Source organism: Bacteroides sp. 2201st1_D9_2201SCRN_220225 (assembly GCF_040928965.1).
Lineage (GTDB): Bacteria > Bacteroidota > Bacteroidia > Bacteroidales > Bacteroidaceae > Bacteroides > Bacteroides stercoris.
On the sequence record NZ_JBCODG010000039.1, the window covers coordinates 1 to 40,625 of the forward strand.

General features: G+C 43.5%; 21 protein-coding genes. 15 read left to right on the forward strand and 6 right to left on the reverse strand.

Annotated elements, in window-relative coordinates; genetic code table 11:
* Both AB5903_RS13595 and AB5903_RS13600 read left to right on the forward strand, forming a co-directional pair.
* A partial coding sequence (locus tag AB5903_RS13595) for a glycoside hydrolase family 88 protein (protein ID WP_368117941.1) occupies nucleotides 1–215 on the forward strand: 215 nt, incomplete at its 5' end.
* Nucleotides 216–229: 14 nt separating this feature from the next.
* The gene (locus tag AB5903_RS13600) at nucleotides 230–1,183 is read left to right on the forward strand and encodes a pectinesterase family protein (protein ID WP_117667589.1); all 954 of its coding nucleotides are present in this window, start codon (nucleotides 230–232) and stop codon (nucleotides 1,181–1,183) included.
* A 7-nt stretch (nucleotides 1,184–1,190) separates the two neighbouring features.
* Here the strand turns inward: AB5903_RS13600 and AB5903_RS13605 are convergent, their stop codons facing one another.
* Nucleotides 1,191–1,538: a cupin domain-containing protein gene (locus AB5903_RS13605; protein WP_016661896.1), complete on the reverse strand. Its 348-nt coding sequence runs from the start codon at nucleotides 1,536–1,538 to the stop codon at nucleotides 1,191–1,193.
* A 59-nt stretch (nucleotides 1,539–1,597) separates the two neighbouring features.
* On the opposite strand from AB5903_RS13605, the gene AB5903_RS13610 reads away from it, so the two are divergent.
* From AB5903_RS13610 to AB5903_RS13630, 5 genes are all read left to right on the forward strand, one after another.
* On the forward strand, nucleotides 1,598–3,364 hold the full coding sequence (locus AB5903_RS13610) for a pectinesterase family protein (protein ID WP_272710066.1): 1,767 nt from the start codon (nucleotides 1,598–1,600) through the stop codon (nucleotides 3,362–3,364).
* Between the two features lie 19 nt (nucleotides 3,365–3,383).
* On the forward strand, nucleotides 3,384–4,703 hold the full coding sequence (locus AB5903_RS13615) for an acetylxylan esterase (protein WP_272710065.1): 1,320 nt from the start codon (nucleotides 3,384–3,386) through the stop codon (nucleotides 4,701–4,703).
* A 313-nt stretch (nucleotides 4,704–5,016) separates the two neighbouring features.
* Complete coding sequence (locus AB5903_RS13620; protein WP_005657428.1) at nucleotides 5,017–8,010, forward strand: TonB-dependent receptor; 2,994 nt, start codon at nucleotides 5,017–5,019, stop codon at nucleotides 8,008–8,010.
* Nucleotides 8,011–8,030: 20 nt separating this feature from the next.
* On the forward strand, nucleotides 8,031–9,563 hold the full coding sequence (locus AB5903_RS13625) for a RagB/SusD family nutrient uptake outer membrane protein (RefSeq protein WP_272710064.1): 1,533 nt from the start codon (nucleotides 8,031–8,033) through the stop codon (nucleotides 9,561–9,563).
* A 14-nt stretch (nucleotides 9,564–9,577) separates the two neighbouring features.
* Nucleotides 9,578–10,720 carry a dienelactone hydrolase family protein gene (locus AB5903_RS13630; protein WP_368117942.1) on the forward strand — a complete coding sequence of 381 codons (1,143 nt, stop codon included), beginning with the start codon at nucleotides 9,578–9,580 and terminating at the stop codon, nucleotides 10,718–10,720.
* A 108-nt stretch (nucleotides 10,721–10,828) separates the two neighbouring features.
* Here AB5903_RS13630 and AB5903_RS13635 read toward each other — a convergent pair whose 3' ends face one another.
* Together AB5903_RS13635 and AB5903_RS13640 are read right to left on the reverse strand one after the other, a co-directional pair.
* Nucleotides 10,829–15,250 carry a two-component regulator propeller domain-containing protein gene (locus AB5903_RS13635; protein WP_181987252.1) on the reverse strand — a complete coding sequence of 1,474 codons (4,422 nt, stop codon included), beginning with the start codon at nucleotides 15,248–15,250 and terminating at the stop codon, nucleotides 10,829–10,831.
* Nucleotides 15,251–15,270: 20 nt separating this feature from the next.
* Nucleotides 15,271–16,428 (reverse strand): dienelactone hydrolase family protein, encoded by a 1,158-nt coding sequence (locus AB5903_RS13640; RefSeq protein WP_272710062.1) that lies wholly within the window; start codon nucleotides 16,426–16,428, stop codon nucleotides 15,271–15,273.
* A 77-nt stretch (nucleotides 16,429–16,505) separates the two neighbouring features.
* On the opposite strand from AB5903_RS13640, the gene AB5903_RS13645 reads away from it, so the two are divergent.
* Nucleotides 16,506–20,978: a two-component regulator propeller domain-containing protein gene (locus AB5903_RS13645; RefSeq protein ID WP_117899225.1), complete on the forward strand. Its 4,473-nt coding sequence runs from the start codon at nucleotides 16,506–16,508 to the stop codon at nucleotides 20,976–20,978.
* Between the two features lie 276 nt (nucleotides 20,979–21,254).
* Here AB5903_RS13645 and AB5903_RS13650 read toward each other — a convergent pair whose 3' ends face one another.
* The 3 genes from AB5903_RS13650 to AB5903_RS13660 all read right to left on the reverse strand — a co-directional run bounded on the left by AB5903_RS13650 (nucleotide 21,255) and on the right by AB5903_RS13660 (nucleotide 27,766).
* A complete protein-coding gene (locus tag AB5903_RS13650; protein WP_117899192.1) occupies nucleotides 21,255–23,042 on the reverse strand; it encodes a RagB/SusD family nutrient uptake outer membrane protein in 1,788 nt (595 codons plus the stop codon).
* 21 nt (nucleotides 23,043–23,063) lie between these two features.
* Complete coding sequence (locus tag AB5903_RS13655) at nucleotides 23,064–26,288, reverse strand: TonB-dependent receptor (protein WP_117741701.1); 3,225 nt, start codon at nucleotides 26,286–26,288, stop codon at nucleotides 23,064–23,066.
* A gap of 260 nt (nucleotides 26,289–26,548) precedes the next feature.
* Nucleotides 26,549–27,766, reverse strand: a complete 1,218-nt coding sequence (locus tag AB5903_RS13660) for a VapE domain-containing protein (protein ID WP_368117943.1) — start codon at nucleotides 27,764–27,766, stop codon at nucleotides 26,549–26,551.
* 332 nt (nucleotides 27,767–28,098) lie between these two features.
* Between AB5903_RS13660 and AB5903_RS13665 the strand changes: the two genes are divergently transcribed.
* From AB5903_RS13665 to AB5903_RS13695, 7 genes are all read left to right on the forward strand, one after another.
* Nucleotides 28,099–28,737: an HU family DNA-binding protein gene (locus AB5903_RS13665; RefSeq protein WP_022103692.1), complete on the forward strand. Its 639-nt coding sequence runs from the start codon at nucleotides 28,099–28,101 to the stop codon at nucleotides 28,735–28,737.
* Nucleotides 28,738–28,999: 262 nt separating this feature from the next.
* Nucleotides 29,000–32,266 carry a TonB-dependent receptor gene (locus AB5903_RS13670; RefSeq protein ID WP_060385374.1) on the forward strand — a complete coding sequence of 1,089 codons (3,267 nt, stop codon included), beginning with the start codon at nucleotides 29,000–29,002 and terminating at the stop codon, nucleotides 32,264–32,266.
* Nucleotides 32,267–32,288: 22 nt separating this feature from the next.
* Nucleotides 32,289–34,226 (forward strand): RagB/SusD family nutrient uptake outer membrane protein, encoded by a 1,938-nt coding sequence (locus tag AB5903_RS13675; protein ID WP_022103694.1) that lies wholly within the window; start codon nucleotides 32,289–32,291, stop codon nucleotides 34,224–34,226.
* Nucleotides 34,227–34,244: 18 nt separating this feature from the next.
* On the forward strand, nucleotides 34,245–36,125 hold the full coding sequence (locus AB5903_RS13680) for a DUF5123 domain-containing protein (protein ID WP_368117944.1): 1,881 nt from the start codon (nucleotides 34,245–34,247) through the stop codon (nucleotides 36,123–36,125).
* A gap of 23 nt (nucleotides 36,126–36,148) precedes the next feature.
* Nucleotides 36,149–37,873, forward strand: coding sequence for a pectinesterase family protein (locus AB5903_RS13685; RefSeq protein ID WP_117899196.1), 1,725 nt, complete (start codon nucleotides 36,149–36,151; stop codon nucleotides 37,871–37,873).
* 64 nt (nucleotides 37,874–37,937) lie between these two features.
* The gene (locus AB5903_RS13690; protein WP_117899226.1) at nucleotides 37,938–39,539 is read left to right on the forward strand and encodes a pectate lyase; all 1,602 of its coding nucleotides are present in this window, start codon (nucleotides 37,938–37,940) and stop codon (nucleotides 39,537–39,539) included.
* A 42-nt stretch (nucleotides 39,540–39,581) separates the two neighbouring features.
* Nucleotides 39,582–40,625 (forward strand): polysaccharide lyase family 1 protein (locus tag AB5903_RS13695; protein WP_368117945.1); only part of this gene is annotated, 1,044 nt, incomplete at its 3' end.

Below are 40,625 nucleotides of genomic sequence, written 5' to 3' on the forward strand. Positions count from 1 at the left end.
ACTTTATAGAAGTGGATAAAAACGGTGTGGTAAGCATCACAAAGGCTTGTGCCGTAGCAGGACTTGGCGGAAAGGTCTATCGTTCGGGAGATTATGATTATTATATCAATGAAACTATCCGCAACAATGACCCCAAAGCTGTAGGTCCGTTTATTCTTGCATCATTGGAGTGGGAACGTCTTCAGGACGTGAAAGTGATTGTTAACCGGAAATGATAGCGAAAGTAACTATGAAAGCACTGTGTAGTTTTATAATAACCCTGCTTTGCGGGGTCGGTTCGTTATCCGCGGCGCAGCAGTGGAAAGATACGATTGTTGTAGCCCGTGACGGCACGGGAGATTACCGTACGCTGACCGAAGCAATGGAGGGTATCCGCGCCTTTATGGATTATAAGGTGACAGTTTTGGTTAAAAAGGGTGTATATAAGGAAAAGGTTGTTCTTCCTTCTTGGTTGGAAAACGTCGATTTCATCGGTGAAAATGTAGAAAATACGATTATCACCTACGATGATCATGCCAATATAAATAAGATGGGAACTTTCCGTACCTATACTTTGAAAGTGGAAGGAAGTTCCATCACTTTTAAGAACTTGACGATAGAGAACAATGCTGCACGGCTGGGGCAGGCAGTTGCGCTTCATACGGAAGGTGACCGCTTGGTCTTTATCAATTGTCGCTTTTTGGGCAATCAGGATACTATTTACACCGGTGCAAAAGGTACTCGTCTCTGCTTCCTGAATTGTTATATTGAAGGTACTACCGATTTTATTTTCGGTCCTTCTACGGCATTGTTCCATAATTGCACGATTCATAGTAAAGCCAATTCGTACATCACGGCAGCTTCCACTCCGAAAGACATTGAAGTGGGATATGTTTTTAAGAACTGTAAGCTGACTGCCGCACCGGACGTTGATAAGGTTTATTTGGGGCGTCCGTGGCGTCCCTATGCAGCTACAGTGTTCATTAACTGCGAGATGGGTAAACATATCTGTCCGGCAGGATGGGATAATTGGCGTAATCCGGAGAATGAAAAAACAGCCCGTTATGCTGAATATGGTAATACGGGAGAGGGGGCTGATAATACAAATCGGGTAAAATGGGTAAAGCAACTGACCCGGAAGGATGTTGCAAAATATGAGGAACCGGATTATCTTTTCAAGATATGCAGTGAATGGAAACCCTAAGTTTATCTTACGGTTTCAGAAAATCCGCTCTCATAGGACTGAAGCAGTCGATTAATATACCGGCTTCCAGACAAGTGCATCCATGTTCGGCATCCGGTTCGATATAAACACCATCGCCAGCCGATACGATTTGTTTTTCACCGTTAACCGTGAATTCAAATTTACCGCTTGCCACATAAGTTGTTTGAGTATGATAATGGGTATGCGGTGTACCTACTGCACCTTGTTCAAATTTAACCTTGACGAGCATTACCTGACCGTCGTACCCCAAAATCTGACGAACAACGCCCTCTCCGGCGGGTTCCCATGCTTTCTCGTTTTCGAGAATAAACGCATTGCTTCTTGTTCTTTTCATTGTGTGAATGATAATTTTACTGATACAAATATAGCGATAAATAATAAGTTTGAAAAACCATGAAAAGTAAATTGATTCTGCTGTTGGCAGCTTTTTTCTTGTGTTCCGCTTTCAAGGCCGATAAGCCGGTAATTACCATTTTTATGATTGGTGATTCTACGATGTCAAATAAGTCGTTGGTGGGCGGTAATCCCGAAAGAGGGTGGGGGCATGTCCTGCCCGGTTTCTTTTCTGAAGACATACGGGTGGATAATCATGCCATGAACGGACGCAGTTCCAAGAGTTTTATCGATGAGGGGCGCTGGGACAAAGTGCTTTCACTGATAAAGAAAGGCGATTATGTTTTTATTCAGTTCGGGCACAACGACGAAAAGCCCAAAGCCGACCGCCATACAGACCCGGGAACAACCTTTGATGCCAACCTGCGTAAGTTTGTTAATGAGACTCGTGCGAAAGGCGGTATTCCTGTTCTGTTCAACTCCATTGTGCGCCGTAACTTTGGTACGGCCGATAATAAAGCCGTAGCGGAAGCTATTCTTCAGGATGATATTCGCAAGGGAATCAATCCTGATGCCAAGCAAGACGCCTCTCAGGAAAAGAATGTGGTGGAAGGAGACAAACTGATTGATACGCACGGAGCATATCTGGATTCTCCGCGCAATGTAGCAAAGGAGTTGAATGTTCCTTTTATTGATATGAACAAACTCACCCACGATTTGGTAGAAGGCTTGGGACCGAAAGAATCGAAGAAACTCTTTATGTGGGTGCCCGCCAACACAATTGCTGCCATGCCTAAAGGTCGTGAAGACAATACTCACCTCAATATATACGGTGCACGTGTCATAGCCGGTATTACAGTAGATGCCATTGCCAAAGAAGTGCCGGAATTGGCAAAATATGTCCGCCATTATGATTTCGTGGTAGCTCAGGATGGCAGTGGCGATTTCTTTACTGTACAGGAAGCTATTAATGCCGTACCCGATTTCCGTAAAAATGTACGCACCACGATATTGGTACGTAAAGGCGTATATAAAGAAAAACTGATTGTGCCCGAAAGTAAGATTAATATCTCTTTGATAGGACAGGAAGGAGTTGTCATATCCTATGACGACTATGCCAATAAACAGAATCTCTTTGGAGAGAACAAAGGTACGTCCGGTTCATCTTCCTGTTATATCTATGCGCCCGATTTTTATGTGGAGAATATCACGTTCGAGAATACATCCGGTCCGGTAGGGCAGGCGGTTGCCTGTTTTGTCAGTGCCGACCGTGCTTATTTCAAGAACTGCCGTTTTCTCGGATTTCAAGATACACTCTATACGTATGGGAAGGGAGTGAGGCAGTATTATGAAGATTGTTATATAGAGGGTACGGTCGATTTTATATTCGGTTGGTCTACGGCGGTATTCAACCGCTGCCATATTCATAGTAAACGTGACGGGTATGTCACGGCTCCTTCTACCGATGAAGGACAGAAATACGGCTATGTATTTTATGACTGCAAATTAACTGCGGATGCCAACGTGAAGAATGTTTATTTGTCCCGTCCGTGGCGTCCTTTTGCTCAGGCTGTGTTCATTCATTGCGATTTAGGAAAGCATATTCTTCCGGTCGGTTGGCATAACTGGAATAAGAAAGATGCTGAGAAAACCGTTTTCTATGCAGAGTACGACAGCTATGGCCCGGGTGCTAATCCTAAAGCACGCGCTGCTTTCTCCCATCAGTTGAAAGATACGGAAGGATATGAAATAGAGTCCGTTCTTGCCGGTACTGACGGTTGGAATCCGATTGCTAACGGCAATGCATTGGTAAACATTAAACGTTGATTGATAAAACAATTCTGACATGGTAAAGAATAAAACAATATTGGGTGTTCTTACTCTGCTATTGGGTTTGGTATTGACTGCCAGTGCGGAAAATTATCCTTACAGGAGCGATGTACTTTGGGTTACCGTACCCAATCATGCCGATTGGCTCTATCAGACAGGGGAGAAAGCTACCGTAGAAGTACAATTCTATAAGTACGGCATCCCGCAGGATGGTGTAACTGTCTGTTATGAACTTGGAGATGACATGATGCCTTCGGATACGAAAGGCTCTGTTACGTTGAAGAATGGTAGAGCCGTTGTTACTATCGGCACAATGAAGCAACCCGGATTCCGGGATTGCCGTTTACAGGCTACTATCGCTGGAAAAACTTATAAACATCATGTAAAGGTAGGTTTCTCACCCGATAAACTTCAACCTTATACGAAGATGCCTGCCGATTTCGATGAATTCTGGGATAAGAGTAAGTCTGAAATTGCAACTTTCCCTTTGTTGTATACGAAAGAGCGGGTTGAAAAGTATTCTACCGACAAGATAGACTGTTACTTGGTTAAACTACAGTTGAACAGTCGGGGACAAAGTATTTACGGCTATTTAACCTGTCCCCGGAATATGCAGAAAGGTGCTTGCCCGGTAGTGCTTTGTCCGCCGGGTGCAGGAATCAAAACCATCAAAGCCCCTCTTCGTCATAAATACTATGCAGAGCAGGGATGTATCCGTTTTGAGATGGAGATACATGGACTCAATCCGGAGATGTCCGAAGCGGAGTTCAAGGAAATCAGTAATGCGTTCAACGGCAGAGAGAACGGGTATTTATCAAACGGACTGGATAATAAGGATAATTATTACATGAGACGCGTTTATCTGGCATGTGTCCGCAGTATTGACTTTCTAACTTCTTTACCCGAATGGGACGGTAAGAATGTCATTGTGCAAGGGGGTAGCCAGGGAGGTGCTTTAGCATTGATTACCGCCGGACTGGATACACGGGTAACAGCGTGTGTAGCCAATCATCCGGCTTTAAGCGATATGGCAGGCTATAAGGCTGGCAGAGCGGGAGGTTATCCGCATTTCTTCCGTGTAGCAGGTATGGATACTGCCGATAAGCTGAATACAATGGCTTATTATGATGTAGTAAACTTTGCCCGCCGGATAAAAATTCCTACTTACATGACTTGGGGATACAATGATGATACTTGTCCGCCCACTACCAGTTATATCGTATATAATGTGTTGAATTGCCCAAAAGAAGCGCTAATCACTCCTATTAACGAACACTGGACATCCGAAGCTACGGAGTATGGGCATTTGAAGTGGATATTGAAACACATGAAATAAGCAAGAATTATTCTATGTACTTTCCTCTCTGATATATTTTTGGGGTAATATATCAGAGGGGATTTTTTATAAACCTCTCCGTTGTAGAATAATCGATTGCCGAAGGATAAAAATGTGCAGAAAACATGTGGAATAATTGTTTAAAGCTCTTCCATAGAGACGTTCTGAGTTAGTTAGACTATTTTTTTAACCGATTTGAGTATATTTTTCACCTTAAAAATCAAGATAATCCCCTTCTTTGCATAGTAAGGTGAAAGACAAAATCTTATAGAGAAACTTTGAATCTTTATTTATTAACTCCAAATGTATTAATATGAAAAACAAACTGCATTTTGACTTTAGAAAGTTATGTTTTGTATTGGCATTAATATTGACACAATGTTTGTATGCACAAAACAAGACGATTACAGGAACGGTGACTGACTCGACGCAAGAGCCGTTGATTGGTGTGAATGTTACTGTGAAGGGTAATTCAAGCGTAGGAACAATTACCGATATGGATGGTAAATATACCTTGCCTGTTCCCTCCGGAAAAATCACTCTTGTGTTTTCTTATATAGGATATATGGCACAAGAAATTGTAGTAGGTTCACAGAGTACGATTGATGTAGTACTGTTGGATGATGCCCAGGCTTTGGAAGAAGTGGTAGTAGTAGGTTACGGAACAATGAAAAAGTCCGATTTAACCGGTTCCGTATCTTCCATTAGTAGCGACCGATTTAAGGTGGGTACTGACTTGAGTCCTCAGCAGTTGATGCAGGGCGCCTTTTCTGGTGTAAATATCAGCCAGAATAGTGGTAAACCTGGTGGTTCTAATACAATCCGTGTCCGTGGAGGTACATCCATCTCCGCTTCCAATGACCCATTATATGTAATTGATGGCGTACCTATTAATAGCTCTGCTGGTGTAAGTTCTAGTCATATTGCTTCCAATGGTAGTAATACGGACTTCTTCGATCAGGAGTCGGTGAATCCCCTGGCTTCTATTAACCCTAATGACATTGAATCCATCAATATCCTGAAAGATGCTTCTGCTACTGCCATTTATGGTTCCCGTGGTGCTAATGGGGTTATTATGATTACTACCAAGAAAGGAAAGAAAGGAGTGAAGCAATTGGACTATAGCTATAGTTTAGGTATTTCTAATGTGAGCAATAAGCTGGATGTATTGACGGGTGATGAATATCGTAAGGCAGTGAATGATTTAGGACTGACATTGGATGATAAAGGTGATAATGCAGACTGGCAAGACCGTATTTTTCGTACGGCAATCTCTCAGAACCATTACCTTTCTTTCATGAGTGGGGGTGAGGATACAAACTACCGTGCATCTTTGGGGTATAGCGATCAGGAAGGAGTCATGTTAGGTTCCGGTATGACTAGTGCCAATGCCCGTATGAATATTAATCATACGGCACTGGATGGCAAACTAAAATTGAGCATGAACTTGAACTATGGTGAAACAAATGCCGATCAGGCACCGGTATCCAATACGGTTGGTAGTGAAATGGGAAGTAGCATGCTATACGAAGCTTATGTTTTTAATCCAACTTATCCGGTCTATAATGATGAAGGTGATTTCTATGATGTACCTCCTTATCGTGTTAACCCGGTGTCTTTCGCATCGGAGATTTTGGACGAACGTAAGAACAGGAAGTTTTTGGGTAATCTGACCGCAGACTGGAATTTCTACAAACCTTTCACGTTTCAGGTGAATTTGGGTTACACTTATAATTCGATTGAGCGTAATTCCTATATATCCAAAAGCAATCTGCTTGGTAATGGTAATGGTGGCTACGTCAGTGTACAAAAGTTGCAAGACTATTCTAGATTGTTGGAAACTATCCTGAAATATAATCAGAAGTTTGGCAAACACTCTATTGATGCCATGTTGGGTTACTCTTACCAATATTTCTATGATGAAGGTAACCATACCCGTGCCTATGGCTTTTTGTCTGATACATTCAAATGGTATAGCCTTGCTGCGGCAAAGACAGTGGAGAGCATAAGCAGTTTTGCTGAAAGTAACACACTTATATCTATGTATGGCCGTATAAACTATAATTATGGAGATAAATACCTGTTTACTGCTACTGTACGTCGTGATGGTTCCAGCCGTTTTGGTGCCGACCACAAGTGGGGTGTTTTTCCTTCGGCTGCAGCTTCCTGGAGAATTTCTCAAGAAGAATTCTATCATAGCGATATTCTTACCGACCTGAAACTGCGTGTCAGCTATGGTATCACAGGTAATCAGGAAATAGGCAACTATAATTCCCTGAATACGCTGGGAGCCAGCACTAACGGATATTTGGTAGGCGGTGAAAAAGTGACCATTGTGTTGCCGCAACAATATTCCAATCCGGATATAAAGTGGGAACAGACTGCACAGACGGATATAGGTTTGGATTTCGGACTTTTCAACGGAAGAATTCATGGTAGTATTGATTATTACTATAAGAAAACCACCGATTTGCTGCTTTCCGTAGCTGTTCCTTCTCCGTCTTTGATTACTTCGCAGATTGCTAATGTAGGTTCTGTAAAGAATCAGGGTATTGAAATTGATTTGGGATTCGATGTGTTGCGTACAAAGGATTTCTCATGGGATATAAATCTGAACTTCAGTCGTAATAAGAATGAGTTGATAAGTCTGTCGAATGATAAGTGGACCGGTGAAAATATGAAGGTGGCTCCTTGTCAGGGGCAGGGTCTTTCCGGTTCTTATGCCCAGTTGGTTATGCCGGGACAACCTTTGGGAACCTTTTATGGAAAGAAGTTTATTGGCATCAAGGATGGAAAAGAACAATTTGCCAATGATGGTGAGTCTGAAATCATCGGTTGTGCACAGCCCGACTTTACATACGGCATCTCTACCACTTTGCGCTATAAAAACTGGAGTTTGAGCATGAATCTGCGCGGTAGTGTAGGCAATGATGTATATAACTGTACGGCGAATAATCTTGCTTATCTGAATAACCTGCCGGGTAGAAATGTGTTGAAAGAAGCTGTGACCGCTGGTGTGAACCGTGAAGAAGCCAAGGTGTTCTCTTCCAGATTTATAGAAGATGGTTCGTTCCTGCGTATGGATAATCTTTCTTTGGGTTATGATTTCAGTTTCAAACCGTTGCGTATTACCCATGCACGTGTATTTGTCTCCGGTCAGAATCTGTTCACCATCACCGGATATTCTGGTCTGGACCCTGAAGTAAACTCCGAAGTTTCAAGAACTGGCGTAGCTCCGATGGGTGTCGACTATCTGAGTTATCCAAAAGCACGTACTTTCACAATGGGTATCAACGTTTCATTTTAACCTTAATTTATTATCAGAAGATGAAAACAAAAAGAATATTTAAAAGCATAGTTGCTTGTGGCGTCGGAATCAGTATGTTGTCCGGTTGCCTTAATTTGGATGAAGAGTTATATGGCAGACTTTCTCCTGAGACCTATTATCAGACAGAAGAAGAGGCTCTCTCTTCTGTAGTCGGTGTATATCAATATTTGGCATATATGTCCAAAGCTGGCGGTGATGGCTGGCGAATAGGAGAGTTTGGTACAGATGAGTTTTTCTGTCCGGGGCGTGCCAGTGGTGGTTGGTATGACGAAAGCAATATGCAGATAATGGCGCATAAGATAACACCGGATAATGCCCGTCTTGAAACCTGCTGGGGAACCTATTTGTTTCCGGGAATCGGCGCTGCCAATGCTGTGATAGCCAGTATGGAAGCCTCTCCCATGAAAGATGACTTGAAAGCCCTGATTGCAGAGACACGGGCTCTTCGTGCCTACGGATATTATTACGCGATGGATTATTTCGGAAATGTTCCTCTTTTCACAGAAGCTAAAGTGGATGCGAATGATTTGCCGAAAACTGCATCCAGAAAGGAAGTTTATGAATTCGTGGTAAAAGAGTTTACAGAGGCGGCTGCGGAGTTGCCTTCCATTAAAGAAGTGAATCGTACTGCTTATTATCCTCGTTTGACAAAAGAGGCGGTATATACAGCGTTGGCTTCCGTCTACCTGAATGCTGAGGTGTATGCCGGCGAGGCTCATTGGGCTGATGTGGTGACGATGTGTGATCATGTTATCGGAACCAATGCCTATTCACTGGAAAATAAAGTGGGAGACTGTTTCCTTGCCACCAACGAAGCAAACTCGACGGAAGTCATTTCTTCCTTTGCAGTAGACCCGTCGAAAGGTGTGGATGGAAATGAGTTTATACTTTATACTCAGCATGCTCTCGACCAGAAAAAGTATAACTTATCTTTTGCTCCGGCCAATGGATATTGCTTCACTGATGATGCCTTGAAGAGATATGAAGAAGGTGATGAACGTCTGGAACTTCTGGAATATGGTCCTCAGTATTATCAGGATGGAGTGACTCCGCTATGTGATGATAAAGGTACTCAACTCGTACTGACAACTATCAAGGATATGGTTGCCGCACAGGATAATGAAGGCTACAGGGTATTGAAGTATTCACCGATAGGTGTGGCATGGTCCGGCAGTAAAGCGGATAATGATTATATTTTGGAACGCTATTCCAATGTTCTTCTTATGAAGGCTGAGGCTTTGTTCAGGCAAGGAATACAGTTGGACGAAGCACTCGAATTGGTCAATCAGGTGCGTCGGCGTAGCGGAGTGGCCGATTGGGATGAACTGACCCTGAAAAAGATAGAAGAAGAACGCGCCCGTGAATTCATTTGGGAGAATCAACGTCGCCGTGATATGATTCGTTTTGGATCTTACTTCACAGATACTTGGTTTTATAAAACCGGTGTAACAGAAGAGTGGAGAGGAATTTATCCAATACCTGCCATTCAGTTGAATAATAATCCTAATTTGAAACAAAATCCGAATTATTAATATATGTTTTTAGTATGATAAAAACTATCATTCTTTGCGTGTTAGGGCTGGTCACTTCGGTGGCTGCCCTTTCTCAGCATTTATCCGGCTACGAGCTGGAGAGAGAGATACCGGTTTTTTTGGACCAGCTAAAGCAAGAGTTGACGTACCCTATGGCTTGGGGAAACAGTCCGGTCAAGAACTTTAAGAAATGGCGTAAGAAGGCGCGTAATGCAGTGCTGGATGCCATGTTGGCCCCGCCTCCTTATACTACTGATTATAAATTGGAGGTAGTTGCGGAAGAACAACGGGATGGGTATAAAGCAAGGAAACTGCGTTTCAACCTGACGGGCTATTCGCGTGTGAATGCCTATATGCTGGTTCCTGACGGCGAAGGACCATTTCCGGCAGTTGTACTTCTTCATGACCACGGAGGTCATTATACAATTGGTAAAGAGAAAATGATCCGTCCCTTCGGTGTGTCTTCTGAGGTGTTAGCTGATGCTGATGCATGGGCTAAACAATGCTATGGTGGGCAATATGTAGGCGATTATCTGGCGGCTCATGGTTATGTGGTTATCTCTATTGATGCCATATTCTGGGGCGAACGCGGGCGTAAAGAAGGGATTGACGGTGACAGTCATATGGCTGTAGCGGGTAACTTTATGATGTTGGGACGTAGTTGGAGTGCTTTTATGAACTATGAAGACATGTATACCACTGATTTTCTGGCGACATTTCCGGAAGTTGACCCTGAACGCATCGGTTGTATGGGCTTCTCCATGGGAGCTTACCGTGCCTGGATGCTTTCGGCGCTGACAGATAAAGTAAAGGCAGGTGCAGCAGTTTGCTGGATGGTGACTACGGATTGCCAGTTCTCGTGGGAGTATGGACGCGAAAGAGGAGGCTTTGCCAATATGTTGCCGGGTATCAGACGTTATCTGGATTATCCGCATATCGCTTCCATAGCTTGTCCCAAGCCCATGTTTTTCCTGAATGGCGAGCATGATAAATTGTTTCCTCCGGTGGGTGTCAATGCGGCTTTTGCCGAAATGAGGAAGGTATGGGAAAGCCGTTCGGCAGGTGATAAACTTGTTACTGAGTTATGGGATATGCCGCATGATTGCGGGATAAAGGTGCAGGAAGCAGTTTTGTCATTCTTGAATAAAAGTCTGTAGATCAAAGGCTGGTAGCAAAGGTGTCTTGCCGCAGCCTTGGCAACAATTAGCCCCTTCTTTGGCAAGGTTTTGCCAGAGAAGGAGCAAAATGCATTCGATATCTTTCCGTTAATCCATGTTCGGCTTCCGGCTTTCTTTGTACTCAGTTGGGGTAATGCCATATTGTTGCTTAAAGCATTTACTGAAATAGTGAGAATCATTAAGCCCCACCATGTAAGCTATCTGAGCCATGCTGTATTCATCAGTTTCTATCAGTTGGGCGGCACGTTTCATACGTATTTCTTTTAGGAACTCAACGGGCGATAATCCGGTCAGTGTTTTCAGCTTTTTAAAGAATACGGAGCGGCTCATATTTACTTCATTAGCAATATCCTCAACCATGAGGTCGCCGTTATCTAGATGCTTTTCTATGGTTTCCATTACTTTATCCATAAATTTCCGGTCGTTTGGGGAGAGGGCAGGAGATGCTTCCTTTCCTTCGCTCGGCTGTTGCTCGATGGATGTGGGTAACAGGCTGGCACAGAACAATGCCTGCAACTTCTTGCGCTGGTCAATCAGATTGAAAATCCGTGCTTTCAGGTAAGCTGCGCTGAATGGTTTTGTAATATAATCATCCGCCCCTGATTCCAGACCCTCTATTCTGCTCTCAATGGTCGACTTGGCTGTAAGCATTACGATAGGAATATGGCTGGTGCTCATGTCTTCGCGAAGCTCACGCACCATCTCAATGCCGTCTTTCTCGGGCATCATCACGTCGCTGATAATAATATCCGGAAGGTATTTCTTACTCTTTTCCAATCCGATAATTCCATTTTCGGCTTCTATCACATTGAAATGCTGGATGAAGATGGTCTTGATGAAGAAGCGCAGTTCTTGATTATCTTCTACAATTAGGATGGTCTCCTTTTCATTATTTAGTTTCTCTCCTTCGCTTTCGGCAAGGGAGGTTAGTGAGGCATTCATGTATCCCGGAGCAACATCAGTTATGGTGTAATCAGTCAGGATGAACTCAACAGTTTCGTCGAAATGCTCCTTGCCTTTGGGGAGTTTTACCGTAAAGCAACTTCCTTCACCGGGCTTACTATGGATATTTATCGTTCCGTGATGCATATCAATCAGCTCTTTTACGAGCGAAAGACCGATGCCGGTGCTGGCCTGATTGAACAGGTTCTTGTCCACTAGGTTTTCAAAACGGATGAATAGGGATTTCTGCTTGCTTTCGGCAATGCCAATGCCTTGGTCTTCTACCGCAATCATTACTTCATCTTCTTCATCTTGCACGATAACTCTAATTTGCTTGCCCTGAGGCGTATATTTGAATGCATTTGATAACAGATTAAATAATATCTTCTCCAGTTTATCCGGGTCCGCCCATATTTTGAGTTGGGAGACTTGCGTAGTCATTCCAAAGTCTATTTGATGTTCGTCTGCCAGCCTGTTGAAGCTTTCCATAATCTGGCGGGTGAAGGGGATAAGATCTATCTGTTGCACTCTCATTTTCATCTTCTTGTTCTGGATTTTGCGGAAGTCCAGTATCTGATTGACAAGGCGAAGCATGCGGTTCGTGTTACGTTCCACTAACATCAATTGTTCCCTTTCTTCATTATCTAGCTTACCATGTTGCAATACGTGCTCTATGGGACCGGCAATCAGGGTCAACGGGGTACGCAGTTCATGAGAGATGTTCGTAAAGAAACGTAGCTTGATATCTGAAATCTCTTGCTCGACAGAGACTTTATGCTTAAGCCTGAAAATGGTAAAGAGAATATAGGCGGCTGTGAAAATGACTAACAGGATGAAGAGTACATAGAGAAGATACGCCCAAGGGGTTTCCCAGAAAGAGGGGAGCACAGTGATATGCAATGTGCGTGTATTTTCTACCCATACGCCGTCACTGTTGGTGGAGCGAACTTTCAGGGTATAATGTCCTTTGGGAAGATTGGTGTAAGTGGCGGTGCGCTGGTTCCCTATATCATTCCAGTTTTTTTCGAACCCTTCCAGTTGGTAGGAGTAAGAAATGTTATCAGGGTATTTCATGTCCAACGCTGCAAACTGAATACTGAATCCATTCTTGTCATGTGGCAATGTCAGGAGTTGGGTATCATCAATGTGGGTGATTAGTATGCCGCCTTCTTCGGGTGTTACCGTCTTTTCCGCTTGCTGCAGGCGGGTAAAAATGATTGGCGGAGTATAAGTGCTGGTGTGGATTGAATCTGGAAAGAAATAAAGGATACCTTTCACAGTGTTGAACATCAGATAGTCGGAATGTGTGCGTAGCGCAGCTCCTTCGCTGAAATTAATTCGTCTCGGAAAAACTCTGGAAGGGTAGTTTGTGATCTTCTCCGTATCCGGTATAAACTTGCAAAGCTCTTCTTCGGTGGCGCACCACAAATTGCCGTCTGCATCTTCTTCGATGGATAATAACACGTCTGAGGGAAGCCCATTCTTCATGGTATAGGCTTTAAATGTGGCCTGCTCTTTGTTGAGTGATAGTAATCTGTTCAGCCCACCTCCAAAAGTAGCCACATACATTTCTCCTTTTTGAGTGAAAAAGATATTGTGCACATCATTATTGCTGAGGCTTTGCGGGTTACCCGGTATGCGGCTATAGCGATGGAAAGTGATCTTCTCCGGTTCGCTGAAATCTCCTTCGCACATCAGCAATCCTGTGGCACTACCTATCCAGATATTGCCTTGGGTATCAGAAGTTATGAAGCGCGTGCGGTTACACTGGGTAATGGGGTAGTTTTTTAACCGGTTCCGGTAGTTAATGAACCGGGCGGATTCTTCATTCACTCCTTTTTCCAGATAGTTTACTCCGCCCTCAAATGTTGCAATCCAAATTCGTTGCTGTTTATCTTCATACAAACTATAGATTTCATTACCACTCAGACTGTATATGTTGTCAGTATCGGCTGTGTATTGCTTCAGGCGATAGGTCAATGGTTTGTTTTGGGGAGTGGCTGCAAATAGCCCGTTGCCTTTGGTACCAATCCAGATAGTTCCTTCATGGTCCTGCGTGATGGCATAGGCAATGCCCAACTCATCTGTGGCGTGGGGAGAAATGGTTCCTTGTGCTGTAAGATTACCTATGTAGCGTTGTTCTTTGTCGTAAACCCGCACTATCTTATCTTTGTTTCCGGTCCATAGATATCCGTCACGGTCTTGATAGATAGCACGAATGTTGCTGCCGGGAAATTCCGGATCATCCGGAGCGGCTGTTAAAAGATGGAAGTGGTTGGTATTGAAAGATACTTTCTCCAGCCCGTTTCCATATGACCCCAACCATAGATTACCTTGTTTATCAGTGAAAATAGCGGTGACTTTATTGTCGGAGCTCCATCCGGATTGTAAAGCTGGGTTATAAAAGGGCTTTATCCGATTGTTTTTACGGTCATACCAGGCAAATCCACCGCCGGAGGGGTGCAGCCATAAAGCTCCGTTTATATCTTCATAGATATACATCTCGGGGCGGGAATCAACTATATCTTTCCCATATTTATCTTTTAGAATGAAGAAATCGAATTGTTCGTTTTCCGGGTTGAAATGTGTTACTCCTTTAGTTTGCAGGCGTATCCAGATTTCTCCGTTGGAGTCTACATATGCTTCCTTTATCTGATTATCCCTTAATGAAGAGCAGGTGGAGGTGTTGTAATGGCGAAAACTTTTGTTCTTGAGGTCGTGAATGAAGAAGCCGTCGGATGCTGTACCGATAAATAGTTTATCGTGCTTTAGTTGCCGGACAGACTTTATAGAGGAGTGGGTGGTGAATTCTTGTCGTGAAAACTGACCGTTATCGGGGTGGTATTCGTACATCCAACCTCGTTTGGAGGTAAAGTAAATGGCATGCTCATTCTCTAATGCATCGTAAAAGGGTTGCTTATCCTTGGCTGAGGGAGAGACGAAGTAGGAGGATAGTTGCTCTTCCTCCTTATCCTTGCTCAACCTGTATAACCCGTTTTCTGTAAGTATCCACTGGTTTTGTTGCTTATCTTGAAAGATAGAGTTAATTCGTTCTGAAGATGAGATTTGATGAGACTTGAAGAAATTGGTAGCTTTCATTTCCCGGGTGTCGGGCTGAATGGTTATGCGGATTAATTCATTGAGTGCAGTAACTACCCATACATCTCCACATGAAAGCACATATATGTCCTGAGACAGATAGTTTTCATAAGGAATTGCCTGAAATTGTTCGGTTCTTGGATTAAACCGATAAACCTGGTGGTCATAGCTTCGCACCCAGATATAGCCGTATTTATCCTCTTTTATGTTGTCCAGGCGGTTGTTGCTTAGTCCGATACTATCTCCCGGTTGTGCTTTATAGTTCTTGAATGTATATCCGTCAAATTTATAAAGTCCATCCCATGTGGCGAACCACATAATTCCTTTATGGTCTTGCATAATTCCCTGTATGGTTTTCTGTGCAAGTCCATCCTTAGAAGTATATTGTGTAAAGGTGTGTGGCAATTGCGCTAGACATACAGTGATGCTGAGTATACAAAAAGTGAATAGTATTCCGATTCGTTTCATGATTGGATTCCAAACGAGATTTATTTCAACCATTTATTAAAGAACTCCAAAGTTTCCCGTTGCATCTCTTTATTGAAAAAGTGCTTCTCTTCCCATATTTTAGTAACCAGACGGTCGGAGACTTCCTGGCTCTGCCAAACAGACTGCATGATGCTATAGGCATCTTTTACTCCTTCTACAGGGAATAGTTTGTCTTGGGTACCATTGAAGAATAAGGTTGGTTTGGGACATGCAATGCTTGCCACGTGCGGGTAATCGAGGTAGCGGCGTAGGCCGGGTATCAGCATTGAAAAGGCGGAACCGCCCTTATTCTGATTATTAGTCAGCGTCATCAGATGCTCTGTGGTATTCATCCAGCAGATGGAAGCGGATGCTTTTACACAATCAGTCAGCGCAGCCAGCATCCAGGAACGGTAGGCTCCCATCGAGAATCCCAAACAACCGACCCTGTTTTTATCTACCATTGGCAGTGAAGCCAGAAACTCGGCACTACGCACATCATCCATGTTGATAAAAGCCCCCCAGGATGCCCCCATTTGCATGAAATTGGAAGCCAGTGCCTGCTGTCCGTCATAACTTACTCCTTCCTTTCGTCCGCGTTCTCCCCAAAACAGGGCGTCGATAGACAGTACTACGTAACCGTTTTGTGCAAAGTAATCTCCGGTATATTGTCCGTCATAACAACGGACCACCCAATCTTCGGCATCAGCCGATATTTCCGGAGAGACTCCGAAAGGACGTACCATTTTCTCTTTGCCGATGGAAAAGTGTGCTCCATGATCGTGCAGCATTATCACAGCCGGAAAAGGCCCCTTTCCGTCAGGAACCAATAAATAAGCCGGTATGCGGGACCATTCCGAAACATTAAACCATATCTTGCGGGCTTCATATCCCGCCCGCTGCTCTGTTCCGACGACAGACATATCGTATTTCGAGGGAGCAGGTGGCAGATTCTGCATGCACTCCATCACTATATTTCGTGTTTCGATTCTCCATTTCCCAAAGTCTTTTGTGGTAGACTTTCCCCATGCTGCGGGATAGGTAAGTTGCTGTTTCAGTTGCTCGTAGAAAACGGGCATGTTCTTTGTCACTTCATAACTTACCGTATCAACTTGTTGAGCCTTTATACCCAGACTTACGGTAAGGAAAACAGCATAAAGTATAACGCTTGGTTTCATAGTGGTATTTAAAATAATGACAAATATACGATATTTTCGGCGAAATGCGTATCTTTACCCCACAGAACGAATATGTTATGAGAAAACTTCTATATCTGGTCATAGGCTTATTGTTTGTATTTGCGTTACCGTCCGGAGCACAGCCGGAGTGTGTCTTTACCCATTATTCGTCCGAAGAGGGACTTTCGCAGAATACTGTCATGAATATTCTGCAAGACAGAAAGGGAAATATGTGGTTTGCCACTTGGGATGGCATCAATAAATTCGATGGGTATGATTTCAGGACTTATAAGGCAAAGTTTGATAACCGCATTAACCTGACAAACAACCGGGTGGACTATATGTACGAAGACCGGTACGGCTTTCTGTGGCTGCTCACTTACGACAATCAGGCTTGGCGTTTTAATCCCCGTACCGAAGTATTTGAACATGTTCCTGCCATGAAAGAAGAAGGAAGCAGGTTTGTGGTAACTTCAATCAAGGTATTGCCTTGCGGTTCGGTCTGGTTGCTTTCGGAGGAAGAAGGGGCTATCCGCATCAAGACCGATCCGGAGAGTTTTCGCCTTTCGCCAGAGATGTATTCAGTTGATAACGGTTTGTTCCCGGCCGCACGCGTATATGATGTTTATGAGGATGCTTCCGGAAATGAGTGGATGCTGACTGACAACGGGCTGGGGATGCTTGCTGCCGGAAGTGGTGCCCTTACGTCCTTTTTCGTAGAGAAAACATTGAAGAAAGAGAAAGGCGGCCAAATTTTTTATACAGCCCAGGAATGTGGAAATGAAATCTTTTTCGGGTCGGATAGCGGACGCGTATGGCGTTATCAGAAGAAAAACGGCCGGTTTCTGTTATTGCAGTTGCCTTGTGCCTCACATATCGTGGCTGTAGGAAAGATTGACGAACATAATCTGATAATGGTTACAGAGACAGACGGATTTTTTACTTACAATACGCCCGCTAAGACAACTGTTCATTATCCGGCTTCCCGTCTGCCGGGTGCTCCTGTTCACTCCATTTATATAGACAGAAACTCGGAAGTATGGTTCGGGCAGGATATTGCGGGAACCGTTGCACATTTTAATGCAAGGACAAAAGTGCTGAAAACGGAAGTAATCCCGGTAGAGCCTACATCTACCGACCGTTCCCGTCCGGCTTTTCACGTGCACGAAGATATTTTCGGTTCTGTTTGGGTGCATCCCTATGGCGGAGGTTTTTCGCGTTTCGATAAGGCTGCTAATTGCCTGCGTCCTTTCTATAACGGCTTTTCGGATACCGACTGGCGTTTTTCCAATAAAATCCATTCTGCTTTTTCCGACAGGCAAGGCAATCTGTGGATGTGCACCCATTCCAAGGGACTGGAGAAAATCACTTTCCGCTCTTCCTTTTTCAGTATGATGACGCCGGAACCTCATCGGTATGAATCATTGAGCAATGAGGTGCGTGCTCTTTGCGAAGACACGGAGCATAATCTTTGGGTGGGACTGAAAGACGGCAAAATAAGGATTTACGATAAGAATCGCACGGAACTGGGATACTTCACGGAGACAGGTACGATATCACATGCGGGGATACCGTTAAAGGGAAATACTTATTGCATATTTCAAGACAGTAAGCACAACATTTGGATTGCCACCAAGGGTGAGGGATTGGTAAAAGCCCGGCCTCAGGGTGGAGGACATTATAAACTGACCCGCTATTGCCATAGTAGGGATGATATCTACAGCCTGAGTGACAACAATGTATATTGTGTTTATGAGGACGTGAAAGGCCGTATCTGGGTTGCCACTTTTGGAGGAGGAATCAACTACCTCACCCATAACCGTGGCGGACGGGAGATATTTGTTAACCACCGTAACAACCTGAAAGGTTTCCCTATAGATAATTGCCATAAAGTACGCTTCGTTACAGGTGACCATCGCGGAAATATATGGATTGCCACTACAGTCGGCGCATTAATGGTAAACAGTGATTTTAAGAAGCCCGAAGATGCAGTGTTTCATCACTATGTACGTGTGCAGAACGATGTAAACAGCTTGAGTAATAACGATGTGCACTATATTCTGTCTACCCGGAAGAACGAACTTTATCTGGTTACTTTCGGCGGCGGGCTGAATAAGTTGCAGACTATAGATGCTGCCGGCAACGCAATATTCAAGTCGTATGGCGTGGCCGAGGGATTGCCTTCGGATATATTGCTCTCCATACGTGAGGATAACAGGGGTAATCTTTGGATGAGTACGGAGAATGGCATCAGCAAATTTATTCCAGAAGAAGAACGTTTTGAAAACTATGCAGACGGTCATGTCTCGCCTCATGTCCGCTTCAGCGAAGCGGCATCGGCCTATACTTCGTGGGGAGACTTGCTGTTTGGTACGAGCAACGGCGTCTTGCTGTTCAATCCCGATTCTATCAGGAAGAGCACATATGTACCGCCGTTAGTGTTTTCCAAATTGCTTATAGCCAATGAAGACGTTGTGCCGGATGAAAAAAATATATTGAAAGAGAGTTTGGATGATACCCGTGAATTGCAACTCTCGCACGAGGAAAATATTTTCACGATTCGTTTTGCCGCACTTGACTATACGGAACCTGCCGGAATACAGTATGCCTATATTCTGGAGGGATTTGAGAAATCTTGGAACTATGTCGGCAAGCAGCGTACCGCCACCTATACCAACCTGCCCAAAGGGCATTATGTGTTTAAGGTACGTGCCACCAATGCCGATGGAGTATGGACGGATAACATGCGCTTGCTTGATATTGAAGTGCTTCCTTCCTTTTGGGAAACTCCTTTTGCCTATTTCCTGTATGTCCTGTTTGTTCTGTTGATTATAATAACGGCTGTTTATATCTTGTTTACGATTTATCGTCTGAAGCACGAAGTTGTTGTGGAACAGCATATGACAGATATGAAATTACGTTTCTTTACAGATATTTCCCATGAACTGCGTACTCCTTTAACCCTGATTTCAGGTCCGGTGGAATACGTGCTGGAGCATACGCAACTGCCGGCGGATGCCCGTGAACAGTTACAGGTTGTGGAGCGCAACACAAATCGTATGTTGCGTCTCATCAATCAGATACTCGACTTCCGTAAGATTCAGAACAAAAAAATGAAGATGCAGGTGCAGCGTGTCAATGTAGTGGCCTTTACCCGCAAGATAATGGAGAATTTCGATTCAGTGGCCGAGGAGCATCACATTGACTTTTTGTTCGAAACGGAAAAGCCCGAACTTTATCTGTGGGTGGATGTCGATAAATATGAAAAGATTATTTTCAACTTGCTCTCCAATGCTTTCAAATATACTCCGAATGGAAAAATGATAAAGGTTTTTATCCATGAGGACGAGGAAACCGTTTCTATTGGCGTGCAGGACCAGGGTATCGGTATTGCCGAGAACAAGAAGAAATCTATTTTTGTCCGTTTTGAGAATCTGGTAGACCGTAATTTGTTCAATCCAAGCACCGGCATCGGTTTGTCATTGGTAAAAGAACTGGTGGAGATGCACAAAGCTTTGATTACGGTAGATAGTAAGTTGGGAGAAGGCAGTTGCTTCAAGATTGACTTTATGAAAGGCAAGGAGCAGTATGACGAATCGGTGGAATTTATGCAGGACGATATAACAGTTGGTCTGGAGGCTTATCACCGGCAAACGGCGGATACGGAAGACGCGCAGCCCTCACAACCGGAAACGGGTTCTCAGGAAAAAGGCGGTGGAGATGCATCCAAAGATTTGATGCTGCTGGTAGAAGATAACTCCGAACTGCGTATTTTCCTGCGCAGCATCTTCGCTTCCGAGTATCGCATTGTAGAGGCTGCCAATGGTATGGAGGGGCTGAATAAGGCGTTGAAGTTTCTGCCGGATATTATTATCAGCGACGTGATGATGCCGGAAAAAGACGGTATCGCCATGACCCGTGAATTGCGTGCTGATATGACTACCAGCCATATTCCCATTGTGTTGCTTACGGCGAAGTCGTCCATCGAAAGTAAGTTGGAAGGATTGGAGTACGGTGCTGATGATTATATAACCAAACCTTTCAGCGCCACCTATTTAAAAGCACGTGTAAAGAACTTGCTTGCCCAGCGGCAGAAACTGCAAACTTTGTACCGCCAGAACTTGATGCAGGCAGGAGCGGTTGCAGCTGTTGCCGATGAACAGAGTATCGGTAATGTCCAGGATAATCCTCAAACGGATAAATCTGCGGCAATGTCTCCCAACGACCGTAAGTTTATGGATAAACTTATAGAACTGATGGAGAAGAACATGGATAACGGTGACTTGGTAGTAGATGATTTTGTGCAGGAACTTGCCGTGAGCCGTTCCGTATTCTTCAAGAAGTTGAAAACCTTGACCGGACTGGCGCCTATCGAGTTCATTAAGGAAATGCGTATCAACCGTGCAGCTCAGTTGATAGCCACCGGTGAGTATTCCATGACGCAAATATCCTATATGGTGGGTATCAATGACCCTCGTTATTTCAGTAAGTGTTTCAAGCAGAAAAAGGGAATGACACCCACGGAGTATCGGGATAAAGTGCTGAAATAAACCATTATTCGTGTTCAGAATGAACATAAACTATTGGAGTCTTGTTGTATTTGAATTATTTGAAAACTAAACAAAGTCTATGATTATATATTTGATATGCTTGCTGGTTATTGGCTTGATAATAGTCTGGAATATAAAAAAGGCTCCTTCGGATAAGGATTTGTGGGGAGAGGAAGATGAGTAAGTTGTAAAAAGAGAAAGATGAATTCCGAAATTCTGATACTTCGGAATTCATCTTTCTTTTAGTGAATATTATTCAGAAAACGGAAGCAATAATCAATATCCAGGATTTTGGTCTTCCATACTCAACTGGCCGTTGGCATCGATAGCTGCTTGTGGGATAGGCCATAATAATTTTTCTCCTATGGTAGCAGCGGCTGTACCTATCATATGCGGATTGTATTTGTCGTTGTATTCAACCAATTTACCGGTACGACGAAGGTCCATACGACGATAACCGTTTCCAAACATTTCGCAGGCCGACTCTTTCAATATGATGTCCAAATCAATATTATTTTCAGCTGTTAAACCGGCGCGTTCACGTACAACATTCAAACGCTCCAAAGCTTTGGGATCATTCAATTTGTAGTAAGCTTCGGCTGCTACGAAAAACATTTCCGGCAGTGTGATTACGTGGAGGTCGCGGAAACTCTTTCCGGCATTATAGTCAGCGGTTTGGCTGTCGTCAAATTTCCGGCAAGGCTGTACAGACCAACTGAGTTTTTGCGTGGAGGCATCGTCAAAATCATATTTGGCAATAACCCCGTCCGGATATTCTGCCAGGTCTTTTACGTAAGTGGACATTGGCTCCATTTTGGCTGTTTTATCATTTTGTGGAATGATAAATGTGTTTTTCCGGTTTTCCGGGTCTTTGGCACGCCACTCAGCAACGGAAGCAGCGTCACTTTCCCAATAAGCCGGATAATACACTCCTACCATTTTGCCGTCAGCTTTACCGCCATTTTTGTAGAAAGAGAAATAGTCGCCGATAGGCTTGCCTTTTTCATCTTTAAATCCGTTCTTGATATCCCATTCTTTCTTGACCAGTAGGGTCTTCATGAAAGTTGCATCGTAGCGTTTGTCTCCTTTTTCAAAATTTCTCAATGCATGCATGTAAGGTATGAAAGATGAACTACCATTTTTCATGCCTTCTTCGCTACCCCCGTAATAGTTGGAAAAGAAACTCTGCCAACGATTACCGTCATTTTTGTCATGCTGGTTTTCTGCATCGTATTCCACATCGAAGATAAACTCTTCATTGTCATCTCCGGAACGGTCGGCAGCCCATAATTTGGCGAATTCGGTTGTCAGTTTGCGTCCGGCAATAACTTCGTCGGCATAGGCTGCCGCTTTGGTAAAGTAATCATCTTTCTTTAAGTCCCATGCAGCAGACAAGTAAGTTTTTGCCAGCAATGCCTTAACGGCTTCTATGCTGGCTTCCCCTCCTCCTTTTGTTGCAGAAGAAGCAACCAATTTGTTATTGTCGATAATGTTGGTCAGTTCTGTGATGATATGCGTATATACTGCTTCTGCCGTAGCACGGGGCTGTTCTTTGATTTCACCGGCCTGTTTGGCATATTCGGTTACTAAAGGAACGCCGCCAAAATTATTGACCAGCAAGTAATAATACAAACACTCGATGAAACGGCCTTCATCAATGTTTTTTTGTTTTATATCTTCACTCACCGTTGATTGTGCAGCATAGTACTGAATGGCAAGACATGAACGTATTCCATCGTAGCAATCTGTGTAGAAGTTTTTTACAGTCCCATTTTCAGGAGTAAAATTAGACCAACGGTGAAGAGCTGCACTGATATCATTGCGTCCATCCTGATACAAGTCTGTTCCGGAGTTGAAATAAGCGGTTACATCACTGCTGTTAAAGATATTTTTCAGTTGGGCGTATGCATCGTATGTCAGAGCTTGTAAACCGGCAGAAGTGGTAAAATATTCCACATCATTTACCGCGCTTTTATTGTCAGGTGTGAGGAAATCGTCACAGCCGGTCAATGTGATAGAGCCAGCCATGCACATTGTGTATAATAGTTTTTTATATAGTTTCATATTACTTATATGTTTTACTGGTTAGAATTTGATATTTGCACCAATCTGGTAGGTTACGGAAGCCGGTCCGCCGTCAGTCAGGTTTGCGCTTGCCCATTCCGGATCGAAACCATCGTAGCCGGTGAAGCAGAACGGATTAAGTACGTTTACGTAAAGGCGTAAATGTTTAACGGCTATTTTGCTCATCCACTTCTTCGGGAAAGTATAACCTAAAGTGATGTTTTTAACCTTTACAAAAGACGTTTTTTGGTATCTTACTCCCGAGCTGCTTTTACTGAAGTAACCGCCACCGGTTTTTTCATAATTGTTAGGATAGGGGTAAGCACCCATATGCGGTGTTTCCAAGTAAGTGATGTCTCCTGTTGCCTTGTCCAAAACCGGAGTTCCTGCTGGGATATAGTAATCGAAACTCATCTTTTGACGGCCACGGTCGCTGATATCCATGTATTGTTCGTGGAAATAACTGCGTGACCATTGTCCTTGTTTGGTGTAAAGCATAAACGAGAAGTCGAAGCCTTTATAGGTCATTGTGGAGCTCAGGCTACCGGTCCATTTAGGGTCGGTGCATCCATAAATCTGCTTGTCCTCGTCATTGATTTTTCCATCATCGTTCCAGTCGTTTACAGCCATCTGGCCTTCGTACCATTTCAGTTTATTGGGACTCTTGGGACCATATTTGTCGTACACTTCCTGTAATGTATAGTGTTTGTCTCCATTGATAGTGTGCATCGTGACTCCGTCCGCCGTAATTACACCTGCATAGGTGTAGTCGCGCAGTACATTCAGGCGTTCGCCTATGAACCAGTTGTTGCTGACATCGTCTCCGCTCGGCAGTTCTTTGATTTTACTCCAGTTGCGTGCGAATGCTACATTGACATCCCATGTAAAGTTCTGGTTGCGTATAACTCCGAAGTTGACGCCCAACTCAATACCGGCGTTCTGAACAGAGCCAATGTTGGTTGTCAGACTGCTTTCTCCAGTTTCCAAAGGCACTGTTGATTTCATGATTTGTCCGTCGGCAAGGCGGCGATAAGCATCTGCCGTTATATTGATCCGGTTCTGCAATACTGCAAAGTCCACACCGAAGTTGAATTCCTTGATTTTCTCCCACATCAGGGCTTGGTCAATGATTCCGTTACCGTAATAACCTTGGAATTCATTACCGCCGATTACAGCATAAGATGGTCCCGATGTGTAATAGCTTGTAGCATAATCTCCTACATTATTGTTACCGGTAATACCATAGGACAGGCGAAGTTTCAGATTATCCAACCATTCCACATCTTTCAGGAAATCTTCTTCAGACATTCTCCATGCCAGGGCGGCAGAGGGGAACCATCCCCAGCGGTTGCCTTTTGCGAAGCGTGAAGAGGCATCGGCACGTACGGTAACTGTGGCCATGTAACGTTCTTTGTAGGCGTAGTTCAGGCGGGCAGCTACGGAAACCATGGACGATTCGGTATACGAGGACTTGGTAGCCTGGTTTTTGGCACCTTTTTCCATGGCATGATAAGACAATCTGTCGTCTGATATATCGGTAACGGATTGGGTATAAGTCTCTTTGTCTGTTCTATACATGGAGAATAATCCCATAGCTCCCAAGCGGTGATTGCCCCAGGTCTTGGTGAAATCAATCTGGTTATCCCATGTCCAGTCCATCCGGTCTGTGTTGACAACCGATGCATAGTTTTGCTTTTTATTCTGGTAATATGCCGTTCCGTCAGGATATTTGTCCGAAACGCCGGTACCCATGAAGATACCTTGACGTCCATGGTAGAAGTTGGGAGAGAAAGTCGTTGTGAATTTCAGTCCTTTCATAAGATTGAAGCGGAGATAAGCATTACCGAACACATGGAATTTGCGGGTCTGGTTTTCGTAAGCATCGATATCCAAATCAACCAATGGAGACGGAGTAGATGTTAAAGACATATTGCCCACTTTTGCTGGTCTGGCCAACAGGTTTCCGTCTTCATCCCACGGAGAAATGACCGGAGCAAACCAGAAAGCATTGTTGTAAGGAGAATACGCATTGGAAGAATCGGTAATCCAGTCATCCTGCACATCGTATACCATATTGACCGACATACCTGCTTCCACTACTTTAGATAATTTGCTGTCGAAAGCAGCTTTGATGTTGAAGCGGTCATAGCTGTTTTTCTTGAAAACATTTTCTTCGCCTTGATAACCAGCGCCCAAGCGGTAGGATGTTTTCTCGCTTGCACCGCTTGCACTGATGAAGTGGTTTTGTTGTGAACCGGTCTGCAACACCTGGTCTGCCCAATCATAACTTTCATTATTCATCCACCGTGTATACAAAGGCGACTCTTTCCACTCAGTGCCATTCTGGAATACAGACTGCAAGTCTGCATCTTTGATTATATATTTGATATGTCCCGTTTCATCCGGACCGCTTGAAGTTGTATATTTGGCAAAGCGGTAGTTCATCCATTCCGTAGACTCCATGAATTTGGGCATGCGGGCTACTTTTCGGATACCGTAGTAACCATCGTATGTAATTTCTACCGGTTGGGCTTTGCTTTGTCCGGCTCCGGCTCCTTTAGTGGTAATCAAAATCACTCCTTCGGATGCACGCGAACCGTAGATGGCTGTGGAAGAAGCATCTTTCAGCACATCGATACGTTCGATATCTTCGGAGTTCAGAAAGTCGATAGAAGAGACTACCATACCATCCACTACGTAAAGAGGACCGTTTGAATTGTTAATGGAAGATTGACCGCGGATTTGCATGCTGAATTTACCATTGGCGCGACTGTTGGTTGCCGTGATGTTGACTCCCGGAACAGATCCCTGCAGAGCATCTTCTACGCGGAGCGCACCACGGGCGGCCAATTTATCGGCAGAAACCGAAGCCAAGGAACCTGTCACATCGGTTTTCTTCATTGTTCCGTAACCTACCACCACCACTTCATCCAATGCCTGCGCATCTTCTTTCAGTGTTACCTTAATGTTCTTTTGGCTGCCCACTGTAACGGTTTGCGTGATATAACCGATAAATGATACCTGGATTTTTGCATTGGGCTGTACGCTGAGTTTGAAATTACCGTCAATATCGGTAATTACACCGTTGGTCGTACCTACTTCCAATACGTTTGCACCGATAATAGGTTCACCTGTACCGTCGATTACGGTACCTGAGATTTGGTGACCTTGTGCAAAGGCGATTAAGCATAGCATACTCAACGACAGAGTAGCCAATGCTCTTTTTGCAAGTCTTTTTAGATTCATAAGTTTGTTTTTTATAGTTATTAAATGTAGTAAGGCTGATAATCGTAATGAGGTATTCTCACCCGTTATCGAACACAAAAATACATGATATATCGTAAATTTTATAGTATTTTTTGATATTCTTTGTGGAAAAATTAACTGTTATCCTCTGACTGTCCGTGTGGCATATTCTCCTTTCTCCCTTCACATCTCCCTATTCATCAGGCTTTGCGGGTGAACCCTTGGTTGGGAGGACCATAACAGATAAGCACTTCATTTTTTTATGTCAGAGACACTACCGGATAGAAATTTCCATAGCGTCCGTGCTTTCGCAGAAAACCGGCAGGCACGAGTTGCTGCGAAAAACTGTTCGGGTTGCTTCCCCTCATGGCGGCAGGGTTTTGTTTTTTCAGTTCTTTGAAGATGTCGGCAGCGGAGAGATTTCTTATTTTTTCTTTTGGGTCCTCGGATGTTGCAGGACGGAAACAACTGCGTAGTACTTCTTCTGCCGGATTGCGGTGCTGGAAGATGAGGTTGTGCTCTTGGAGCTCTTCCTCTTCTTCGGCCGAAAACCAATAGCGTGCTCCATCCGAAAGTTCCTGTTTCAGTTGTGCATAGATTTGCTTGTGCTCAATGCAGGTACAATCAATTTTATCCTTTACCTCTACACAGAGAAAACGGCGGCTACCGGTGTTGTCAGACAATAAGTCGAAACGGTTGCTCGTGCCGATGAAAGAAGCGATACGGGGCAGGTTACGGAAATTCTTTTGGTATGCCTTGCAAAGGTTTAAATCCGCCATTTGCATCAGGTTTTTGAGCAGTGGTATTTTTCCTGGAGAATATTTATCGAATTCATCGAGGTTCAGCAGTCCCATTTCCGACATTTTGCGGGTGGCATTGCTCCGTGAGGTCAGCTCCACTTCATCCGAATAGTAGCGGGACAAGCTGTCGGGCATCAGACTTTTGCAGAATGTGGATTTCAGGCAGCCTTGTCGGATGCTGACGAGTAGGGGAGCTACGCTGTTGGCATGCTTTCCGGTCTGTCCTGTCCATTGGGCAGTGAGACCGAGCATCCATGTATGGAAACCGTTTATCCAATATGATTCGGACGAGATGCGTTGGGCCAGTCGGGTTATCCGGTCGATGCCATCCCAAACGGGAAGCTGTTCAAAATAAAGCAGGAAGGGATGATATTCAGGTACATGTTTGGAGAAAAGAAAACGGCTGATATCTTTGTCCCAACATAGAATTCCCCGGGCATGGGCTTCGAGGCATAGGGTATTCAGTTCCCGTTTGCCGATGGTGACAAACGTTTTGTCTGCGGCATTGGCGGGGCGGTATTCGGTTTCGTCTGTCAGCAGGTTGTAACGGAAGAGGTAACTGTTTTGCAAAAAGCGGTTTACCTGTTCTGTCAAGTTACATTTTTGCACGCGGGCAGGTTTGTCAAGCTTCCGGTTTCTTAGTAGAAAGAGGATAAATTTCATAATGCTTTTTTTCATGGTATGCATTGTTTTTATTAATGGGTTCATGCCACTAAGTTACTATCGGCAGGAAGCCTTTTGCAAGTCTTTCTTATACTATTTTTATTGGTGGTACAGTATGTGGAAAGACCTTGTGTTATTGTATTTTCAATGTGAGATAATTCTTTTTCTCTCGTTGTAAAATAGGGTGTTGACTATAGTCAACCGTTCTGTTCATTACTGTCGGCTGTTCTGTTTACAACAGTCGGCTGCTTTGTTGACTGTTGTCGGTAACCGGTTTATCTTAAAGGAAAAATAGATTATCTCGTAGGAAAACACTATATTTACACAATATAAATAAATACTGCACAATGGCAATTCATTTTGAATGGTATGAGAATCCGGTTCCACCAAACCGGCCGGATGAGAAAAAACTCCATGCACGCATTACGTACAATGGAAAGGTAGGGACAGACTACGTGAGGCGTAAAATCCAGGAGCGTTGTTCGCTGACGGAAACGGATGTAACGGCTGTGCTCGATGCACTGTCGCATGTGTTAGGGCAGGAACTGGGCGACGGACGTCAAGTGCATCTGGACGGGATAGGCTATTTTCATCCTACGCTGAAATGTATAGAAGAGGTGACGGCAGAGACGAAACGCAAAAACACCAAAGTTCGTTTAAAAGGTATCAAGTTTCGTGCCGACCAGGCATTGAAGAACGAAGTAGGAGCTGTAAAGCTTAAAAATATCAAGCATGACGGACACTCCAGTAAGTTATCGGACGTGGAAATAGACATGCGCCTCCGTGCTTATTTTGCCGACCATCAGCTGATGACCCGTGCAGACTTCCAACAGATTTGCGGATTTATGAGGTCGAAGGCTATGGAACATATCCGCAGATTGAAGTTGGAAGGAAAAATACGGAATATAGGACTGCCTACACAACCGATATACGTACCCGTGGAGGGATATTACGGGATAAGCAGGGATAGGATTGTCCGGAAATGATTTTTTGACTTTTATTATGGATTTGCGGGTGAAGGCTTGGAAAGAGGCTTCACCCGCAAATGCTGATGGATAGGGAGATGTGAAGGGTAAAGAGATAAATGACAGATGGATATAAGCATATATCTTTATGATGTTTTTTAGCAGGTAAAACAATTTTTAGCAGTTTTATGTCAAAATCTACACAAGAGATGTGACTTAAAAAATGAATTTTGCCCCGTGAACAAATATCGTGGAGAACATTATTTTTTTAACACATCTTTTTATGTATAATCAACAAAGACTAAAGAAAGTTGCTTTGATGCTCATGATGAGCATGCTTTGCCTGATTTCCTTTGCACAGGAAAGACAGGTGCAGGGCATCGTGAAAGACAAGAGCGGTGAACCGATGATTGGTGTCAACGTTTTGGTAAAAGGTACCACCAACGGTACCATAACTGGAGTGGACGGAGATTTTACGCTTTCGGGCGTGAAAAAGTCCGATATCCTCTCTTTTACCTATATCGGCTTTAAGAATAAAGAGCTGAAGTATGAAGGAGAAAAACTGCTGAATGTGGTTTTGGAAGAGGATTCCGAGTTATTGGATGAAGTTGTTGTCATTGGTTACGGTACGGTGAATAAGCGAGACCTGACCGGTTCCGTAGCTTCCGTCAGTTCGCAGGATATTGCATCTATTCCGGTATCTAGCGCTTCCGAAGCATTGACCGGTAAAATGGCGGGGGTGAATATCACTACTACGGAGGGTTCTCCCGATGCGGATATTAAGATACGTATACGTGGTGGTGGTTCTTTGTCGCAAGACAATTCACCTCTTTATATAGTAGACGGTTTTCCTGTATCCAGTATCAGTGACATTGCTCCGTCTGAAATTCAGAGTATTGATGTCTTGAAAGATGCTTCTTCTACAGCTATTTACGGTGCACGTGGTGCTAATGGTGTAATTATCGTTACTACCAAGAGTGGTAAAGAAGGAAAGGTTCAAGTGGATTTTGGCGCTTCGTTCGGTTTTAAGAAAGTGACTAAAATGACTGAAGTGATGAGTCCTTATGATTTTGTGGCTTATCAACGTGAAATCGGTTCGTTGGATTACGGAAATTATAATGATATGGATATCTGGAAATCAATCGATGGTATTGACTATCAGGATGAGATATTCGGACGAACAGGTAATCAGCAGCAATATAATGTGAATGTGGCCGGGGGTAGCAAACAATTGACCTACAGTGTAAGTTATGCTCATAATGAAGAAAAAAGCATTATGCTTGGCTCAGGTTTTAAGAAAGATAATATCAATGCAAAGCTTAAGTCGGAACTGAACAAATGGCTGACTTTAGACTTCAATGCGCGTTTGAGTTATTCTACTATCGAGGGTTTGAGTGGTGGTGCTGATACGAATGAGTCCAATGCTGCTAATTCTACTGTAGCCAATGCGGTGGTTTTCCGTCCGGTCAATGCTTTGTCTCATAGTTCGGATGATGATGAGGAGAGCAATGCTGCTTTACAGAAAACGCCTTTGGAACGTTTGCTGGCAACGAATAAAGGACGCAATTCTTTCCGTCAGAATTATAATTTCGGTTTGAATTGGAAGCCGTTTAAGAACTGGACTTTCCGCTCGGAATTTGGTTATGGTTGGAGATATGAAGATACAGAACAATATTGGGGTACTGACGCTGTAAGTAACTCTAAATATGGTTATAACGGACGTCCTCAGGCATATTTGCTGCGTGAGACGACAAAGAACTGGCGCAATGCCAATACTCTTACTTACGAAAATAAGAAAATGTTTGATGGTCGTGACCGTTTGAATGTGCTCGTGGGACATGAAGTGAGCAGCAGCATGGAGGAATCCATAGAGAATGTGTCTGTAAATTTCCCTACAACAATGGGATTTGAGGATATGAAAGCCAATATGGGGGCCGGCACGGCATTGCCGAACCAGTCTACTATCTCTGCCGAAGAGAACATGCTTTCATTCTTCGGGCGTGTCAATTACACGATGATGGACAAGTATTTGCTTACGGTAACGGTACGTGCCGATGGTTCCAGTAAGTTTGGAGATGGAAACCGTTGGGGCGTTTTCCCCTCTGCCGCATTGGCATGGCGTATTTCCGATGAGGCGTTTATGGCTAATACAAAGGATTGGTTGTCTGCATTGAAATTGCGTTTGAGTTTTGGTACGGCTGGTAACAACCGGATTAATTCAGGGCTTCTTTATACTACTTACTCGTTGAGTGGCAATGATTCCCGTAATCCTTTCTTCAATGGAACCAGTACACCTATGTTGGAACATGGGACCTATCTTTATAACCCAAAGTTGAAATGGGAGACTACCGTTACCCGTAACTTGGGTATTGACTATGGTTTTTGGAACAATCGTATTTCGGGTTCGGTAGATGTATATTGGAATACGACCAGAGATTTGCTGATGAAGGCGGAGATACCCGGTAACTCCGGTTATTCTTATCAGTATCAGAATTTTGGACAGACTTCGAATAAAGGTATTGAAATGTCGATGGATGCAGTATTGGTAGATACGAAAAACTTCAGCTTGAACTTTACTGCCAATGTTGCCTACAACCGAAACCGAATTGACAAATTGACCACCGACAGCCCTTGGCAGAGTAGCAATTGGGCAGGAAGCACTATTTCCAAATATGAAGATTTCCGTGTGGAAGAGGGTGGACGTCTGGGTGAAGTATGGGGATTCCGTACCAATGGATATTATACAGTATATGATCCTGTTACCAATCCGACCGGAGAATTGGTATGGGGCGATAAACAATGGGTGCTGAAAGATGGCATGAAAGATAACAGCCCTACGATAACAGGAGGTTCTTACTATCCTGGCGGATTGAAAATACAAACCGATGAGAATGGAAATCCTTTGAAACAGCGTCTTGGAAACACTGTAGCTCCTTGGGTAGGCGGTTTTGGGCTGAATGGGCGTTTCGGCAATAGCCGCACCGGTGAGTTGGATGTGAATATCTTCTTTAACTATTCTACCGGCAATGTGATTATCAACGGTACAAAATTGGCATCGTCTTTCCGTTCCGGCTCTAGGACCGGTTATAACTTGAATAATGATTTCCGTCTTGGTAACCGATATACATGGATCGATCCGGAAACAGGCTTGAATCTTGCCAGCTCTTCAACCGCAGTCTTGAATCATTATGGTGACATGCAAGCTGCCGGATTGCGCCTGAATGAAATCAATTCCAGTGCCAATATGTATAATCCGGCTGCTGCTTCTACGATGCAGTTAATAGATTATGCGGTGGAGGATGCTTCTTTCTTGCGCCTGAACAATCTTACTATCGGTTATTCGCTGCCTAAGCACCTTGTTAAGAAAGCATTCTTGCAGAATGTAAGGGTTTATCTGACCGGATATAACTTGTTCTGTTGGACCAGCTATAGCGGAGCCGATCCTGAAGTGGATGTGAGCAGCAAGCGCAACGCCATGACACCGGGTGTGGACTATGCCGCTTATCCCAAGAGCCGTACGTTTGTAGGCGGCATTAACATTACATTCTAAAACCTAACAGATATTGACTGATATGAGAAATATATATAAAACTTTATGTTTAGCGGCAGGGTTGGTTGCCATGACTTCCTGTTCTGATTTTCTGGATCAGACTTCTCCTTCCGAACTGGATAATAAAACTACTTTTAATAACACATACTATACGGAACTGACCGTGAATAAGATTTACGGAAGTCTGACTCAGGACCAAGCCTACTCCAACTTTATGCCTATTATAGCAGGTCTGAATACGGATTGTGAATTGGTGGACGGACTTGGTACCGATGCCAGCAATACCTCCAGCGAACGCGGTAATATGAATTACAATGCTAATCCGGGTTGGACGCAACTTTCGCGTGTATGGGATGTGATGTATGGCATTATTGAGAACGCCAATCTGGTAATAGATGGCATAAACAACAGCGAGCTGATTAAGACGAAAGGCGATGATTGCGATATGATGCTACGCTTCCGTGCCGAAGCTAAAGTGTTGCGTGCAATGATTTATTTCGACTTGATTCGCCTTTTCGGAGATATTCCGTTTGCTACCGGTGCTTCGGATAGCAATCTGGAAAATGTGTATGTAGGGAAGACTGACCGTGATGTTATTATGGAGGCTTTGATTGGCGATTTGGAAGAATCCATTCCTTATCTGCCTTGGGCAGGTGGTACAACTTACACCACAGAGCGTGTCACCAAAGGATATGCACATGGTTTGCTGGCAAACATAGCATTGACCCGTGCCGGATGGTTTATTCGTGAAGCTGCGAAGGAAGGATATGTGACAGCTACGGAAAACTCAGATCCGGCTTATCCTACTCAGCGTTGCGATGATGAAAAACGTCATGAGATGTATAAATTGGCAGAGGAACATCTTGCCGCTATCATCAATGATAATACACACTCGATGACTCCCACTCTTGCAGGTTATTGGAATGGGGTGAACTTGTGTGAACTGGATAATACCTATCGTGAAAATTTGTTTGAAATCCCGATGGGGCTGAATAATAGCAGTGAATTGGGGTATACTGTAGGATTTCGTGTAAACGGTGCTTTTCCCGGTGGTGTGTCTGAGGAACATAACTATGGTCCGAAAGGTAATTCCAGTGGTAAGCTCAAACTGACAGCTCCTTATTATATGTCTTTTGATGCTGCAGACCAGCGTCGTGACCTGACTTGTGCCCTGATGCAGATTCGTACGAAGAGTGGCGTTTATAAAGAAGATATGCTTGGCAATGCTCCTTTTGCCATTTATTGCGGCAAGTGGGACTATCGTAAGATGAAAAATCGGAAAGACGGTTGGTGGGATGCTGTGAAAGCAAGCGACCAGAAAGTGTGCAGTGGCATCAATGTTGTAAAGATGCGCTATCCTCATGTTTTACTTATGTATGCGGAGGTTATGAATGAACTTTATGGCAGCTATAATACAGGTGGCGAGTATTGTTCAAAAACAGCTTTCGAAGCTCTTTCCGAGATACATACACGTGCCTTCAACGGTGACAAGGCTGCTGCAGAGGCTCATTTGACGAAACTCATTAATGAACAGGGCTTCTTTGAAACGATTGTTGATGAAAATGCCTGGGAATTGGCAGGTGAGGGTGTACGTAAATTCGACCTTATCCGTTGGAATCTGCTCAGTGCTAAGATTGACGAGTTCAAGGAGAGCTATCGTAATGCAGTGAATAATGGTTCATATCCGGCTAAAATTTATTATAAGTTCAAGGAGGATAATTTCACGATTGATGTAACCACATTCAATTACAACGAACCTGTGGAAGCCGGTTACTTTAGCGCCAATTTCTTCGGCAGAGAGACTACAGATGCCAAGCAGGAGCAACTGCTTGTTAATCTGCCCAGTATTTCGGCAGGATTGAACCGTGTAGTGAAAAACCGTTATTTGCTTCCTATCGCTTCTACCACGATTTCTACATCGAATGGCAAGTTGCATAATTCTTATGGATATAGTGATTAATCTTAAACACTCAAGGAAATGAAAAATATCAGAAATATATTGGCTAAAGGGGTATTTATGCTCCTTGTCTCTTTACTTGCAATGGCATGTACAGAGAAAAGCGATTGGGGTATTGATGCCTCGTACAGCCGTCCGTTTGGAACCAATGAGGATGGTATAAATGTGACAAAAGATGAAAAAGTAGCTCGGGTTACGGTAACTTGGGATGCCATGCCCGGCGTAGAATATTATATTCTTGAAATAAGCAAGAATGAGCTGACTGATGAAATTCCTATGGGATCGGAAGAGAACGGTAATCTTGTTTATGGGAATACAGTAGAAAACCGCATATTGAAAGCTCCTTTTTTAATTGACAATCTGGAAGCAGGTGCGGAATATTATCTGCGTATTAAGTCTGTGGCAAATGGCAAGGAATCCTATTGGGCTTATTTAGACGAACCGTTCAAAACAGTAACGGAAGAGGATGTATTGAATGTGCCTGCCGAAGAGGATCTTCCGGTTGCATCAGGTAAGGTACGTATGTCATGGGAAGCTGGTCTGACAGTAACGCATTTCGAGATTGTGGGCGGTGCTGCTCCTATAGAGCGGGCAATTACGGCTGAGGAAGCTGCTGCAGGAGAGGCATGGATTGAAGGACTGAAAATATTCACAGCTTATACTATCAGCATTTATAATAATGAAACGTTACGCGGTTCACAGGAAGTGGTAGTGCCGGGATTGGAAATAGAGTCTACCGTAGATGAGATTACAGCCAATACGGCAAGATTCTCTTGGGATAATACAGTGGATGTGGACCAATATATCTGTCAGCCCTCTTCAGCGCCTACTCCGGATGATGCCACCGGAGCTGTTTCGCTAAGTGTTTCCGAGGTAAATGAACATGCCGTTATTATACCGAATCTGGAACCAAGTACGGAATACACAGTTTATGCTTTCTATAATGGGGCTATATGTGCACGTGCTACATTTACAACAAAGAAGGGAAAACCTGTTGGGTATACGGAATATAATGGTGTTGAGGCTTTAATAGCCGATTGGGATAACTTGTCCGGTAATATTTTAGTGACAATCAGTGCAGATGCGGATTTGAGTAACAAATCTGAGATACCTGCTGCGGTTACTAATATTGTCTTTTGGGGTGAGGGAGCTACACAACCGAAATTAGCTGTTAAGAATATGCAAACTTTAGGGGCTATTGATAAAATAGAGTTTTATAATCTGAATATCAGTGCACTTAGTAACGATTGTGTTATTGCTCCGAATACAGAAGGTTCTTCTATAGCAAATATTGAAATAACTTCATGTACTATAGAAAATTATCGGGGTATTGTTCGTATGCGTAAGGTAAATGGGGAAAGTAGTCTGAAATTGAATATTGATGACTGTATTATTAGAAACTTGGGTACTAAAGGCACAAATAATTACTATGGTATTGTTCAAACGGATGGAGCTGTGAAATCTGTAATCATTAATATGATGAACTCTACTTTTGCTAATCCAGGTGGAATCAATGCATCGCTCCTAAGAGTTGATAAGGCTGATAATTCTATTTCTGTAATTAAAAACTGTACTTTCTATAATTTAGTTGATAGAGATGCTCTTGTGAGAGGAGCGAAAGGTAGTCTTACTGTAGAAAATGTTTTATTTGCAGGTAGTAATACTTTCCAGATATTCTATGATGATAAAACTCTTCCGGCTTCTTTAAATTGGTCGAAAGTTTATAGAACATCAGACCTTACTGTTTCAAAACCAGGTTCTACATCTACTACAGCTTTGTCCTATTCTTCATCCCAACTGTTCCCGAATGCATCTTCAAGTACCGATGTGCTTGATTTGACTTTCGGTGCAGATATTCCGAATGAAGTTAAGATAATCGATGATCCGCGTTGGAATAAATAATAAATTTAATAACATGAACTAATATGAATACAAAATCTATTTATACAGTAGGCAAATGCTTGCTCCTCTTGTTACTTATCTTCACAGGTTATGCCTGTGAAGATAACGATGAAGGCAAGGAAAATACAAGTGCTCCTGTTCTTATTTCATGCAATATCAATGGTACGGAGGTTGATCTTGCCAATATTGATTCGGAAACGGAGAACAATTTGACGGCGGGTACTGATGGTTATGTGGAGTTTGTCTTTAGCAAAGCCATGCGCCAGACTCCGCCGACTAAGGATGAAGAAACCGGTGAAGTGCTGACAACCGGAATTTATTTCAATGATAAGGTTGCTTCCAATCAGATTGTCATCAATTATGAGAAAGTCCGCTATCCTTATTCTGTCAGTGAAGGTTCCGAATGTTCCTTATTTATCGAGGCGGGTACATTGACGGATATGCAGCATCGTCCTTACAGCAAAGATATTACTTTGAAGTTTACAGCCACTTCCGGTATTTCCGGTGGAGATAGCGAAACGGTGTTTGATGCTGTTGTTGATGCAAACGGAAGAGGTGATTATACCACTGTACAAGCTGCTATTAATGCCGCTCCTGCCAATTTGACATCGCCTTACCTGATTTTTATTGCAGCAGGAACCTATAATGAATGTGTATATATACCTAAAACAAAACCGTTTATTCATTTGATTGGAGAAAATCCTGACAGAGTGAAAATTCAATTTGCGTTGAATCGTGTAGAGGAGCAAACTAATTCGGATACATGGCCTTATTCTATTCACAATCCTAATTCACCTGCGCGCCTTGCAGGATATACCACAGATCAGAATTGTGTAGTATTGATTAAAGCTACTGATGTTTATCTGGAGAACATTTCCATTATTAACTTGTACGGTGCATTGAAAAGCCGCTATGACGGTGGTCTTGGAAAAGGTGGACAAGCTGAAGCTCTGTGTAGCCATTATGATAGATTGGCTATGAATAATTGTAAATTGGTTTCATTCCAGGATACGTGGTGGACGCGTTTCCAGAAAGTGAACGGAACGTATGGTATTTGCCGGGCTTATGTACAAAATTCATGGATTGAAGGTAGTACGGACTATATCTGGGGAAGTGGTGATGTGCTGATAGAAAACAGTACTTTTTATAACACGGGCAATGGTAGTTTTATTACGGCTTCACGTAGTAACGAAACCGATGCTTATGGGTATGTGATGAAAGACTGTACGATAGACGGTGAGGCAGGTATAACCGCTTTTTCTTTCGGACGTCAGCAATCAACTTCTGCGAAGGCGGTTTTCATTAACACTGCTTTGAAGATGGATATTATAGACGGTCATTGGACTGCGGGTAGCGCAGCGCCTGCTCTTTTTGGCGAATATAATACGGTTGATAAAAATAATCAGGTAATTTCAACAGGAGATATGACAGTTGGTAGCGGCAGCAGTCAGTTTACTGCAAAAGTTCTTTCTGCAGATGAAGCTGCCGGATATACTTATGAGAACATCATTGCCAGAGAGGGATGGAATCCGAAACAGTATATGCAGACCCCAGGCACTACTATGGCTACCTTGGATGGTACTACTTTAAGTTGGAATGCAATAGACGGAGCTGCAGGTTATCTTATTTTTGTGAATGGCGTCTATTTGGCACAGACTACCGAAACTTCGGTATCTGTTACGACTGCTGCTGACGGGGTATACACAGTCAGGGGAGTAGGACATTACGGAAGCATCAGTGCTGAATAATTGTTTTATAAAAGCCGGTAAATCTGCTGCCGGCTTTTATGTATTAAAAAACTTACTTATGAGAATATTGAAACTCGTTTATTTTGGTTTGCTGTGTTTCATCCTTTCTGCTTCAGTAGTGGCATGTTCGGATGATAATCCGGTTTCTGGCGGAACTTCCGTTCCGCCAGAAACTGATAATAATGGGGATGGAGATAATAATCCGGATACGGATAATATATTGGAAGAGTATCCTGCTCCGGACCGTTCTTCGATTGCTGCATTTCCGGGTGCATATGGCGCCGGTCGGTTTACTACAGGCGGAGCAGGTGGAAAGGTGTATGTGGTGACTTCATTGGCAGACACCAACGAAAAAGGGACTTTGCGTTACGGTATCAGCCAAAGCGGAGCGCGTACGATTGTGTTTGCAGTGAGTGGACTGATAGATTTGAACAGCCCGCTGAAAATAGTAAATGGTGACCTGACAATTGCCGGTCAGACAGCTCCCGGAGACGGTATTTGTTTGAAAGGTTATCCGGTTTCTGTACAGGCTGATAATGTCATTATTCGTTTTATGCGTTTTCGAATGGGATCTGATAATTTCACAACTGAAGGTGAGGCGGATAGTGGCGATGCACTTTGGGGAAAGCAACATAAGAACATCATCATAGATCATTGTTCCATGAGCTGGTGTACGGATGAGTGTGCTTCCTTTTATGATAATAGCAATTTTACTATGCAGTGGTGTATTATCAGCGAGAGTTTGAACCGTTCTGTACATACCAAAGGTAATCATGGGTATGGAGGTATTTGGGGTGGCTCACCTGCTACGTTCCACCATAATCTTCTGGCACATCATAGTAGTCGTACTCCTCGTCTATGTGGCAGTAGGTATACCGGTAAACCCGGCAATGAAAAAGTAGATTTACGCAACAATGTCTTTTATAATTGGGGACCTACCAATGGCGGCTATGCCGGTGAAGGAGGAAGTTATAATTTTGTGAATAATTATTATAAACCGGGGCCTTCTACCAATAAAAAATCCGATATTGTCAATCGCATTTTTCAGCCGAATGGAGATGATGGAAAAAATAAAAATGCAAAAGGAACATGGGGAATGTTTTATCTGAATGGTAACTATTTTGATGGTACATGCCCTCAATTAAATCCTGCTTATCAGTCTTTGCTGGAGGAGGTGAACAATGATAATTGGGTCGGTTTGCAGCCGAATGAGACATCCGGTGTACTCTTACCTTCCGGTGGAAAGTCTGCTATTCAGGCTAACTCGGAATTTACAATAACCGATGATGCGGCATTATTTACGCAGTCTGCTTCAGAAGCTTATAAAGCCGTACTGCTGTATGCCGGTGCTTCGTTGAAGTCTGATGCGGTGGACAGGCGTATAGTAGACAATGTACGTAATGGAGATTATACGGCCTCAGGAAGTAACGGCAGTGTGCTGGGACTTATTGATAAGGCAACGGATGTGGGAGGATGGCCTGTATATGTGAAAGAGAATGCCCCTGTGGATACAGACGGCGACGGAATGCCGGATGCTTGGGAGGCAGCCAATGGGCTGAATCCGAAAAGTTCTGCAGATGGAGTCAAATATAATCTGAGTAAGGAATATACAAATTTGGAAGTATATATCAATAGCTTGGTAGAGAAACTTTATCCGGCTAAATGATATTTGTGTAATTACATATTTGGATTAAAAAACGGATAAGATATGAAAGGTATATATTGGTTGTTCTATTTGCTATTTGTTTTGGGATTCGGGGTTATTTCCTGTTCCGGAGATAATCCGATTGTAGATTCGGAAGGAAATATAGGTAGCAACGGCGACGATGAAAGCAATGGTGAGGAAAACGGCTCTCCTGATACCGGAGTGAAAACATTGGACTATGGCGAGTTATTTGCTTTTCCTTATGCTGAAGGTCATGGTCGCAATGCGACCGGTGGCCGCGGAGGTGCTGTATATGTTGTGACACGTTTGGATGACCCTGCCGGCAAGCCGGAAGGAACCTTACGATATGCAGTAGAGAAAAGCGGTGCAAGAACTGTTGTTTTTGCAATTTCCGGTACTATCATGCTGGAACGTGAACTTAAAACAAAAAATGACAATCTTACGATTGCAGGGCAGACCTCGCCGGGAGGAATCTGTATAGCAAATTATCCTTTTACCATAAACTCTGATAATGTGATAATCAGATTTATTCGCTTCCGTCCGGGTAATATCAATACGGATAATGATGGTCTGGGAGGTTCGGATAATAAGAATATTATTATCGATCATTGTTCTGTGAGTTGGGGAACGGATGAAGGATTGTCTGTATATGGTTCGGAATATACTACGGTACAGTGGTGCTTGGTTGCGCAGTCATTGCGAGCAACTCCTGCCAAAATAACAGGAGAGAAATTTAATACTCATGGATACGGAGGCAATTGGGGAGGACACTATGCTTCTTATCACCATAATATAATTGCTCATTGCGAAAGCCGGGTACCACGTCTTGGACCTCGCTACACGACATTGGCTCTTGATAAGGGTGAACTTGTTGATATACGCAATAATGTGTACTATAATTATGCGGGAGAAGGCTGTTATGGCGGTGAAGCTCAAAAGGTGAATCTTGTAAACAATTATTATAAACCCGGACCTGCAACTAAACTTTTTACCGGCAGTAAGGAAAAACGTCAGTATCGCATTGCCAAACCCGATGTGTATCCGAAAGATTATTCGGGAGCAGATTATAAAAAATGGCTTCAGACC

Excerpts from the sequence above, each read along its gene's own strand:
- AB5903_RS13600 (WP_117667589.1), top strand. The coding sequence starts at position 230 with ATGAAAGCACTGTGTAGTTTTATAATAACCCTGCTTTGCGGGGTCGGT.
- AB5903_RS13605 (WP_016661896.1), bottom strand. The coding sequence starts at position 1,538 with ATGAAAAGAACAAGAAGCAATGCGTTTATTCTCGAAAACGAGAAAGCA.
- AB5903_RS13610 (WP_272710066.1), top strand. The coding sequence starts at position 1,598 with ATGAAAAGTAAATTGATTCTGCTGTTGGCAGCTTTTTTCTTGTGTTCC.
- AB5903_RS13615 (WP_272710065.1), top strand. The coding sequence starts at position 3,384 with ATGGTAAAGAATAAAACAATATTGGGTGTTCTTACTCTGCTATTGGGT.
- AB5903_RS13620 (WP_005657428.1), top strand. The coding sequence starts at position 5,017 with ATGAAAAACAAACTGCATTTTGACTTTAGAAAGTTATGTTTTGTATTG.
- AB5903_RS13625 (WP_272710064.1), top strand. The coding sequence starts at position 8,031 with ATGAAAACAAAAAGAATATTTAAAAGCATAGTTGCTTGTGGCGTCGGA.
- AB5903_RS13630 (WP_368117942.1), top strand. The coding sequence starts at position 9,578 with ATGATAAAAACTATCATTCTTTGCGTGTTAGGGCTGGTCACTTCGGTG.
- AB5903_RS13635 (WP_181987252.1), bottom strand. The coding sequence starts at position 15,250 with ATGAAACGAATCGGAATACTATTCACTTTTTGTATACTCAGCATCACT.
- AB5903_RS13640 (WP_272710062.1), bottom strand. The coding sequence starts at position 16,428 with ATGAAACCAAGCGTTATACTTTATGCTGTTTTCCTTACCGTAAGTCTG.
- AB5903_RS13645 (WP_117899225.1), top strand. The coding sequence starts at position 16,506 with ATGAGAAAACTTCTATATCTGGTCATAGGCTTATTGTTTGTATTTGCG.
- AB5903_RS13650 (WP_117899192.1), bottom strand. The coding sequence starts at position 23,042 with ATGAAACTATATAAAAAACTATTATACACAATGTGCATGGCTGGCTCT.
- AB5903_RS13655 (WP_117741701.1), bottom strand. The coding sequence starts at position 26,288 with ATGAATCTAAAAAGACTTGCAAAAAGAGCATTGGCTACTCTGTCGTTG.
- AB5903_RS13660 (WP_368117943.1), bottom strand. The coding sequence starts at position 27,766 with ATGAAAAAAAGCATTATGAAATTTATCCTCTTTCTACTAAGAAACCGG.
- AB5903_RS13665 (WP_022103692.1), top strand. The coding sequence starts at position 28,099 with ATGGCAATTCATTTTGAATGGTATGAGAATCCGGTTCCACCAAACCGG.
- AB5903_RS13670 (WP_060385374.1), top strand. The coding sequence starts at position 29,000 with ATGTATAATCAACAAAGACTAAAGAAAGTTGCTTTGATGCTCATGATG.
- AB5903_RS13675 (WP_022103694.1), top strand. The coding sequence starts at position 32,289 with ATGAGAAATATATATAAAACTTTATGTTTAGCGGCAGGGTTGGTTGCC.
- AB5903_RS13680 (WP_368117944.1), top strand. The coding sequence starts at position 34,245 with ATGAAAAATATCAGAAATATATTGGCTAAAGGGGTATTTATGCTCCTT.
- AB5903_RS13685 (WP_117899196.1), top strand. The coding sequence starts at position 36,149 with ATGAATACAAAATCTATTTATACAGTAGGCAAATGCTTGCTCCTCTTG.